Source organism: Thalassospira sp. B30-1, from assembly GCF_015767575.1.
GTDB classification, from domain to species: domain Bacteria; phylum Pseudomonadota; class Alphaproteobacteria; order Rhodospirillales; family Thalassospiraceae; genus Thalassospira; species Thalassospira xiamenensis.
On sequence record NZ_CP065232.1, the window covers coordinates 786,318 to 842,086 of the forward strand.

Here is a 55,769-nt window from a genome sequence, read left to right on the forward strand (position 1 = left end):
TTATTCCTCCTGGAATTCCTGCCTGTATCTACGCAATCCTCATGCCAGATTGTGGCTCCTGAGCGGGCAAAGCTTGCCGGGTCGGCAAGCCTTTGTCTTTCATCGTGAATTGCGCGAAATCGCAGTGTTATTGCGACATTGCGGGCAAAGCGCGAACTTCGTTGTCGGCAACAACTTCCACTTGGATGGTTTTGTTGCTGGTCATGTTCATGACGCGAATGATCGCGCCTTTTGCGCCGTCTTCAAGCGCTTTGCCGCGTGCGGTTAGCGACATGTTGGCGGTGAACAATCGGATCGTAACCAGTGCGCCCCGCCGAACAAGGATCGGATTGGAAAAGTCGCGGAACATCAGGGGTTCATCTGATTTGATCGGGCGCAAAGCTTCTTTGCCGATAACATCGTTGATGTCGCGAATGGCGCCCGCTGGAAGACGTTCCGAGCGGACATTTCGGTATTCAACCTGATCCGGGCGCACGATCTCGCCACGCCGGACGGGCTCGATCACGACGGGAACCTGTGCCAGGGGGAAATATCTGCCGCTCATGCGGTAAGTGCGGCGCTGGGCTGTTTGCGTGCCGGTGGTGACACTGGCAATGAATCGGTTTGTCCGTTGGTTGACGTCAAGACCTGTGATCTCGACTTCGGCCGGTACATCGACAGGCAGATGGATTTGAAATGTCTCGCCGGAAAGGTCGACAGTAAAGGGCGGCTTTATTCCATGGTCGACAAGTGCATCTTTGATCGCTTCGGAAATTTCGTCGATGGAAATTGTCTGGCTTGCGCGGGTGATGACGATCTGGTCCGCCGTCGTTCGGGGGCGCCATGCAATTTTGTTTCGCTGCGCGATACCATAAAGCCAGCGGTAATCAAGAACGGTTTGCCGTCCGGGCTGCGGGGAATGGGAAACCGGAATATCAGCCTGTTCAACGTCGATGCCGCTGAAAATGTCTCCCAATGTCACATATTGCCCTTCGACAACCGCATCAGGGCGCAACAGGATATTGGTATCCAGTTCTTGGGAGCTGGACGATGATTGCGCGTGCGATGGTTCCGGGTTGCTCAGCAGTACCGGAAGCAAAAGGGCAAGGACAAGGAATATTTTCTGCATTTTCATCCGCCAACCATAGCACGGAACTGTATAAATCGTGTAAACGCAGTTAACGCGGGAAACCACTTTTTCCAAGGCTGCCCGCGCATTCATTTTCCAGCAAATTTTATCAGTTCGGAACCGTATCGAATTAACGCAGGTTGCTGACGGAGCTCATCATTTCATCCGTGGTCGAGATCGATTTGGAATTCATCTCGTATGCGCGCTGTGCCTTGATCAGGTTGGTGATTTCCTGCACCACGTTGACGTTTGAGGATTCCAGATACCCTTGCTGCACCGTGCCAAAGCCAACGGCCCCTGGAACGCCGGTCGTGGCATCGCCTGATGCCTCGGTTTCAAGGAACAGGTTATCGCCAAGCGCATCAAGCCCGGCCGGGTTGATGAAGGTTGCAAGCTGGATCTGTCCCAGATTCTGAAGCGCAACCTGACCATCGATTTCCGCAAACACCTCGCCTGAGGTGTTGATCGTGACCGATGTCGCGTTGTTTGGTACGGTGATGCCCGGCTGAACGGCAAAGCCATCCTTGGTCACAATCTGCCCGTTGGCATCAAGTTTCAGGGTGCCGTCGCGGGTGTAGGCCGTTTCGCCGCTGGGCAAATCAATCTGAAGGTAGCCGCGTCCCTGGATGGCGACATCAAGCTCGTTTTCGGTCAGAGATAGGGTACCTTGCCCCATATAGCGCCCGATGGCGGCGGTTTTTACACCAAGGCCGACCTGCACGCCGACAGGAACAATTGTCCCAGTATCGGATGACGGGGACCCTGCGCGACGCAGATCCTGATATAGCAGGTCCTGGAATTCGGCGCGCTGGCGTTTATAGCCTGTGGTGGTCATGTTGGCGATGTTGTGCGAGGTCACATCCACATTGGTGGATTGTGCCTGCATACCAAGGGCTCCAATATCAAGTGACCGCATCTTCTGTCTCCTGGGTCTGCGCCACGGGCGCATATGAATTCTTTAGGGCGGGCGCCCGTTTAATCAGGCTAATCAGGCGCGAACATCGCCCAGTTTGTTAATCATGTTACGTTGACGCTCGTTCTCGCTTTCCAGCGACCGCGTCACGGACTGATAGGTGCGCAACACATCAATCATCTGTGTCATTGAACTGATCGGGTTGACGTTAGATTTTTCAAGGGCACCCTGAACAACGCCGGGATTCTCAACCGGCTGGGCGCCATCGGGATCGTTCGGGTTTTCTTTCACGACGCTGTAAAGCGAGCTTCCAGTCGTGTTCATTGCCTGGACATTGTCAAACGTGACGACCTTGAGTTTCCCGATCTGACCGATATCGGTTGTCACCGCGCCATCACCCTTGATTTCGATCTGGCCGTCGGCTTCGTTAAAGAAGATAGGCTGGTCGGCATCACTTAGAACGGGATAACCTTCGTTTGTGATCAGTTGTCCGCCGGGATCTAGGCTGAAGTTACCATTTCGGGTATATTGGGTGCCGCTTGGGGTTTCGACGGCAAAAAACATGTCCGGTTGGCTCAGAGCCACATCAAGCGGACGCTCGGTATGTTCAATGTTGCCTACGCGTGTGTCGCGAAACTGAGCGATGTCCTGAACAAGCGATATTTCACGTTCGCCGCGGAAAGGCGCGTCCTTGTTCTTCGCAACCCAATCGGTGAACATCATCTTTTCTTCCTTGTACCCGGTCGTGTTCATGTTCGCCAGGTTCTGGGAGATATTGTTCATCATGCTGCGGAGCGTCTTTTGACGCGACAAAGCGATGTAGGTAACGTTTTCCATAATTTTGCTTTCCCAAATCGGGTCGGTGTTCTGAACAGGCTAGTAGCGAAAGTTATGCCAGTTGACTTAAGTTTATGAAATTGAACGATAAAATTTTGATCGGCATTTGTTGCCGCGCATCTTCAGAGCCTGCTTTGGCAGAACCTGCCGTGCATTATTGCCGGGTCATCTATGCCGCAGGTGATAATCGGTAGTTCCTGAACTAATGTACTTTACAGAGTCGCTTGCATGGAAAGAGGCGGGAAACGGAATTTTAACGTCGAGGTATTATGTCTCATCATTCCGGCATAGTGTTTGCTGGATAGACAGGGTAACGGTTTTGAACGCAGGGTAACGCAGACCGATGGGTGATGATGTCGACGAAATAGAAATGGATGGTGGCGGGGGACGCAGCAAGAAATTGCTGGTCGTGGTTATCCTGCTGGTACTCCTGCTATTGGGTGGTGCTGCTGCGGCCTATTTCACGGGGCTTCTTCAGCCTGTGATTGATATGGTGACCGGCGGCGGAGGGGATCACACCGAAGAAGTGATTTCCGAAAGCGCCATCGAAGAGGCGCCGGGGGTTCCACAAAATGTCGGGTTTGTCGATTTGCCGGAAATTCTGGTGAACCTGAACGCCGGAGGCGGTAAGCAAAGCTATCTTAAAATACGCGTCAGTCTGGAAGTTGCAGACCAGAGCATGTTGCCCCAAATCGAGCAAATGATGCCGCGTATTGTTGATAACTTTCAGGTTTACCTGCGTGAACTGCGACCGGAAGACTTGGCTGGCTCCGAGGGAATGTTCCGCCTTCGTGAAGAATTGCTGATCCGTGTCAGTGCCGCGGCAAAGCCGGCAAAAATCAACGACGTTCTGTTCAAGGAAATGCTGGTACAATAAGGTGCTGGCGGCAATGTCAGAGACACCATACAAGAAAGTATATGGGCAAGAAAGTAACGGGCCAGAAGGGCCAGGGACAAATCGCCGATGGCAGATGAAGATGATGATGATGCACTTGCCGCTGAATGGGAAGCCATGGCAGGCGGTGACGAGGATGGAGACGACGGTGGCGAGGATATGGCCGCCGAATGGGAATCCATGCTTGGCGATGAAGATGGCGGTGGTGAAGATGAGGATGTTGGCCCCGGATCTGCGCGTGTTCTGAACCAGGATGAAATTGACAGTCTGCTTGGTTTTGATGATGGATCGGGCGCGGGTGACCAATCCGGCATTCAGGCGATCATCAACTCGTCGATGGTGGCGTATGAACGTCTGCCGATGCTCGAAGTTGTTTTCGACCGGCTGGTGCGCATGATGTCCACCTCGTTGCGTAACTTCACATCCGACAACGTTGAAGTATCGCTTGATAACATCCTGTCGCTGCGTTTCGGGGATTATCTGAACTCGATCCCCTTGCCCGCCATGCTGGGTGTTTTCAAGGCCGAGGAATGGGACAATTATGGGCTTCTGACGGTTGATTCTGCGCTGATTTATTCCATCGTGGATGTGTTGCTGGGCGGGCGTCGCGGTACGGCGGCAATGCGTATTGAAGGTCGTCCCTACACCACGATTGAACGCAATCTTGTCGAACGCATGATCCATGTGGTTCTCGGCGATTTGTCGGCGGCATTTGATCCATTAAGCCCGGTGACCTTCCGGTTCGAGCGCCTTGAAACCAACCCGCGTTTTGCGACCATTGCCCGTCATGCCAATGCTGCCATCGTTGCAAAGCTGCGCATTGACATGGAAGATCGCGGCGGTCGTCTGGAACTGCTGATCCCATATGCAACACTGGAGCCGGTTCGTGAGCTGCTGCTTCAGATGTTCATGGGGGAAAAATTCGGTCGAGACTCGATCTGGGAAAACCACCTGGCGAACGAGTTGTGGCAAACCCATGTGAACCTTCTTGCGGTACTCGACGAGCAGATCATGTCGCTTGGCGATGTGATTAATCTGGAAGTTGGCAACCGTTTGGTTCTTAATACCAGTCCGACCTCGCCTGTCGAGGTTCGGTGCGGCGATGTGCCCCTGTTCAAGGGGATGATGGGGCGCAAGGGGGACAGGATCGCGATTCAGGTTCGTGACCGGGCGCGGCATAACGAGGACGACAGTTGATGGACTATGCCATCTATCTTGATCTGGTAATGATTGTGTTGCTAATTGCGACGATCATCTACGCCATGATCCTGAGCCGTCGTTTGGCGGCATTTCGCCGCAATCGCGAAGAAATGCAGAACTTTCTGACGGCTTTCAATGCGGCAAACGAACGAGCCGAAGTTTCAATCCGCGCGCTGAAGGAAATGGCCGAGCAATCCGGCGAAAAATTGCGTGAAGATATCGAAAAGGCCAGTGGGCTGCACGAAGATCTATCCTTTATGGTAGATCGGGGTGAAAGCATTGCCAACCGACTGGAAAAGGCGGCAAGTGATGTCAATGCCACCCGCCGCGGTGCCGGCGGGGCAAAGTTTGCCGAGGCCGGAAATGCTACCGGTAACGAGCGAAACAACGTTGTTGATGACAGGCAGGGTGTTGAAACCCGAGCAGAGGAACTGGCTGCCCGGTTGATGCGTGATGTTGAACGCGGCACAATGCCTGGCGCATCGGCGTCTTCTTCGACCGAACCGTCTGGTGGTGGATATGGTTCGGGCATGCGATCTGGTGGATCGCCCGTACACGAACCTGCTTCTGATCCTTATGAACAAGATGAGGATGCCGGGCGCTCCGAAGCCGAACGTGAACTTCTCGCCGCTTTGCGGTCTGTCCGTTAGAGGCGTTGCGGATAGGATCAATCAGATAAAATCGCCATGATTGCTAAAAAACAGTTAGGGCGTCTTTTTTCGACAAATTTGGTACCTACCTGTTAGTATATGATTTGAAATTCAATATGGGCGTGCAAGCGTCCCATTTGCCGGGTGAATGAATGTCTGCTGTGCGTATCCTGCCGTTGGTGGTCGTGGTTGGTTTTGTCGTTTTAACGGTCAAGATCGTCGGACTGTTTTCGGATGAGCCCAAAGGCGACGAAGCGGCTGATGCATCGGGTATCAGTGTGGTTCAGGTTGCGCGTGCCCAGGCTCCTGATCCGGCGGCGGCTCCGGATCAACCTGCGGAAACAGGTGCGCCTGGGCTTGATGACCCGATGGGGATGATGGAAGGTGACGGCACTGGGGGTATTGATGGCGCAGGTGATGCGCCGCCGATGCTGGGCGGTGATCCGACCCTTTTCACACAGGAAGAAATCGATCTTTTGCAGAACCTTTCGGTGCGGCGCTCGGAACTTGATCGCAAGGAACAGCGCCTTGATGAGCGCGAGAGCCTTCTTGCTGCTGCCGAAGCCCGAATTGACGCCAAGATCGAAGAAATGAAATCGCTTAAAACTGCGATAGAGGATTTGGTGGCAACCAAGGAAGAGCAGGAAAGTGATCGGATCAAGAAGCTGATCAGTGTCTATGAGAAAATGAAACCGAAGGATGCCGCGCGTATCTGGAACGATCTTGATATGGAAATCCTGTTGCAGGTTGCACTTGGTATGCGCGAGGCAAATACTGCTGCTGTTTTGGCGGAGATGTCGCCAGACCGCGCACGTGCTCTGACAACAGAGTTGGCTTATAAACAGGATATAAACATGTTGCCGCTTCAATAATCTCAAATGGTGCTGATCCGGGGCGCTGACCGTTATCTGGAAGGGCATCAACCAGACGATTATTACAGTGTGTTCAACATGATGGGTGTTATTAGGGAATTGTGAAAAGCCTTGATTAACCATTGTTAAATAGGTACATCACGATTATAGGGGCCTTACCCTTATGCACAGGGAATACAGGGGTAAGGGTGAGAGATTTGATAGCATGATGGAGTGGTGAATGGCCGTCGATCCGAATATGCCGATCCTGATTGTGGATGACTACAAAACCATGTTGCGTATCATCCGCAATCTCCTGCGGCAGTTGAACTTTACGAACATCGAAGAAGCGACGGATGGCAGCATGGCTTTGCGCAAACTGCGCGAAAAGTCGTTCAGCCTTGTGATTTCTGACTGGAATATGGAGCCGATGACCGGTCTTCAGCTTCTGAAAGAAGTTCGCGCTGATACAAAGCTGAAGGATCTGCCCTTCATCATGATCACCGCAGAGGCGAAAACCGAAAACGTTGTCATGGCAAAAAAAGCCGGCGTTTCGAATTATATCGTCAAGCCGTTCAACGCAGAGACGTTGAAGGGCAAACTCACCACCGTGATCGGTGAGTTTTGATTAGGGGCGCGGGGCTTTAGTCCCGCGATACCGTAGATGTCCAAAACGTCCAAAGACGAATTGCGGCAGCTGTTGCTGGACCTTAAAGCGCGCCTTGATGGCGATGAGCTTAAGGTCGAGCAACTGTCTGACCTGATGGATCAGCTTTCCCGCTTTGTTTCGGAAGGTGACAAGCCATCAGACGACCAGAAACGCCTGTTTGGTGAACTGGATGAACTTTCGGGCATCATTCGCAAGATGAAATCCGAAATAGCATCTTTGCGGCCGGACGATATCAAGGCGGAATATATTCCCAACGCAACGGACGAGCTCGACGCGATTGTCGATGCAACCGCCGGTGCGACGCATGAAATCCTTGATGCGATGGATACGCTTGAGGAATTTGCTGCAAGTCTTCCCCCTGAGCAGGCTGAAATCGTAACCAGCGCGACCATGCGCGTTTATGAAGCCTGCAACTTCCAGGATATCACCGGTCAACGTACGACCAAGGTGATCAAGGCCCTGAAATCAATCGAAGAAAGGGTCGAGGGTTTGGTCAAGGCATTTGGTGATGAAATTGCCAAATATGCTGCGTCCAATCCGCGGAAGAAAAAGGAACCTGAAGGTGAAGAAGCCTTGCTGAACGGGCCGCAGCTCGACGGCAAGGGGGTTTCGCAGGCTGACATCGACGCGATGTTTAGCTAAATGGGACGGTTATGGCGGAAATAGAGGACGACGGACCAAGACCACCAAGCCCGCCCGCAAACGGTGCCGTAGCACTGTTCCTAGCCCTCTATCTCCTGCTTCTGGCGTTCTTCATCCTTCTGAATACGATTTCGACATTCGAAGAAGTCAAAACCCGCGAAGTACAGGAAAGTCTGTCTTCCGCGTTTGCGGCCATTCTGCCGCCAACCACCAGTCTGCAAACGGTAACCTCGATTGAGGGGCCGGTGGTTTCGGCCGAAGATACCCAGGACAAGCTGGGATCATTATTTCAGACAGCGATCAAGGTCGTGCGCGTCCAGGTGATACAGCCGGGCACGCTGATGGAAGTCATCATGCATGTCGACCAGTTGTTTGAACCCAACTCGATTCTAATCAGGGACCGTCAAGGCGAATTCATGGATCAGCTCGCGGAAGTGCTGGCCGATGACAGTGGTTATGCGTCCTACGAGATGGAAATGGTCATGGGCAGCGAGGTCGGTTCAAAAGGCACTGTCGAGATTGCAAACAACCTTCAGATCGGTCGGGCAGGTGCATTCGCCCGCGACCTTATTGATCGCGGGGCCCCAGATAAAAATCTTTATGTTGGCATCGATCCGGGGGCTGATCCTTTTATCGTTACTTTCCGTTTCTTCTGGAATTTCGGGCCCAAAGAGCCACCAGCACCTGTAACGACACCAGCCAACGCAGGCGGTACCAGCAATGGCGCGATACCGGCACCTGCGTCGAATGGTTCGGGTAACGCTGGCGGTGGAAAAATGCTTATTCCATTGCCCGGCGCAGGCCAGCCAGGAATAAACGCACCGATTCCCTTGGCTCCGCAATCCGGGGGGAACGGCTGATGGATGAACCAAAGCGCGATGATGGCCCCAAAGGGCCGCCACCATGGATGCTCAGCCTTGCGGATCTTATTTCGCTTCTGCTGACTTTCTTCGTGATGCTGTTTGCAATGTCAAAGGTCAAGATTGACCGTTGGGACGAGGTTGTTGATTCTTTGTCCCAGTCAATAAAACCGTCACCGGTTGAAGAAAGCGATGAGCCCGTTGCGCAGCTTAATATCCCGCGTGTTTATCGCAAGCCCGCGATGAATCTTGATTACCTGAGCGCTGTGATCGATGACGCCATCGATGACAACGATGTACTGGGTGATGCCACGCTGAGCCGTGAAGCAGATAAGCTTGTGATTTCGTTACCCGGGGATATCCTGTTTATCAGTGGCAGTTCCGAGATGACGGATCAGGCCCGCAAGGCGCTGTTTGTCCTTGGCGGAGTACTTGGGAACATTGGGAACCGGATTGGTGTTCAGGGGCATACTGACCCGCGCCCGGTCAGCGGTCGCGGACTTTATGCTTCGAACTGGGAGCTTTCCCTTGCTCGTGCTGCTGCCGTTGCCAACGAACTTAAAAGATCGGGCTATACAGATTACATAAATATTTACGGATTTGCGGCATCAAGATACGACCAGCTTCCGGTTATGGCAGACGAGCAGACACGTTTCACAATGGCTCGTCGGGTCGACATTGTTATTGAACCCCATAGCGGAAGCGGGATCGGAGGTTCGTAAGAATGCTTTTGGTCGTAGCGCGTTTCCTGCTGGCTGCCGTGATTGTGGTAGCCAGTCTGGCAGTATTGCCAGTTACCGGAATGCGCCCCGCACTCGCTCAGGCGGCAGATCCCGTGATCATCCGCTCGGGCGCACATAGTGGCTATGGACGTATCGTTCTGCAATGGAACAAGCCCGTCAATTACACCGCTGAAATCATCGGTGACCAACTTGTTGTGCGTTTTGACCAGCCGCTGGTTGCTTCCATGCGCGGTGTTCTTGGCCCCGTATCCGATTATGTCAGCGATGGTTTTTTTGATCCGGACGGACGTACGGTCGCCTTCGTCCTACGAGACGATTTCGAAGCCCGTGTTTTCAATGTCGGCACCAATGTCGTCCTTGATATTCTGGATAAACCGGCTCTCGCACCTGCTCCTGTGCAATCCGCGTCACCCGCGCCAACGCCGCCGCGTCCTGCACCAAACCCACAGGGGGAAGTTGCGTCCGAACCATTCCCAACACCGCAAACCCGGCCGGATACTGCGTCTGTACCTGCAGTTGTTACACCTGCCGCCACCGCGCCGGAGCTTGAAATTCGGGTTGGGCGGCACCCGACATTCTACCGTCTGGTTTTTGATTGGCCCATCCGCACGGACTATGTGTTGAATGGCGATCAGGGTAATCAGATATTGGCCTTCACCAGCCCTGCCCGCATCGATGCTACTGGTGTAACGCGTCGGTTGCCGGAAGGTGTCACCTTGCGCCAAAGTGCAACAGATCCTTTATCTGTTGAGATCGCGACAAATCCGCCGCGCGCGTTGCGTCATTTCCGTTCAGGCAACAAGGTTGTTGTTGATCTGATGGGAGTCCAGGGCGACCCTGCCGATTCCAGTGCATCGAGAGCCGCTGCGCCGCCGACCACGGCAGCCAGACGCACGCCATCCCCAAGCCCCGCACCTGCTGCGCCTGCCGCACCAGAAGTGCCGTCGCAAACAACTGGGGAAACGCCCGGTGTTGCTGAGGCAGCGGGGGGAAGCCCGTCGTCCCCGGTGAATGATCCGATTGCACGTGGTTTGGCGGAACAACCCGATATTCCGATTTCGCCAGATGCTGTTGCGCCAGCACGCGAAAGTATTGGCAATCTTGCGGTGACAGTCGCCCAGGATGCAACCAAACTGACACTGGGCTTCCCGTTCAACCGTCCGGGGGGGGCTGCAATATGGTCGCGTGCCGGCTTCCTTTGGATGGTTTTTGATGTTCGCGCGAACCTTGATCTGGATGCCGTGCGTCAGAATGCCGCCCAGATCATCGGAGTGATCGAGCAGATCGACAGTCCTTATGCGACGGTATTGCGTATGACCATCCCTGACGGTGTGGGGCTTTACAGCACACCATCAGAAAATGGTGACTGGGATGTAACCTTGCAGCAGGGCTCCATGCAGCCGATCGAACGGCTGGGACCTTCTATTGAGCTCGATAATCAAACTCGCGCCCGCCTTGTTGTGCCGTTGATCAATATCAGCCCTACAATTCCGATTGAAGACCCGGAAGTCGGTGATTCGCTTCGCGTCGTGCCAACACGGGAAATGGGGTATGGCATCGAGACAGCGTTGCGGTATCCGGATTTTGAAGTTCTTCCGTCGGTGCAGGGCGTTGTCGTCGCACCGGTTAACGAAAGTGTACAGGTCACGAACCGGGATGATGGAAAGGCGGTTGTGGTGACGGCTGCCGACGGTTTGAATATCTCGCCCGAGGGGGCACGCCTTCTGGCATCGGCGACAGGGGTGCGCGCACGTGCGGGGGATGGCCGCGAAGGTTTGATTTTCGAACTGGATGATTGGCGCCGCGGTGGGCTTGATAACTATAACAAGGCAATTCATCAGTTGCGTCGCGATCTGGCCGAAAGCGGTGATGAGCATCGGAACAAGGCACGTCTTGAACTGGCGCAATATTACCTGGCAAACGGGCTTGGCCCCGAAGCAGACGCGGTTGCCTCTACAATGGAAGACGACGACCCGCTGATTGCCCAGAAACTGCAGTTCCGTGCACTTAAGGCAGCAATCAAGTTTCTTGATCGCGAATATGATGAGGCGGCCCGCCTTCTGGAGGATGAGCGCCTGCGTGCCATTCCCGAAATGCAGTTGTGGCGTGCGGTGACGTTTGCTGCGCGTGGTCGTCCGAATGACGGGGCGCGTGATCTGCTTGAAAGCGTTCACATCCTTGATAACTATCCGCCAGAATTATTGTCGCGGCTGGGGCCACTTGCCGCGGAGCAGGCCCTGATCGTTGGTAATCCGGACGCGGGTATGGACCTGATCGAGAAGATGCTTGTGACCAAGGGGATCAACCCGAGCAAGATCAAGGATGTCGAGTATCTTAAGGGCATTTTCGAAGAAGAAGCAGGCGAATTTGAACAGGCTATTGCAACCTGGGACGAGGTTGCCGAGGGCAGTAATCGCAAAGCGCGGGCGCACGCAATATTTGACAGCACCGAGCTTTTGATGCGGCTTGAACGGCTGACACTTGATGATGCGATCGAGCAGCTTGAAAAACTGCGTTTTGCATGGCGTGGCGATGGGTTTGAGATGGCATTGCTGCGCAGACTTGGCGAATTGCAGATCAAGAACAAGCAATATCGCGAAGGCCTTAATACCCTGCGCCAGGCGGCGATCTTCTTCCCCAACAGCCCGTCGGCGACCGAAGTCACCGATCTGATGCATAACACGTTCGAATCAATTTATCTGGGTGACGAGATCAACAACATCTCGGCTATCAAGGCTGTCGCGCTGTATGACGAGTTCCGCGAACTGACCCCGGCCGGAGAAAAGGGCGATGAGCTCATTCGTCGTTTGGCTGACCGCATGGTTGACGTTGAATTGTTCGATCGTGCCGAAACTCTTCTGGAGCATCAGGTCGATTTCCGCCTGACAGGAACCGAAAAGGCACGCGTCGGTGCACGTCTGGCGCTGGTATATCTGCTTGATAACAAGCCCGAAGAATCCATCCGCGTGCTTGATAACAGCGACGTTCCCGGGGTATCCAGTGAATTGGAAACCCAGCGCCGTCACCTGCGTGCACGCGCGCTCCTCGATACCGACCGCGGAGCCGAAGCCATGGCATCGCTTGAAGGTGATCTGTCCAAGGATGCCGAGCTTTTGCGTGTCGAATATTACCGGGATACCCGTGACTATCTCTCTGCCGCTGAAACCTTCCAGCGCCTTGTGGGTGAGGATCAGGGCAATGTCATTGAGAATTTTGGTGACGAACGGGCCCGCTATGTCCTGAATTGGGCGGTCAATCTGGCGATGGGTGGGCAGGAACGCACGCTTAATATGTTGAAGCGGCGCTATGGAATTGTTATGGCGCAAAGTCCGTATGCAGAAGCCTTCAGCCTGATCACCTCCAGTCCGTCTCAAGGCTTGATCGACTATCGCACGTTGGCAAACAAGGTTGATGAAGTCGAGAGTTTCCAAGGATTTCTGGGCAATTATCGTGATCAGTTGGAAAAGTCACAGCTTAGTGCTATAAACTAATAGTGATTTTAATGTTTTGATTGGCTTTCTGTGTCTGTAAGGTTCGGAAGTCGGGTCTTGTCCTATTTGGTGGAAGCAGTGCTGTGATGGATCGTGCACTTAAAATGGTCTATTACGATGACGCGAAGGTTGAGCGTGATATTTTCGCGCAGCTTTCGCTTGCGCTGAGGCATTTTCGCGGCGTTGGTATGCCGCGCGACGAGGGTGCCACCCGCAAAATTCTTGATCAGATTCACCGTCAAAGCCGTGCCTTTGCTGCCATTTGCTATGGCTTCATGCGTTCCAAGGGAATCGGTGTGGCCGAGGATCAGGGCGAAGGCGAACAGTGGTACCGCGAAGCGGCATACTGGTTCCGCGAAGAGGCACTGGGTGGTGAAGGTATTTCGGCCAACAATCTTGGTTATCTTTATGCCAAGGGGCTTGGGGTTCCTGAAAACCCGGAAACAGCTGCCGAATGGTTTGAACAGGCTTCGGAAAACGGTTCGATCGCTGCCCTTTATAACCTTGGGGTCTGCTACCTCAATGGATGGGGGGTTGATCAGAGTGACGAGATGGCGGTTGAATATCTCCACCGCGCGAGCGAGCAGAATGATCCCTCCGCGGCCAGTGTTCTGGCCTATCTCTATCTTGAAGGACGCGGGGTAAGACGCGATCCGTCGAAATCGTTTGAATATAACCTGCGCGCGGCACGTGCCGGCAGCGTCGAGGCGGCATCGGCACTTGGTTATGCGCTTGGCGTCGGGCTGGGTGCGGAACGCAATATTGCCGAAAGCATCAGCTGGTTTGAAATGGCCGCGAACGAGGGCGATACCTATGCCCAGGCCAATCTCGCCATGTATTTCTGTCATTCGTCGGATCTGAAGCTGTTTAATCGTGGCTGGACCATGTTGATGAACGCGTGTGATCAGGGCGATATTTCTGCCAAATACCAGATGACACAGATATTGATCTTTGGCGTCGCCCATCGTGAGCCGGATTATGCTGCGGCACTTGATCTTGCCATGGACCTTGCTGAACTCAGCCATCCGGGCGGTTATCACCTGATCGGTGTGATGTATGAACATGGTCTTGGTGTGCCGGTTGATATGGCCCGTTCGGCAAGCTGGTATGAACGTGCCGCACGTAAAGGCTCTGCTAACGGGCAGGCGGCTTTGGGGCGGCTTTATGCGATTGGCAGTGGTGTCGATCAGGACAACATCATGGCTTATTACTGGCTGCGGATGTCAGCACCCTCGGCAGGAAGCCAGGCTTACCGTGAAATGGAAGCGGTGCGTGCGCGCATGAATGAACGTGAACGCCAGCAGGCGGACCGCTACGTTGCGGATAACCCTGCACCGCGCCGTGGCAGCTTTGGTCTGAAGCCACTTGAAAAGAACGTTTTCAAGACGGGTAAGCGCTCAGCCTGACGCAGTCCAAGTCATAATCAAAAAGCCGCCTGCTTCTGCAAGGTGGCTTTTATTTTGGTGTTCTCGTAAATGCTGGCTACCCGCCGAAACTTTCGACCAGTGACCCCGATATAAGATACCATCCATCGACCATCACAAAGAATATCAGCTTGAAGGGTAACGAGATGATGACCGGCGGCAGCATCATCATACCCATCGACATCAGGATACTGGCAACCACCATGTCGATGATCAGGAACGGGATAAACAGCAGGAAGCCGATTTCAAACGCACGGCGCAGTTCACTGATCATGAAGGCCGGGATCAGAGCCCGCAGCGGAATGGTTTCTGGTCCGGTGACTTCGACATTTGCAAGATTGACGAACAGTTCAAGGTCGCGGTCGCGTACCTGCGTCATCATGAAGTCATGAACCGGTCGCACCGATCTTTCCATGCCTTCAAATTCGTCGATATCGCCGTTGATCATCGGTTGCAGGCCTTCGTCCCAGACCCGCTCCATCGTTGGCATCATGATGAATAACGTCAGAAACAGCGCCAGACTCACCATGACCTGATTGGGCGGCGATTGCTGAATGCCAAGGGCAGTACGCAGCAGGCTGAGAACCACCACGATCCGGGTAAAGGAGGTCACCATCATCAGGATAGCGGGTGCAAGGCTAAGCACCGTGAGCAGACCGATAAGCTGGATCATCCGGCCAGACGACGTTACGCCCGGACCATCCCCAAGGTCGAAATTGAATGTCTGCGCGTGAACGGTATCACCACCAAATCCGATGGCAATCAATGGCACCAGCGACCAGATCGCGATCAGAACCAGCCAGCGCGGCACGTAACCGTTACGCGCTTGATGCTTCTGTTTGGTTTGATCCTGTCGGGAATGCGAAATGAGCGCGATGGTCATGCGGGTTGTTTCCCGTTGGTCTTTGTCGGCGGGGTATCGATTGGTGATGCATCCGGCAGGCCGTCGTCACTGTGAATGCGGATATCGTCGCTGAGAACTTCGGAAAAATGGGTGCCGATATTGCGTTCGATCACGCAATCGCCGGACGGCCCCAGCAGTACCAGATGTTCCGTGTCGTCGCGTTTAAAAAGAACCAGACGTCTTTTTGTATCAACAGGAACGACTTCCACGATGGAAAGTCGGCGTTCCTTGCTGCGGCGGTTGATGTTGCGCGCACCGGGGATAAAACGCCGTGCCACCAGCGCCAAAACCCCGATCATGCCCAGCACAAAAACCAGAGCAGCCACAAATCGGAAATAAGCGCTAAATTCCATCAGGTTACCTTCCCCGCGACGAACCTGTTGCATAGCCCGATTCAGTCAACCGGAACCTGTTCTGTTTACCGTGCACGGCCCCGGCAGGCAAGTCACCATGCAGTTCCGCGATCAGATGGCAAGTTACGGAACGGCGGGACTTGTGTTGCTTAGCGGGTGGTGCGGGCAGCATTGGCATAGGCATTGGTTGCCTGTGCATTATTGCTAAGACCGCGCAACTGGCGTTGCAGTTCGGAATACTCCTTGTGCATTGTGGTTTCCAGACGCGCGAGATCGTCAGTTAGTGCCGCCAGAAGTGGGGCGACTTCGCGACGCTGTTCGCTGTTCATGGCACGGGCCTGAACGCAAAGATCGGAAATCTTGGTTTCGAGTGTATTGAGTTCGACCACTTTGCCGTCATCAACAAATCGTTGGCTGGCAGTGATCAGAGACAATACCCGTTTGAGATCTTTCTTGAACTGGTCGGGTTTGAATTGTTCAGGGCTCATTTGGATCTTCCCGGTTGAGATCTGCAAAACTGGTTGCCGACACCTGATCGATATTCGATGTTGTCGACCGCTTCTTGGCCGGATCACCGTAAATCCGGTTGATACGGTATATGTAGTTCAGAATTTCGGCGACAGCGGCAAACGCTTCGAGCGGAATTTCGCTGTCGACGTCGACGGCCATCAGAATTTCGGCAAGATCGCTGTCTTTTCGGACTTTGATCCCGTTAGCAAAAGCCAGTTGCAAGATTTGTTCCGCAACACTGCCTTCGCCCTTTGCGCTTAATATCGGGGCGTTATCCCGGCCATGCGCATAGCGTAACGCCACAGCTTTCTGATCGCCGGAACCGGGCGCGGCAAGATTTTCCGTGCCAATTTCGCGCGGATCGGTGATGTCGACCTTGGGTCGGTTACCGGTCATTCTTGCCCATCTCGTCAAATTCCAGCGTCTTGATTGACTCTAATTACCTTAGCAAGCCTCGACCATAGCTTGAAGATGGTCAACAAAACGTTGCGCCGATGGTCAGCAGGATAAATGTCGTTGAGGAGGGGCCGTAATGCAAAGGACGCATTGGGGCTTGTATGCAGAGGGTCAATATCCCGGCTACCTGCCAGGAGGATGACGATAGTGCCTGTCGTATGTTGGTGGTCTTGCTTCCCCGGCTCTTGCCGGTAGATCGCGCGACCGGAAAATCAGTCTTTACCGTCGTCTTCGTCGGCGTCAGGACTGGTTTTCATATTGTCGGCAACCGCATTGGTGACCTGACCCAATTGACGCACAAGATCCGCACTGGCCGCAGCCGAACGGTTTTCTTCCTGAATGCGATCATAAAGTTCGCGACGCAGGACCTGCACATCCTCGGGAAAGGTGAAGCCCAGCTTCACGGTTTTGCCGCGAACCTCAACGACGGTAACTTCGATGTTGTCGTCAATAACAACGGAGTCGCCAACTTTTCGTGTGAGATAGAGCATGAAATGTCCCGGTTTCGATAGATGGCAAAAGAAATTCGCCAGACGCGACACAATATGCCCGCTTTGTTCGTCGCGGTCCAGTGCCGCCAATCGCAACCAGGCCCGGCATTGTAATTTAACGCTTTTCTGACATTTGGCACGGCGCATGCAAAGTAGTTTTCAGGATCGAACCGGGCGGCAAAATTGGCCTTCCGCACGATCCCGGTCCCGATCCGGGCACCGCGTTAACTTCGGCTTTACCGGCCCGCCCAATACTGGGGTCGTGATAACAGGAGCAGGCAATGGATATCGGCAAACTTGGCATGTTCGCCAATCTGAAAGAAAAGATGGATTGGCTGACACAGCGTCAGGAACTCATCGCGCAGAATATTGCCAACTCTGATACGCCGAATTATCGCCCTGACGACCTTAAAAAATTCGACCCGAAAACCGTTGGTCGCGACCGTCAATTCATTCTGGCGATGCAGGCAACTACACCGGGTCACAGCCAGGGGCTGCACAAACCGCAGAACTTCAAGGACGAGGAAGTGCGTAAGAACTATGAAGTGGCACCTGGCAAAAACGCCGTGATCCTTGAAGAACAGATGGTCAAGATGAACGAAAACCAAGTCGATTATCAGACCATGACCAGACTGTATGCCAAACATAAAACAATGATGATTTCGGCTTTGGGTCGTTAATTGGCAGCGTTGAAGGAATAAGCGATCATGGAACTTTACAAAGCTTTTAAAATTTCCGCTGCCGGCATGCGCGCACAGGGTACCCGTCTTCGTATCGCGGCTGAAAACGTTGCCAACGCCGACAGTCTCCCGACTGCACAGGGGCAGGACCCGTACCGCCGCAAGCTGCTGACTTTCAAGAATGTCATGGATCGCGAAGTTGGCGTCGAACTGGTCAAGGTCAATAAAGTCATGACGGACAAGTCCGATTTTGGTATGAAATATGAACCAAGCCATCCGGCCGCCAACGATCAGGGCTATGTGCAGACCCCGAATGTTGAAACACTGGTCGAAATGATGGATTTGCGCGAAGCCCAGAGAAGCTATGAAGCCAACCTCAATGTGATACAGTCTTCGCGTAGCATGTTGCTTAAGACCCTTGATATTCTGCAGTAGTTTACAAAATATCTGGTCAGCAAACGCCGCTTTAAGGATACGAACCGATGGTTGCCAGTTTTAACGATGCCATTTCTGCCTACCGGAACGCTGCAAGCGGCAAAACCGCAAGTGTCGCCGAACGTGTTGGCGGTAACGGTCAGACGGTCAATCCGGGGGAAAGTTTTGCCGACATGGTCAAAGGGGCGGCAATTGATGCCCGCGCAACCATGATGAACAGCGAACAGATGACCCAGAAAGCAATCGTTGGCGATGCAGAACTGCATGAAGTGGTCACCGCTGTGTCGGCGGCCGAAGTCACGCTGCGTACCGTGGTCAGTGTCCGTGACAAGGCAGTCGAAGCTTATCAAAGCGTATTGAGCATGCCGATCTGACGGTGATTGAATTGTCGGATGGATGCCTGAGACAAGCCGCACGACTTTCGTGCGGTTTTTTGTTTTCGGGGCGATCAAATTGAAATTTCAGGAAATCATGGCCCATCACCGGCCTTATCCTGTATGAATGATGTAACGTGACGGAAGACGAGGCAGGAAGACCCTATGGATCAAGCGGAAATCATGGACGTGGCCTATGATGCCGTATGGACTCTTCTAAAGGTCAGTACGCCCTTGATGCTGATCGCATTAGGGGTGGGGTTGGTTATTGCGCTGTTTCAGGCTTTGACCCAAATCCAGGAAATGACTCTGACTTTCGTGCCTAAAATCCTCGTGATTTTTATCGCTCTTCTGGTTCTTTTGCCTTTCATGATGACGGAAATGAACGAGTTCATGGGACGAATGGTTGATCATTTTATCGGCCTGCCGAACTAGCAAAGCGAACCAATAACGGGACATCCTGAAAGAAGATGAATCTCGAAGATCTTCTGACGCTTAATGTCTATGTGGTCCTGATGAGCTTCGCCAGGGTCGGGGCGGCGTTCGCCTTTATGCCGGGCATCGGGGCGCGAGTTGTACCGGCGCGTGCGCGCTTGGTTTTTGCCTTTTGGGTCGCCGTGGTGATTTCGCCGCTGGCCGGGCCACTTATCCCCGAACAACCGGCCGACGCGCCGACGCTTTTTTTGCATTTGGCGTATGAGTTAACCGTTGGGGCGTTTTTTGGCCTGTTTGGGCAGGTCATGATGGCCGGCCTGCAGACGGCAGGATCGATCATTGCCTATAGTTCGTCGATGGCGAACGCGTTTAGCGGTGATGCATTGTCTGGTGCACAAAGTGCCGTCACGGGCAATTTCATCACGCAGATTGGCATGGTCCTGATTTTTGCGACCGGTCTTGATCACCTGATGATACAGGCTGTGTTTGAAAGCTATTCCCTGTTTCCGCCAGGCGGGGTATTGCCGGTCGGAGATATGAGCGAATTTTTCGCACAAGCGATAAATGAGAGCTTTATCATCGCGATGAAAATCTCCGCCCCGTTCCTGATCGTTGCTATCGTGCTTCAGGTGGCGTTGGGTATTTTGAACAAGTTGATGCCCCAGTTACCGGTGTTCTTTGTGGCGATGCCAATCCAGATCGGATTGGCTTTTGTTCTGCTGGCACTGGCATTGCCGACTATGATGATGGTATTTTTGGAATATTATGAAAACGGGTTGGAAAGTTTCGTCAACCCCTAGGGATAGCCAACCTTCCGGCATAATGCCGGGCAGCCCAGAATGGTGTGGGAATGGCCGAAGAAGACGACAGCCAAAAGACAGAAGACCCAACAAGTAAAAAGCTTGAAGATGCCCGAAAGAAGGGACAAGTGCCGGTTTCCAAGGAAGTCGGTAGCTTCATGCTGCTGTTTGGTGGCGGTCTGGTGATGGTCATGATGGCGCCCGATATGGCGCGATCTGTTCGCGACCTGTCCTTAGGATTTATTGAACATCCGCATATGTATGATGTCAGTCAGGCAGGCTTGCCGGTACTGATGAAGGATGTGCTGTTGGGAATGCTTTACGTGCTGGGCATTCCCTTCGTTCTTTTAGTGTTTTTTGCAGCCGCCGGGCATTTGCTGCAAAACGGTCTTGTAATCGCGGCTGAACGCATTTCTCCCAAACCGGATAAACTTAACCCTCTGAATGGGGCAAAGAACCTATTCTCGATGAAGAACATGGTCGAATTCGTCAAGAACGTTTTCAAAATCGTTTTGGTCGGGGCCGTGCTGGGGTTTGTTATCGTTCCTGAATTGATGGATGTCGAACTTTATCCTCAGATCCCGGTCGAACTGATGCTGGAACGGCTTTACGACATGATCGTCATTCTGATGATCGCGGCCATTTCATTGACAGCGGTGATTGCCGGGCTGGATTTTGCCTATCAGCGGTATGAATTCAATAAACAGATGAAGATGTCCAAGCAGGAGATCAAGGACGAATATAAACAGACTGAGGGTAGCCCGGAAATCAAGGCCAAGGTCCGCCAGATCAGGATGCAGCGCGCCCAGCAACGCATGATGCAGAACGTTCCGACCGCCGACGTCGTGATCACCAACCCGACCCACTATGCCGTGGCGCTTAAATACGACATCAATGCGATGGAAGCTCCGATGTGTGTGGCGAAAGGTCAGGACAATATCGCGCTTAAAATCCGTGAAGTAGCCGAAGAAAACAACGTGACCATTATGGAAAACCCGCCAGTTGCGCGTGCCCTGTTTGCAACAGTGGAAGTCGATCAGGAAATCCCGCCGGAACATTACAAGGCGGTGGCCGAAATCATCTCGTTCGTTTTCCGCCAGCGTGGCAAGAAGCTGGGCTGACTGCCCGACCTCCTGCCAATCGCAAATTCGGCCTTTCGACATTATTGCGCCAAAATTCAGCCGTTAATCCCGGTGACAAGCAGCCTGCCTCGTTATCTGTTTGTTTCTGTTTCCGGGAAGTCGACAAAACATGCCTGCCTTTAAAAGAGCCGTTCTGGCAACTGCTCCCATTCTATTTTTTATGGTTCCGTTTGTGATATCAATGGCTGCATCGGCCAATGATCGACTGTTGGATGCCGTTCAAACGGTTGAAACCCGGCTTGATGCGCGGGTTGGTGTCAGTATTCTGAATGTTGAAAACGGACGAGAATGGCAATATCGCGCCGATGAACGTTTTCCGTTAACCAGTACCTTCAAGCTGCTTGCCTGTGCGGCGGTGCTGCATAAGGTAGACCGTGAAAGCGAAACGCTGGATCGCCGGATTACTTACCGCTCAGATGATCTGGTCACTTATTCCCCGATTACCGAAAAACATGTTGATAGCGGGATGACGATTGGGGAGCTGTGCGAAGCCGCATTGCATCTGAGCGATAATACAGCGGCGAACCTTGTTCTGGATGTGCTGGGTGGGCCAGATGTGCTGACGGCTTATTTGCGTGATATCGGTGACGATGTGACGCGCCTTGATCGGATCGAACCCGATTTGAATGCTGCAACACCTGGCGATGCGCGCGATACGACCACACCGAACGCCATGCGTGCCACGCTTACCTATTTGTTGCTTGGTGATGCACTGTCTCTGGAATCCAGACAGATTTTGGAAGATTGGTTGACGGGAAATCAGGTTGGTGGTCCGTTGCTAAGGGCCGGTTTACCCGATGATTGGAAAATTGCGGACCGTACTGGTGCGGGGGGCTTTGGATCGCGTGCGATTGTTGCTGTGATCTGGCCGCCGGAACGAAAACCAGTGATTGTTGCGATCTATATCACGCAGACTTCCGCCTCAATGGAGGAGCGGAACGCTGCGATTGCCGATCTGGGGCAGGAAATTGCCGCTGCGATCATGCGCTAGGGCGCGATCCCACACAGGGTGCATGATGCGTTCCAGCTAATGTAAAACTTGCCGGTAGCCAGTCAGGCCAATAGCAGCTAAAAGTATAGAGCAATATTGTAAGTTATTGGCGTTAAAGGCGGTCGCGTGCTGTTTCGGGGAATTATCCTTGCTGTAAGTGTCGCATTTGTCGCTTTTGTTTATGTCCTGTTACAGGTCATGGCAAAGGCTGGTCTTGATGCGCGTATCATGTGGATCATCGGGTCCATGGTAACTGGGGTGGCGATCGTCGCGGTGGCCGCCCTGTCCCTGTCTGCGCGCTGGCGATCATCAGCTGATCATGATCTCGCCCCGCTGTTAAGTGGCCTGTCGCATTCCGATATTGGTGTTGCCCTGATTGATGCCTATGGTCGCACGCTTTATGCCAACCCCGCGTTCCCCCGCAAGCTTGGTATTGAGCCGGGCGAAGACATGCTTGCCGCCCTTGAGGCACGTTTAAGTTATCTGGACGTCGGCAGTTCCGAGTTGGCCGATTTGCGGACACGTGCAATGCGGGGGGAAGCGGGCGAGATTTATGTCGATTTTTCGCAAGCCAAAAAGCGTGAACAGCTTGCGCTTGCTGCACCTTCCGACACCGCAGCAGATGATGCCGAACGAAACAGTGATACCGCGATCGACGATGCTTCGGCAGAAAACATTGTTGAAGAAGCCTATGATGCGGGTACGGTCTGCCTTCGGATTTCGGTAACAGCAGCAAATGCGCACGCCGGTCAGATGCTCTGGACCGTTGACGGTATCGATCCATCCGCCATGCCCAAAGCAGGACGTTCGCTTGTCGTTGCCGAACAGTCTGCTGCCTTTGGCGCGTTTGTGACGGGTTCCGATGATGAGATGACCGTCGGCGGGGTGGCTTCGCGGATGGCAGATGGTGCCGGAAGCGAGCAGGCTGATCAGATGATTGAGCGCCTGCCTGTGGGGGTTTGCGGTCTTGATGAAGAAGGTCGTATTCTTTACCTGAACCGGCGTCTGGCAAACTGGTTGGGCGGTGAACCGCAAGATTTTGCCAGTGGTACGCTGGAACTGGCGGACCTTATCGTCGGCGATGGCATGAATGGCGAAGTCAAGCTTAAGGTCAAAGGTGGCGAGCCGATCAAATGCTTTGTCACTCATTCGATCAATGCGCCCGGCACCGGTCCGATCCGAAGCCAGGCTGTCGTATTCCCCGATCCGATGCCAGCCCATGAATGGGAACATGCCCTTGCCGAAACCGAACGTCGGGTGCGCTGGTTCTTTGATGACAGTCCGCTTTCGATTGTTCTGGCTGATATGTCGGGCACGGTTACCGACGCCAACCGTGCCTTTATCGAAACGGCGGGTCAACGTCATGAACGGGTGATTGGTCGTTCCATTCTTGAACTGATCCTGCCGGAAGACCGCGACGAGGTCGCGCGCTATCTGTCCAAGGCGGTCATGGGCATGGGTAAGGGGGGGCAGATCGAGGCTCGTTTGCAGGGTTCACGCGGCGTTGCCGCGCAGATTTACCTGCAACGTGTGGCCGGACGGTCGGGTGAAGCCGGTGCGCTTCTGCTGAACTTCCTTGATACGACCGAACAAAAGAACCTTGAGGAACAATTTGCCCAGTCGCAGAAAATGCAGGCGGTCGGGCAGCTTGCGGGTGGGGTTGCGCATGATTTCAATAACCTGCTGACCGCGATGATCGGCTTCTGCGATCTGCTGTTGTCGCGCCATGGGCCGGGTGACCCAAGCTTCGCCGATATTATGCAGATCAAACAGAATGCCAATCGTGCGGCCAATCTTGTCCGGCAGCTTCTGGCGTTTTCGCGACGTCAGACATTGCAGCCCAAAATCATCAATATCACCGATGCGCTGGCGGAAATGTCGAACCTGCTGCGTCGTCTGATCGGTGAAAAGATCGATCTGAAGGTCAGCCATGGTCGCGATATTGGTCTGGTGAAGGTTGATCCGGGCCAGCTTGATCAGGTGATCATCAATCTGGTTGTCAATGCGCGCGATGCCATGGCGGCCAATGGCGGGACCCTGACGGTTCAGACCGGCACCGAGATTGTTGACGAAGCCCGCAACACAGGCACCGAACTGATCCCGCCGGGGGATTATATCCGGATCGAGGTTTCCGATACCGGTATCGGTATTCCCAAGGATAACCTGACGCGTATTTTCGAACCCTTCTTCTCGACCAAGCAGCGGGGCGAGGGCACAGGCCTTGGTCTGTCGACCGTTTACGGGATCGTCAAACAGACCGGTGGTTTCGTGGCCGTCCAGTCCGAGCCCGGTGTCGGCACGACCTTTACGATCTATCTTCCGCATTACGAGGCGACCGAAGAAGAACTGGCCGAAACCCGTGCGGTGGCCGAAGAAGCCCCCTCACGCGATCTGACCGGTACCGGCGCGATCCTTCTGGTCGAAGACGAGGACGCGGTGCGGACATTCGGTGCGCGTGCGCTTCGCGGCAAAGGCTATGACGTGCTTGAAGCCAATAATGGCGATAACGCGCTTGAGGTTCTGGCGAAAACCGACAAAACCATCGATCTGGTTATTTCCGATGTGGTGATGCCAGGTATTGATGGCCCGACCCTGATCCGTATGTTGCGCGAAAAACGCCCGGATTTACGCGTGATCTTTATTTCGGGCTATGCCGAAGATACCTATCGCGACGAACTTGATGAAGAAAACGGCGTGCATTTCCTGCCCAAGCCCTTCTCGCTGAAGGAGCTTGCGACCAAGGTCAAGGAAGTGCTTTAAGAAGCCAGACTCGTTCTCATAAGCTGGCTGCGGATTCTGCCCCCAATGTTGATTGTCAAAATTGTTTGCTGTTCGGATCATGTGTCCCGTCACGGACCGGGGACGATGAATTAATGCGTCCTCGCAATGTCGGCCTTTGCACGTTTTGCCATGAATTCGGCAAGCATGCGACTTTCCGTATGTCTGGCCTGACAGTTTTGGTTCTGGTTTCGATCCTGAGCCTTTCAACATTAGCCCGCGCCAGTGAAAAGTGCCTGTTGATTGCCATGCCCGAAGTCCGGATGACCGGGGACGGCATCGAGCCATATCGTTCTGCGATGCAACAGGGAGGGCTATGCGTCAAACCTGTGCGCATGCCCCTTGCAAGGGTTGCTCAGGCATTGTCCCATGGCGAAATCGACGGTGTTTTTGCCGAGCTTGAGGGATTTCAGCAAAATGTTGACCGGCCGATCCTAAGGGGAAATATACGTGTTGGTTTGGTGGACGGAATGCTGGTTGTACCGTTGGGAAAGATATCGGGAATTGACGATTTAAAGGATGAAACCGTTGGTGTTTGGCTGGGGGCGAAGTGGTCTAACGCACTTTTGGCTGATTATCCCAATGTCGTGCATGTTCCGCGCGGTCCCGAAATGATGCAGAAGATGCTGCGATACGGGCGATTGGATGCAATTCTGCTCGATAACTATTCGTTGTCGGTCACCGGCGGTGTCCCCGACGGATTTCAGGCTGTTCCTGTCATGAGCCTTTCAGTTTACAGCTGGCTTGCTGCGGACCATGCCGATTTGCTCCCAGCTTTTGATAAGGGCACGGAACTGTTTTTACAGACGATCATCGAGTGGCGCCAAAAGGGACAATAACCTGCGGACGGTATCCGTTGGCCTATCCCGAAAGATAAAATATCGACATGCCATAAAGGCACAGGATTGAAACGCTTTCCCAGCCGATATTGGCAATTCCCCTGCGTTCGCGGTTAAGCATGCCCAACAGAAGGATGCCGGTCATCAGAATGACAAGGGCGATGGTGAACAGGTGCTGCTGGTTGAAGGCTGCGTAAATCGATCCGTCGCGATAAGAAAAGTCTGATGCCGCCAGAAACAGAACATCAAACGCATTGCCGCCGATAATATCCCCGACTGCCAGATTGACAGCCCCCATACGGACAGCCGCAATTGCCGAAACAAGTTCGGGAAGTGATGTAGCTATCGCAGTCAGGAAAGTACCCACGGCGGTTTCGCTGATGCCGGTTTTCTCGACAATTGCCAGCCCGCTTTCACCAATAGTGTAACCGGCGACTGCTGTTATCGCGGCAAAGCTCAGAAACTCCGTCCAAAGGCGAAGTGTGCTTTCGGGATGGTAGTCTGCATCGTCTTCCTTGGCGTCCTCGTCGGTCAGGTCGGTCCTGCGAGGTCGCCACATCGGTTGATGGCGGATTTCGGCAAGCAATGACAGGCCAAAGCCATACAGAACGAACAACAGGATCGATACCGGGTGGATGTGAAACACCATCCAGTCAGGTCCGCCATAGGCCAGAAGCGGCAGGGCAAGCATACTGACCAGAAGGGTGGCCTGCGCCAGTCCCGTGGCGCTGGCGGCGGCATGTTCCAGATTGCCCTTGCGATACAGAAAATCAGCGATTGCCAGAAAGGTCGTCTGGGCCGCAATGCCACCCAGCGCATTACCGATGGCAAGATCGGTGTGTCCTTGCCACGCCGTCGTTACCGAAAGCACACTTCCGGGCAGGCTGGTCGACATGCCGACAAAAACAGCACCGGCTATGATTTGTCCCATGCCGGTCCGTTCGGCGAGCTTGAGGGCAATCGTTGCCAACCGAGTTCCAGCGAAGCCGATCACCACTGCACAGATTGAAAACAGTCCGATAACGGACCAAAGCGGAAGGGTTGCAATTGCAGGCAGCATCAAAACGTCTTTTGTTCGGATCTGGCCGCATTTGCATCGGGGCGGCTTTACCTGAACTTTAAGACGCGTCGGGTGCTGTCATGTTCCATGATTGTGTAAAGTTAAAACACTTCGTCTTCCGGGCGTGTCAGCGGTTTGTTTTCTGAGTGTTCTATTGCTTCTTCGCGGGCGCGATGCGTGATGTCAATCGGCTCGCCCTGACGGTTATCGGGGCGAACGCGCCCAAAGAAATCGGAAAGTTCCTTGGCAACGGTTTCCGGTGCCGTGACTTGACGCAGTGTAAAGCTGTGCCCCAGCCGGTCGGTAACATGCAGATCGCCATAATCAAAGATATTGCCGATCACGCTTTTGCTGATCTGGGTGCTTTTGATCGACTCAAATCCGCGGTCATCCTGATCCTTGCGCAACACACCGCTTCGCGTGACGATGCGGTTGTTGGTGATAACGCGTTCAAAGAAAAACAGATCGCGAATGGCGGTCAGGGGCAAAAGGATGCTGTCGCGCGCCGCGCGCGTTGAAACGCCAAGGGCCCGTTTCAACAGCTTCCAGACAATCGAGATCAACGCGATGATCACACCAAACAAGGCAATCGAAAAGACGAATTCATATTCTTCCCAGACCCGGTCAAGTGCGGCAAAGGCTTCGGGCCCAGTCAGAAGTGCGCGGGCCTGTGGCATCAGAAAATCGTAAATTGCGCGCCAGTGGTAGGATGCATAAATCAGCACCGCAATCCAGATGATCTTGATGAGACCGGGGACAAGGATCGAAACCGGCGAAATCGGCAGATCCATGATCACCACCTCGCCATCATGCAAATGGCGGCGGATGCCCTTGAACGGTTTGGTTTCCGCTGCGGTCTCGTTTTTCCGGATCATGTATGTCGTCCTGTTTCAAGCAATCGGTTCAACATACGGCGCGATCAGAATTTCGCAAGCGGGTGAAGGGTTTGCTTTGGTACTATTCGTTGTTTTACTGGGATAATCTGTGATTTCTACAGTTGCCAAAAAGGGCAAAGTCGCGCTTATCTTCCCGAACCGGCTGCGCCACATCCCGGTCAACAACCAAAACAACGTCCAAGCAAGAGCCCCGCATGATCCCGTTCTTCGGTGAAGCAGCCGCCTTTACTGCCGCGATGGCCTGGGCGACGTCGAGCATGATTTTTTCCAACATTGGCGGCAAGGTCGGCGCGCAGACGGTCAATCGCGGGCGTCTGGCCTGCTCGATTACCTGTCTGACGGTGTTGCACTGGCTATTGAAAGGCCAGCCTTGGCCGAGCGCGGTAACGTGGGAGCAGCTTGGCTGGTTGTCACTGTCGTCGGTTCTTGGCCTTGTGATTGGCGATGCCATGCTGTTTCAGGCCTTTGTGACCCTGGGGGCGCGGTTATCGATGCTGATGATGTCGACCGTGCCGATCATGGGGGCGGTGTTGGGCTGGTTTCTGTTTGACGAAGTCCTCAGCCCTCAGGAAATGTCGGGTATTGCGCTTGGCATTGCCGGCATTCTTTTGGTCATCATGATGAAAAAGGGGCGTCCTGTCGGGTTGGAAGGACGCAATTATCTGGTTGGTATCTTGTTTGGACTTGGCGGTGCCATTGGTCAGGTCGCGAATCTGGTGACGGCGAAATATGCACTGATCAGCGGTTATTCTGCGCTGTCGGCCACATGGATCAGAACCTTTGTCGCAGTTGTGATCATGTGGGGAATTGCGATTGCCATGGGGCGTGCTCGGCGCACGATTGTGGCGTGCGGCGCACCTGATGTCGGGCGGTGGCTGTTCCTGGGGGCTTTTATCGGCCCGGCGCTTGGCGTGTGGCTTTCGATGGTGGCGGTTCAGAATGCCAATGTCGGTATCGCATCAACGCTGATGGCGTTGCCACCGGTTTTGCTGATTGTCTATGAAGGTGTGGTTCTGCGCCGCCCCGTTGGCCTGCAGGCCATCGTCGGGACCTGCATGGCCTTTGGGGGTGTTGCGCTTTTATTCCTGCATTAAGTGCGATTTTCTCTGCCTTTTGATCCTGGTGATCCAGCCCGGCAGAAAGGCAAGATTGGTTATCAGGCTGAACCCGAACAGGATTGCAGCCCAGACCGGCAGGTCAAGCAAGGCGCTGTTTCCCTGCAATCCGGGGGTTGGGGCCGAGGATTGTGTTCCCGGTGGCGGTGTTTTTTCCGATGAATGGATCAGGACAACCTGATGACCCATGCCGTCTGATACCATTATTTTCCAATGCGCATCGGTATGATCTTCAGGGCGTAATGCCGGAACCGCGACGGCAAGGCGTCCGTCACGATCAGTTCTTCCTTTTTGCCAGGTTTTCCCGTCCGGTGACGTCACCGTGGCTTCGGCAAATATCATTGGTGTGCCATCTGTATAGCCGAACTGATAGATGGTGGCGGTCCGGTTTTGGTCAATCTGCCATCCCGCCCCGTGGGCAATCGCCGGGAACGATCCTGCACAAAGCAGGATCGCGCAGGCAATTGCCGCGATCATCAAACGTCCAAACGATTGCAGCATGTGGCGGCCTATTGGCTGACATCGAAAGTCAGGGTTGCCCTCAGGTTATGTACCCGTACAGATGCATCTGAGTCCGGGACATCGGCCGCAACCCGAACCATCCAAAGACCCGGTTTCGTAATCCGGATTTTGGCAATGCCGCTGCCACGATCATCGCTGAAAGTTTCGGTGTAATAGGCATAAGACGATGGCGTGTCGGTAAATCCGGCATAGGTTGCCAGGACACTGGTCGAATAAGGTTGCCCGTCCAGCAGGATTTGAACCGCAACGTCTTGGCCGATTGCCGTCATGCGCGGATCGGAAAGCGGCACGATTTCAAGTTTGTGCCCCATAGGGGAAGAAATAAAATCCGCGTTTTGGGAGCCTCCAGTCAGGTTTTTGGAAAATTTTTCAAATCGGGATGACGCAACCGCATCGGGATGTGCGTCCGGCCCGCCTTCTTTCCAGCCATCGGGTGTTTGTGACCAGATTACCGGCAGGCGATGCCCGACAAGCCATGCGGGTTCTTCTTTGGAAATGGTGAATGTGCCGGTCAGATTGGGGACATCCGCATTTTCACTGACATCAAGTTTGGTGGTGGCCGAGGGGGTGATCAATTGTGCACGGACATGCTTTGGCGCTTCGGCTTCTTCCGGGGTGCCGAAAACATGGGTCGAATCGAGGATGAAGGCAGCAGTGTCCTTGCCATTCGCGGGGGTGGTTTTGCTGCTGGCGACAAATTCATGGGCCTCTGCGCCAAAGCCGATCAGGCAACCCAGTGCGGCAATTGCAAGCGGGGTTGTGAACTTTGATTGAAACATCTGCTATCCTTTGGGAGATTAGGGAAGTTGAAAGGCGGTATGAACTTTTCAAAAATGTTCATACGAGTCAAGCTGATGATTCTGAAAGGGAATTCGTATGACCCGCGTGACCGTATCAATCGAAGACGATTTGATGGAGGCGTTCGATGCTTTCCTTGAGCATCGCGGCTACACCAACCGGTCAGAAGGTTTTCGTGACCTGATCCGGGAAAAGCTCCAGAATACCAAGCTTGACGAAGACACCGGTGGCGTTGGCATAGCGGTCCTGAATTATGTTTATGATCATGAAGAACGCATGCTGGCATCACGGCTGATGAGTGCGCAGCACGAACATCATGACCTGACCGTTTCGACCGTGCATTTCCATATTGATCACGATACGTGCCTTGAAAGCGTGACCTTACGCGGCAAGCTTTCCGATATTCGCAAATTCGCCGATCAGGTTCTGGCACAACCTGGCGTGCGCCATGGGCAGCTTTATTCGGTTCCGGGTGAATTGCATGTCGAAACCCATCATCACGGCGATGACGATCATGGACATGCACATCGGCACGAACATCTGAAAATCACGACCTGAACCGGGCTTCTCCGAATTGTTTTAAAAATCCCGGCACAAGCCCGGCGACAATTTTATTTATCCGGGTTCGAATTCTTACCCACCAGAATGAGAACAAACTTGCAACATCCATTTTTTTGTGCGAGTGTTCACATTATGTTCTCAATGCGTTTGCCGGAAAATGGTTGGCGTGATGTCAGTTATCCGGCGGGGCACCTAGCGGTGGCGTTCCGCATTTAGGACCGGGGAACCGCCTGCGTTGCATCCTACCCGGCCCTGTGGAATAAGAGAGTTCGAAAAATGATTCAGACCGCACTGCATTTGGTGGATAAGGATACGATGGATAAGCAGAAGGCACTCGAAGCCGCCCTTGGGCAGATCGAACGCGCATTTGGCAAGGGCTCGATCATGAAGCTCGGCCAGCGCGATAGTGCGGTGGATATTTCAGCCATTTCGACCGGATCGCTTGGCCTTGATATCGGGCTTGGCATTGGTGGTCTGCCGCGTGGCCGCATCGTCGAAATTTACGGCCCGGAAAGTTCGGGTAAAACCACACTGGCCCTGCACACCATTGCCGAGGCCCAGAAACTGGGCGGGACCTGTGCCTTTGTCGATGCCGAGCACGCGCTTGATCCGGGTTATGCCCGCAAGCTGGGTGTGAATACCGACGAACTCCTGATTTCGCAGCCTGACGCCGGTGAACAGGCGCTTGAAATCGCCGATACGCTGGTGCGTTCCGGTGCGATTGATGTGCTGGTCGTCGATTCGGTTGCCGCCCTTGTGCCACGTGCCGAACTTGAAGGCGAAATGGGTGACACCCACGTCGGCCTGCAGGCCCGCCTGATGAGCCAGGCATTGCGTAAACTGACCAGCTCGGTCTCGCGTTCCAACTGCATGGTCATCTTCATCAACCAGATCCGTATGAAGATCGGTGTGATGTTCGGTAGTCCGGAAACCACAACGGGTGGTAACGCGCTTAAATTCTATGCGTCTGTCCGTCTCGATATTCGCCGTATCGGCCAGATCAAGGATCGTGACGAAGTCGTGGGTAACCAGACCCGCGTGAAGGTTGTCAAAAACAAGATGGCCCCGCCGTTCAAGCAGGTCGAATTCGACATCATGTATGGCGAAGGCATTTCCAAGATGGGTGAAATCCTTGATCTTGGCGTCAAGGCAGGCATCGTCGAGAAATCCGGTTCCTGGTTCTCGTACAATTCGACCCGTATCGGTCAGGGCCGCGAGAATGCCAAGACCTTCCTGCGTGAAAATCCGGAAATGACTGCCGAGATCGAACGCAGCATCCGCGAAAGTGCCGGTCTGATCGCCGAGGCGATGACCAGCATGAGCGAAGATGAACCGTCAAACGATGACGACGCGTAATTAAAAGCGGACTGAATAATCAAACGGGCGCTTTGGGCGCCCGTTTTTGTGTCTGATCCGTTTTGTTGGCAGCGTGTGTAACGCAGGCCAACATGGATTTCGCGATATGGGGCGAAGCGGGAGTCAGGGTTGCTGTGCTTCCTGTTGCCATTGGCTGGGCGTTTTGCCCGTTATCCTTAAGAATTCCCGATTGAAATTCGACTTGGTGTTAAAGCCGCTTGTCAACATGGTCGTTGTGACAGTCTCGCCCTTGACCAGTTCGCGGCAAGCATGTTCAATTCGGTATTTGTTGATGAAGCGCGAGACATTTTCACCGGTCGTGGCGTTGATCGCGTTCGAAATCTGTTTCAGCGGGACGCCCATACGTCGGGATATGCGTGCAAGCGTCAGATCCGGGTCAAGATAAAGCTGTTCGCGTATCTGCAAATCTTCAAGCTGGGCCATTATGGTCCGATGTTCCGGGGTGCTGGGTGTTGTCCGCACGTGATCGGAAGGCTGATTTTGTTCCCCTGATTGGACATCCGCATCAACATCAATTGCAATGTCGGGCGACAGAGACAGAAAGCCGATGGTCAAGAGTGCCAGGGATTATGTGATGCTCAGGATCAGGCCGACAATCTGATCGTTTCCATCGATCTTGGCGACGATGATCAGCATGTCGCTGATGGCCGACGCGATCAGGGCGAAGGCGATGAAGCGCCAAACCAGTGCCGGGATATGGCCCGCAGTCAGAGGCATATGGGCAAAATCACCGCCCTGACGATGAAGCATCACCAGAATTGCCGCCCCGTATCCGACAAAAAGGCTGCAAAGCACAACATCAATGATCGCCGGTAAAACAAACACGCATAGGGCGACGATCGCTGGTACCGAGAAATGCACCCAATCCCGTATTTGCAGGCGCGCACGAAGACTTGCTTCCAGAAAGGCCATCCAGGCCAGAGCCGGGATAATGGATGCGGTGATGGGTTGAAGCCATCGCAGGCTGGCAAAACCATAATACTGAACAATTCCGACCAGAATGCTTTGTCCGGCTGCAGCAAGCAGCAGCGCCATAAGCATCCTGGGTGTTCTTCCGCCCACAATCGCGCTGACAAAGAGAAAGCCAAAAACCAGTGCAACTATAATTGGGACGGGGAGGACAAGCATCGGACAGTCAGTTCCCGACAAAAGGTATCAAAACCGGTTTTGGGACGTTCACAAACCCGTTTGAGGGCGCAGGAAATCCTGTTTTAGGCAAAAACGTTCCGACACGCTTAACTTATGACAAGGATCCTGATGATGAAACCGATATATCTTGCTGTCGCCTTCTTTCTGGCCGCGGGCCTGAAGATATCGCCCGTCTTGGCGGAACCGCAAACCGATTATGCCGGATATGACCGTTTTGATGTGCGCGCAGCCCATCGTTCCATGCCAATCGCGGCCTCGGTCTGGTATCCGGCAGATACCTTTATCTATCGTGCGCCGGTCGGCCGGAATATCATCTGGAAGGGAACAGATGCGTATGTCGGTGCGGCAATTGCGCCGGGGCAACATCCGCTGGTTCTTCTTTCCCATGGCTCGGGCGGCAATATGGATGGACTTGGTTGGCTGTCCTCGCAACTGGCGTTGCGTGGGGCGATTGTTGTTGCTGTCAACCATCCCGGTACGACATCGGGGGATTCGTCACCGCGACGTACACCGCTTATCGGCGAACGTGCCGCAGATATCAGTGCCACCCTTGATCAGGTCCTCTCCAATACGGCTTTTGCTCCTTACATCGATCATCAGAATATTTCCGCGATCGGGTTTTCATTGGGGGGTACGACGGTTTTAAACCTTGCGGGGGTACGGTTTGATCAAACGCTTTATGCGCAATATTGCGACAAATTCGGCAATGCGGCCCAGGATTGCGATTTTTTGCGCAAAGGGGGTGTTGATCCTGATCATCTTCCCGATGACTTTGTTGCTTCCAGCCGGGACGACCGGATTGTCCGCACTGTCGCGATAGAGCCAGGTATGGGGTTTGCCGCGACACAAACCAGCCTGGCGGAGGTAACTTCTGCCATGCTCTTTATCGGTCTTGGCGAGGAAAACAAATGGGTGGCTGCTGATTTTGGGCCGAACGGCAGTAATCTGGTCGCGCGGATCCAAAACGCATCTTCAGCAACGTTTGCGCCGGCATATCATTTGACGTTTCTTGGCGAATGTATGCCGGGGGCTGCCGAGATACTTAAAGAAGAAGGCAGCGAGCCAATCTGCGCCGACCCTCCCGGTACGGATCGCGCCCAGATTCATCAAAAGATTGTTTTGGCGATTGCGGAATTCCTTAACTTGGCCGGTTCCTGAGCGGAGAATAAAGCTTAGGAAATGGGAAAAGAGGGCCTGAAACGTCCTCTTTCTCAATTTGCCCAAAAATGATCACGATTGGCTACAACCCGCAAAAATAAAGGCATTTTATCTGCCTTAATTGCGTCAGATCAGCAGCTTGGCAGTAGCGCAAGGAACTTTTTCTTTCCGGCTCCGTTATGGATGGTGTGAAGAAAATCACGTCGAGCAAACAGGAGAAACTGAAATGTCCGACTTTTGGAAAAAGATTTTCGCCGTTGCGATGATTTCTGGCATGGGCCTTGGCCTTGCCGCGTGTGAAACCGCCGAAGGGTTTGGCCAGGATATGGAAAATGCCGGTGAAGCCATCCAGGATGAAGCCAGCGAGTAAGGCATCATCGCGGATTTTTCGTTCGCTGACGGGACTTTTGGATCAACTCCATCACCCGCAAGCAGCTAAAGCCTAAATAAGGAGATAACATCATGTTGGGTTGGGCAGTCTTTTGTCTCATTCTGGCGCTTGTCGCCGCCGTCCTTGGTTTTGGCGGCTTGGCAGGGACGTTTGTCGGGATCGCCAAGATCCTGTTCTTCGTCTTCCTCGTCCTGTTCGTGGTTTCGCTTCTGGTCAACGCGCTGCGTGGCCGCCGCCCGCCGGTCTGACAAAGTACGCTAACGCTTTTTGATCCGGGTTTTAGCCAACCACAGCACCGTAACCCGAGACGAACACGACAAACTGTTAAAACAGGGCTTTCATGAACGCCCTGTTTTTTTGCGTTTTACTGATCTGAATTATGGTCGAACCGGTATCTTGGGCGTTTAATGTTTGCTGCTCAAAAACGGTCCGGATTTTGGCGATGGCCTGATTAACCGCCCTAAAAACCCTGCTTCTTTCTGGCAGTTCACGCAGCACCGTGTTGATCGATTGATCCCGTTTGTTTGAGCAAACAGGAGAAGACCATGTCTGACATCTGCAAGAAGATTTTTGCGATTGCCCTGATATCATTTATCGGATTTGGCATTGCGGCGTGCGAGACGGCAAACGGCTTTGGCCGTGATGTCGAGGATGCCGGAGAAGCGATCCAGAAAGGGACCGACTAGGAGCAGGTTGATCTACTGCGCGGTTGCGGTCTGACGATCTGATCGTCGTCAAAACACATGATGCGGGTAAATGGGAACGGGTATGTAAATGCATGCCCGTTTTTTGTTTGGCATTTGAATTCACGCTGAAGGAAAGAGTTGCCAGCAGCACGTGACCCCGACAAGATAGCGACTGATTTCGGAAGCCACATGCCTTGCGTCAGAAGCAGGCCGCGGCCGCCTTCAAAATCAACATGTCGTTAAAGGCAGGAGCATTCAAACAATGGCTATTCTTGTAAAACGTATTCTGGCACTGGCCCTGATTGCGGGCTTTGGCATGTCGCTTGCGGCGTGTGAAACTGCCGCCGGATTTGGTCGCGATGTTGAAAAACTGGGCGAACAGATTCAGGAAGGCGTCGAAAAGTAACCCATCCTCAAGTTCCGGAAAGTTCCCGCCGTGATCACCTGCTATCTGAAATACGTTATCGACATGCATAAAATCCCTGAGTTCGAGGATTATGCCCGTCGCTGGATTCCCATCGTCAATCGGATGGGCGGGACGCATCACGGCTATTTCCTGCCGCATGAAGGCGCCAGCAGCATCGCCTATGCCCTGTTCAGTTTCCCGAGCCTTGCGGCATACGAAGATTACCGCAATAGCATGGCCGATGATGACGAATGTGTTGCAACACTCGAACTTGAAAAACGCAACCGCAGCATCATCAGTTACGAACGCAGTTTCATGCGCCCGGTTCTTGATTAGGGCGGCATATCTGATCAGGGCGTTGTGGCGTGCCGGTGCGGTGCCGGATGCATAAATCGTCACTTAAACACCGCAAAGCCTTTCCCCGACTGGACAGCACAGGGCCGAGCCGCTAAATAGGGCAGTCGCGCCGCAAGTTTGCGGCAGCGTTTGTTCCGCGTTTTCCGGGTTGGAGAGAGATGCAGACCGTTAACGATATCCGCACCACGTTTCTGGAATTCTTCCGCAAGAATGGCCACGAGGTCGTTTCTTCCAGCCCGCTGGTGCCGCGCAATGACCCGACCCTGATGTTCACCAACGCAGGGATGGTCCAGTTCAAGAACGTTTTCACCGGTCAGGAACACCGCGATTATTCGCGCGCGACCACCTCGCAGAAATGCGTGCGTGCCGGTGGCAAGCATAACGATCTTGAAAATGTCGGTCATACCGCCCGTCACCACACCTTTTTTGAAATGCTCGGAAACTTTTCGTTTGGCGACTATTTCAAGGAAAACGCGATTGAATTCGCCTGGAACCTGATCACCAGGGAATATGACCTCCCGGCGGACAAGCTGCTGGTTACCGTTTATCACACCGATGACGAGGCCCATGGTCTTTGGAAAAAGATCGCCGGTCTTTCCGATGATCGCATCATTCGCATTCCGACGTCTGATAACTTCTGGTCGATGGGCGATACCGGTCCTTGTGGTCCGTGTTCGGAAATCTTCTTTGACCATGGTGATAAAATCTGGGGCGGCCCCCCCGGCAGCCCTGAAGAAGACGGCGACCGTTTCATCGAAATCTGGAACCTCGTCTTCATGCAGTACGAGCAGATGGCAAATGGTGAACGCGTGAATTTGCCAAAGCCGTCGATTGATACCGGCATGGGCCTTGAACGTATTGCAGCCGTCCTTCAGGGCAAGCACGATAACTATGACATCGACCTGATGCGTGCCCTGATCGAGGCATCGGCCGATGCCACCAGCACCGATCCCGATGGCCCGCATAATGTGTCGCACCGCGTGGTTGCCGACCATCTGCGTTCGACCAGCTTCCTGATTGCGGATGGTGTTCTGCCGTCCAATGCCGGTCGCGGTAACGTTCTGCGTCGTATCATGCGTCGCGCCATGCGCCATCTGCACATGATCGGCACTCAGGACCCGGTGATGTATAAACTGGTTCCGGCACTGGTACGCAAAATGGGCGGTGCCTTCCCGGAACTGGTTCGGGCGCAGGCCTTGATCGAAGAAACCCTTAAGCTCGAAGAGCAGGGCTTTAAAACCATGCTTGATCGCGGTCTCAAGATGCTTGATGACGCGACCGATGGCATGGGCGAGGGCGCGACCCTTTCGGGTGATGTTGCCTTCAAGCTTTATGACACCTACGGCTTCCCGCTTGATCTGACGGCGGATGCGCTTAAACCGCGTAAGATCGGCATTGATGAAAGCGGTTTTACCTCCGCCATGGAAGAACAGAAAGCCAAGGCCCGTGCCGCATGGTCGGGGTCGGGCGAAGCCGCGACCGAGGAAGTCTGGTTTGACATCAATGATCGCGATGGCGCGACCGAATTCCTGGGCTACGAAACCGAAAATGCCGAAGGCGTTCTCACGGCCCTGATCAAGGATGGTGCGGAAACCAAAACCGCGGCCAAGGGCGATAACGTTGCTATCGTTGCCAACCAGACCCCGTTCTTCGGGGAATCCGGTGGTCAGCAGGGCGATGCCGGGGTGATCAAAACCGAAAAGGGTGCCGTGATTGAAATCACCGACACCCAGAAGAAACTTGGCGCACTGCATGTGCATCTTGGCAAGGTTGTCGAAGGTGATGTTTCGGTTGGCGATGCCGCCGAATTCCGCGTCGATCACAGCCGCCGTTCGGCCTTGCGCGCCAATCATTCGGCGACCCATCTTCTGCATGCGGTGATGCGTAAGCATCTGGGCGATCACGTCACCCAGAAGGGATCGCTAGTGGCCAAGGATCGCCTGCGTTTCGACGTATCGCATCCTAAACCGATCACCGCCGAAGAAGCCGCTGTGATCGAATTCGACGTCAACCGTCTGATTCGCGAAAACAGCGAAGTCACCACCCGTCTGATGACCCCGGACGAGGCGATTGAACTGGGTGCGATGGCGCTGTTTGGCGAAAAATACGGCGATGAAGTCCGCGTTGTTTCGATGGGCCTGCCCGAAGCGAACGAACATGCCTATTCGCTTGAGCTTTGCGGTGGTACGCATGTCAAACGGACCGGCGATATCGGCATGTTCAAGATCGTATCCGAAGGTGCGGTTTCAAGCGGTGTCCGCCGTATCGAAGCCCTGACCGGTTCGGATGCTGCAAGCTATATGGCGGCCCGCGATCAGCTTCTGCAAACCATCTCGGCCGATCTGAAAGCCGTTCCCGAGGATGTTCCGGCGCGTGTCAAAGCCTTGCAGGAAGAACGCCGCAAGCTTGAACGTGAGGTTTCCGACCTGCGCAAGAAACTGGCGACCGCCGGTTCGGGCGGGGCATCGGGTGCGGATGCGTTCAAGGAAGCCAACGGTGTCAAACTGGCCCTGCGTGTTCTGGACGGTATCCCGGCCAAGGAACTCAAAGGGATGGTTGACGAATTGCGCGATCAGATGGGATCGGGCATTGTTGCCCTGATCTCGACGGACGGCGGCAAGGCGTCCATCGTTGTCGGCCTGACCGAAGACCTTGCGGGTAAATTCAGCGCGGTCGATCTGGTGCGTGTCGGTGTCGAAAAACTCGGCGGTAAAGGCGGCGGCGGTCGCCCGGATATGGCACAGGGCGGTGGGCCCGATGCCGATCAGGCCGAAGCGGCACTTGCCGCGATTGAGGCAACGGTTGCTGCCTGATCCGGTAGTTTCGGATATGGAAACGAGAAAAGGGGACCTTCGGGTCTCCTTTTTTGCGTCTGGCGTCGTGTTCTGAATTATCCGGCTGTATGATGGACTGGCTTGGTTTTGATCAGTTCCCAGCCAAGGTTCAGGCCGCTGAATAATCATCTTTGGCCTGTTGCTGTCGCAGGACGCGGTTAACGGCGCGTTCAACCGCCCTGCGGTCCGTCGCATCGGGGACATCGCGCGCAGCTGCGCGTTCGATGAGACGGGCATGTTCGCGCAGGATTTCCTGCTGCCCCGGGTGGCGGGCAAGCCCGACGAGACTTTCAAGGACTTCTGCCATTGGCAGAAGCACATCGGGCTTGGCAGTAGCCGATTGGCGGATCTGATCGAATGCTGCGTCCAGCATGCCACCGAAATCCGAAAGATGGGCGCATATGCGTTCCTTACCCTGATCATCCTGCCAAAGTCCAAGTGGATAATGGAAGCGCATCGCTTCTGGCAGCGCCCGGCCCAGACGATAGATCACCGCAATGGCGGTAAACGGGTCGTTGATCCCCGGCGACAGGGCGCGTAAGGCAATCTCGACCAGCTGGCGCAGGGCGAATTCGATATCAAGCAGGGCCGTGCGCTGATTGCCGATCATGATTTCGGTGTCAATGTCTTCGCGGAGTTTGTCGGTGTCGATGTTGCTGTCGCGCGCCGTCGGGTAGGGGCTGATTTCACCGATAATGTCACCGGCAATAACATGCTGCCCGGCGCGGATCGTCAGGGCGATTTTGATGTCGGCCCGGATGGCAAGTTCAAGCAGATCGTCATAGGCAATTCCCTGAACATATCCCGATTTGGTGGCCCGGATGATCCGTTCGGATTGGATCGAAGCCGCATCGGGTAGCGCGCATTTAATTTTTGCTGCCCGTTCAATGGGGGATTTCAGGGTCTCAAGCGATGAGGAAATGGTGGTTTCCAGATTTGCGCCGACATTGTGGATCACCTGATCGGCAACGATGGATCGGCCAAGATGATGCACAAACAGGATCAACACAAACAGGCTGACGACAAAAAGCGTAATGCCCGCCATCGCGGCAATTTGGGGTATCTGATCGCCTTCGCCCTGTTCGCCCATGATGACAAGGGTGGTGATCAGAAACAGGATCGATCCGACAAAACTGCCAAGTGAGTTCTGGGTTTTCGGGTCCCCCATGAAATTGCGGATGGTGCGTGGTCCAAGCGACCCGGCAGCCAATGTCAGAACCACCATGGTCACCGAAAGGGCAAAGGTGGTCATCGTCACCAATGTTGCCAGCAGTGTCGATGTCAGGTCCTGTACGGTTTCAATCGTGCCAAAACGCGGCCAGAAATCCGGAAGGCTTCTGATCAAATCCTCGCCCGGTAACCGAATGGATAATAGGGCAAGAATAGTACCGCCAATCGCATACAGAAGCGGGGTAAACCACAGGCTGTGGCTGATCATTTCCCAGAGCCGGATAAAGCGATGAAACATTTTTAAAGGAGCCCCGTTCTTGTCATGTGCTTTGCGTGGCGACATATGCCGCCCGTCGGCAAAGACGGCACCGGGACAGCGATCATCATATTAACGTCCGACGTACAAAGCCGGTTCCCGACCGATGACGGGAATTCATGTCATAGCATATTAGGGGAATTTCAACGCCTTCATCACTGCTGGATGTCACCCATGCAAATTTCGCGGTTGCCGGTTGTTTAAAAATGAACAAAATTCGATTTTGCGTCATTTAATTAAACAGGCATTGCCATGACCCGGCAGGACATCCCGGAAAACCCACCCGTAACGCCACGGGTGAACCGCATAGAAAAGCGCCAGCAGCGCGAAGAACTGATTGTTCAGCGCGCGGGTGAACTGATTGCGCAATACGGATTTTTCGAATTGAAAATGTCCGATCTGGCACAGGCCTGTGATATTTCGGTCGGTACGCTTTATGCCCATTTCGCCAGCAAGGAAGACCTTTTGCTGGGGCTTGCCATTACAGCCGGGCAGAAACGTGCGCGGTTTTTTGGTCATGCGCGCGCCCATGATGGCAGTGCGATGGAGAAGTTCATTGTCGCCAGTTTGCTCGATATCCGCTTTTCCCTTGAACATCCCGAATGGTTTGAGGCGGAATATCTTGCGCTGGCGCCTTCGATCTGGACGCGCGCAACACCATCCCATCATCAAAGCCAGTTGGCCGAGGTTGGCCGGATTACCGAAATGTTCCAAAGCTTCCTGTCGGCGGCGGCCGATGAACTTGGCATTTCGCATGATGTGATTGCGCGAACACGCAACCTCAATCTTGGCAGTTGGGGGCTTTCATTTGGCATGAATGCCCTTGCAATGTCGGAAATTACCGACCGCCATTACGGCGCGGAGCTTCGCAACAATGCGATTGATATTTTCTGTGACAGTCTGGCCGATCTTCTGGCCGGGGCAGGATGGCATGTTGATGATGCCCGCCAGATCGTGCGCGACCTTGCCGCACGTTATGCCGAACTGCCCGAAGATGCGACATAGCTGCCACCCACGATTTCCATAAACCGCTGCCACCAAAAAACGTCCACGGAGTATTCGCCCCATGTCCCAGGAAACCAAAACCATGACTGCGGTCTTTTTGACCGTGCTGTTCGGTTTTGCCGGGTTCAGCCTGCCTTATCCTGTTTTCAGCCCGATGTTTCTGAAACCCGAACTGGGGTTTCTTGATCCATCGGTGCCGACGGAATACCGCACGATGCTTTTGGGTGTCGCCATGGCGCTTTATCCCATCGGGCAGTTTATCGGCGCGCCGTGGCTTGGTCGGGTGTCGGACAAGCTTGGTCGTCGTCCGGTTCTGATGGCGTCGCTTTTGGGAGCGGCCCTTGGCTATCTTGTGACGGCCTATGGGGTGGCTGATGCCAATCTTCCGCTGGTTCTGGTCGGCCGGTTCGTGTCGGGCCTGTGCGAGGGCAATATGGCCATCGCCCAATCGATTGCATCGGATATCAGCCGCCCGGAAACCAAGGTGCGCAATTTTGGCCTGATCACGGTTGCGATCAATGTTGGCTGGATCATCGGCCCTCTGATGGGCGGCTTTTTCTCCGACCCGACCATTCATCCGTCCTTTAACGTGTCCTGGCCGTTCTATTTTGCCGCGGGCATGTATGCCTTTAACCTGCTGGTGGTGTTCGTGATCCTGCATATCCCGGAATATGCACGTCGTCGCGGCACGCCAAAGGGTATGGTGGCACCTGCTACACGTACGGTTTGGGCAACGATCAAGGATCCGGACCTTCTGCCCGCTTATGTGATTTCGTTTTTCAGCTATATCGCGGTTTATATCTTTTTTGCCTTTTTCGGGGTCTATCTGGTGCAGAATTACGACGTCACCAGCAGCTTCCTTGGCATGTGTTCGGCCATCATTTCGATCCCGCTGATCCTTGCCGGATTGACGGTTGATCGCGCGCAGAAGATTTGCGGCCTGATCGGTGTCGGGACCCTTGGCCATCTGTTTCTCGGCATCGGCCTGATCACGTTCCTGATCCCGGATGGGCTGGTGTGGATATTTGTGCCGATGTGTCTGGCGGCGTTTGGCATTGCCTGGTGCGAGGTCACGACCAGCCTGTTTATTTCCAACGCTGCCGGATCGCATGAACAGGGGCAGGCGCTTGGCGTTTATCGGTCCGCCCACGTTCTGGCCGAAGCCACCGCTGTCCTGATCGGCGGGGTTCTGGCCGGGATCGCCAGCTATGCGCCGTTCTTCCTTGGCTTTATCGCGGCGATGCTATGCGTAATTGGTATTCTGGGCTGGCTGCGCATCCGTCAGACAACCGCGGACGTGCCGGCGGCATAAGTTCGCAATACAGACTCAGACATCAACCGGTGCATAGGCGGCGCAGGCAATCAGTTTGGCCGCCTTTTCGCTGTCTTTGCGGTCCTTGTCCGGCAGTTTCGCAAGGTCATCGACAAGCGCGCGGGTTTCGTCGATCCCGTCGAGATCGGCACTGATTTCCATCACCCGATCCCAGATCGCCTGATCATCCATACCGCCCATCACCGTCAGGGTGATCGCCCGGTTAAGGGTGGCTTCGGGATTTTCGGCATCTTGGCTCAGGATCAGTTCGAACGCCTCAAACGCCGAAATCAGATGACCTTCGCGTAGATGGATAACGCCCAGATCATTTTTTGCCGCAAGTGACGCTGGATCAATGCGTAAAAGCTGCTCGATTGCGCGTTTTTCACCTTCCGGATCGTCGTTGGCGCGATGTGCCGCGGCAATCAACTGATGTATTTTTGTATCACCCGGCCGGTTGTGGGCCGCGCTCTGAAAAGCACTCAGCGCATATTCGGGCTGTTCAAGGTCCAGCAATGCCTGCCCGCGCAGTACCAGCAAATCCGGGTCGGTCGGATGATGGCGCAAAACGATATCGACATGATTAAGTGCCGAACGGGCATCACCATTTTCAAGCAGGGCGCGTGCAATGTGATGCAGGCATTCTTCGTGGCCTTCATCAGATTGCAGCACAGTGCGATATTCGCCAAGTGCTTCGGTCAGCGAACCTTTTTCATGAAGGGCACGCGCCAGTCCGAACCGTGCTTCAAGATTATCCTCATCCTCGCCAAGTGCCTGACGCAACATATTGATCGCGGCGTCATATTGGCGGCGTTTAAGCGCGGCAAGACCCATATCCGCAAAGGACATAGTGGTCATGCAAATTCTCCCAACCTTGTGCTCATCCCGTTGCCCGGAACATCAAATTTATCGAGTTTCGATGGGATTATAGGCGGTGATGCGATCATTTCCACCCCCGATCTGCATAAACTGAAACCTGCCCGTGACAACAGGTGATGGTCATAGATTATTGTCGTTTGCGCAGGGTTTCGGAAGGCAAAACACCGAACTGCCTTGCATAGATCCGGGCAAAGCGACCGGCATGGGCAAAGCCCCATTTCATGGCAATCTCGGCAACGCCTGCTCCGTCTGCGTCATTAAGAAGGTCGTTATAGGCGTTGTTCAGGCGCACCGATCTGAGATACGCCATTGGCGACATACCATAAGCGGCGTTAAAGGCCATTTGTAACGTCCGATAACCGCAACCCGCATGTTGTACCAGGGTTTCAAGTGTGATCGCTGTATGGGCGTAGGCATGAATGTAGTCGCGCGCCCGTTTGACATAATGAGGAACCGCGTTCGATTTCGGTTTTCCATTTAGTTGCTCCGAACAGGAGTTCGGAAACATCATCAGGATATTTGTCAAAAGCAGATCCTGAAGACTATTCAGAACAATGGAATTGTCGAGATTGTGAAGCGGGTCATCAAGTGCTTGCGCGATGTAATTCAGAGTATTGCAGACATGCCGACCCGGCGCAGTGTCCAGATCAAGGCTGATTTCGAACCCCGGATCCATGGTCGGCATATCATTGCCCAAAAGTGTCCGGCAATGTCTGGCGATGATGTCTTTCGGCAACCGGACGCCCAAGCAGGCAAACCGGTCTTCGTCAGCGAAAAGCGGAACGCGCATGTCGCGGATCATTCCGCGCTTGGTCGAAATTGTGTAATTCTGCCCTTGATGCTGCACCGATCCCCCCCCTTCGGTCGGGATGATCATGAATAGGGCATCGTTATCGCTTTCTGGTGTTCGAAGCTGAATGCGACAATCCCCAAAGGACGAATGCAAAACTTGCAAATCGCCCAAGGCAACGCCATGGATCGAGACATCGAAAGATGCGTGGCGTTCGATCAGGTCCAGTGTATCAATGGAATTCAGTTCGGCCAGAAGAGCCCGGGTTTCATAAAGATCACGCGATGATAGAACCTGATAATTCTGAAGATACGTCACACAAGCTTCCCCCAGACGCATTGCACAATCGCAATCGCGCAGCTTTGTAACTCCCCCGGCACCAAGACTTTAAAATAGTCTGGAGTTTGTATGATTTTCACTAACCTTAGGCTATCGGCTTGAACTCTACAAGAACGTTGAAGTTGGCGGGTTGTTAAACTCGTCCCTTGCCGCCCGGCTCGCAACGCCCTAGGTTAACGTAAACGTCAACTTATGTTGCAGGGCAAAAATGAAGTTTCAGGGCACGAAAAATTACGTTGCGACCGAGGATCTGATGGTGGCGGTCAATGCCGCGATCACTTTGCAACGGCCGCTTCTGGTCAAGGGCGAGCCGGGAACCGGCAAAACCGTTCTGGCTGAGGAAATTGCAAAATCGCTTGGTAAGAAGCTGATTACCTGGTCGATCAAATCAACCACACGCGCCCAGCAAGGATTGTATGAGTATGATGCGGTTTCGCGCCTGCGCGATAGCCAGCTTGGTGACGCGCGCGTGCACGACATTGCCAATTACATCGTCAAAGGCAAGCTTTGGGAAGCGTTCGAGGATGAAAGCGCGCCGGTTCTGCTGATTGACGAAATCGACAAGGCCGATATCGAGTTCCCCAATGATTTGCTTCAGGAACTCGACCGGATGGAATTCTTTGTCTACGAGACACAGGAAACCATCAAGGCCGCCAATCGCCCGATCGTGATCATTACATCGAACAATGAAAAGGAACTGCCCGACGCGTTCCTGCGCCGGTGTTTCTTCCATTATATCCGTTTTCCGGATGCCGAAACCATGGCGGAAATCGTTGCGGTCCATTTCCCCGATATCCAGAAACGTCTGGTGTCCGAGGCATTGAACCTGTTCTACGACATGCGCGATGTTGGCGGGCTTAAGAAAAAGCCGTCTACCTCGGAACTGCTTGATTGGCTAAAACTTCTGATGGCCGAGGATTTGCCGCCCGAAGCATTGCGGGCCAGGGACGCCAGAACAGCCGTGCCGCCACTTCATGGGGCGCTTTTGAAAAACGAGCAGGACGTCCATCTGTTTGAACGTCTTGCCTTCATGGCGCGGCGAGAAGGGCGTTAGACCATCATGTTCACCGGCTTTTTCTACAAGCTGAAAGAAGCCCGCGTTCCGGTCAGTTTGCGCGAATATCTGACGCTGCTTGAGGCCGTCGAAAAGGGCCTTGCGAACTATGCGGTCGAGGATTTCTATTATCTGGCGCGCGCAGCACTGGTGAAAGACGAACGCCATCTTGATCGGTTCGATCAGGTCTTTGGCGCCCATTTCAAGGGTGTGGTTGATCTGGCTGACGGCATGGACGAAGTTGCCAAGGCTGACATTCCCGAAGAATGGCTGCGCAAGCTTGCCGAAAAATTCCTGACCGACTCGGAAAAGGCCGAGATCGAGGCTCTTGGCGGTTGGGAAAAACTGATGGAAACCCTTAAACAGCGGCTTGAGGAACAGAAAGGCCGTCATCAGGGTGGCAATAAATGGATCGGCACCGCCGGGACATCGCCCTTTGGCGCCTATGGCTATAACCCCGAAGGGGTGCGGATCGGGCAGGATAAATCCCGCCATCGGCGCGCGGTCAAGGTTTGGGACAAACGCGAGTTTAAAAACCTTGATGACAGTGTTGAAATCGGCACGCGCAATATCAAGGTGGCCCTGCGGCGTTTGCGCAAATGGGCCCGGACCGGGGCGGCAGATGAGCTTGATCTGCCCGGTACCATTTCATCCACTGCCCGTCAGGGCTGGCTTGATGTTCAAATGCGGCCCGAACGGCATAATGCGGTCAAGGTCCTGATGCTGTTTGATATCGGCGGGTCGATGGATGACCATATCAAGGTCTGCGAGGAACTGTTTTCCGCGGTCAAAACCGAATTCAAGCATCTGGAATATTATTACTTCCACAATTGCCCCTATGAGGGGCTTTGGAAGGACAATGCGCGCCGCCGCACCGATCAGGTTTCAACATGGGATGTAATCCGGACCTATGGTGCGGATTACAAGCTGGTGATTGTTGGCGATGCCACCATGAGCCCCTATGAAATCACCTATCCCGGTGGCTCGGTCGAACATTGGAACGAGGAAGCCGGGGCGGTCTGGATGCAACGTTTGCTGGATCATTTCGAACATGCCGCCTGGATTAATCCGCAGGCGGAAAACTGGTGGCAATATCACGGCTCGATCCAGATCATGCACAAGCTGATGGAAGGCCGGATGTATCCGCTGACCCTTGAGGGGCTTGATCGGATGACCGGGGAATTGAACCGCTGATATCGGTGTCAGGAAACTGATCGGAAGGTTGACATGGCCATATCCGCTCACAAGTCCGATGATATCGCCGGGTAAGAAACCGCCTCCGGACCTGATCAATATATCCCCGTGGTCTATCGATATGAACCTGCGCATTTCCAAACCGCCCTATTCATACCGCGACGACAACACGTTGCCGGACTTTGACGATTCCCGTCCGGTGATTGTGATGGATGGGCAATGCGGCCTGTGTGCCATGACGGCCCGCTGGATGGCGCATGCCGACAAAGCCGGAGAATTTGGCATCTGCCGTTCGCAGGCGGAACTGGGGACGGCGCTTCTGCGTCATTATGGTATTGATGCGCAAAAACCCGAAAGCTGGCTCTATATCTTGGATGGTCGGGCTTATAGTGCGCTTGACGGTATCATTCGCGCCGGTGCACGGGTAGGAGGCACCGGATGGCTGTTTCAGCCGCTCAGGATTTTGCCGCGGTCATTGCAGGAAGGGCTTTATCGATGGGTGGCGCGGAACCGTTACAGGATATTTGGCCGGACGGATATGTGTGCGCTGCGCGATGAGGCTTTGCGCGCCAGATTGATGGAATGAAACCAACTCATTCCGATCATGCCGGCCCCAAAAACAGATAGCTTTCGGTTTTGGCGATACCTTCCATGGTGCGTACGGTCGTGACCACCTGATGAAAATCCGAAAGGGCAGGCACCTGAATTTCCGCGATCAGGTCCCATTCGCCATTGGTGGTGTGAAGGGCGGCAAAGCCAAGATTTTTGCGAAGGCTTGCGACCAGCGTTTTTACATTCTTGCCCGATAGCTCGATCATCATCACGCCCCGAATGGTACCGTCCGACGCATCATCGCGCAGGCGCACGGTAAATCCGGCAATCACCCCCTGATCAATCAGGCGATCCATTCGGGTTTTAACCGTTCCGGCGGCAACCCCCAAAAGCTGCGCCAGTTCCGGGACGGATGCACGCGCATTGATGCGCAGTTCGGCAAGAAGGCGACGATCCAGGTCATCCATGATTTCATTTCGCTTTGATGATTTCGTCAATTATCCTGATGAAATCATCAATTTCCAATCGAAAATTGTATCAAACTGGCATTTTAACTGTTTTCGGCAAAGCATATTCTGTTGTCTCGTCATCAGGGAGCAAACACATGGCCATGCCGGAAGAACGATGGGCACCTTATGCCCGTACTGCTGAAATCGCCGACCGTCTGACCCGTTTTGGCAGTGTTACCGGCAGCGCCGGGGAAGCCGATATCGCAGGGCTGATCATCGATATTTTGCATGAAATTCCTTATTTTCAGGATAACCCCGACAATATCGCCGTGATCGACAGCCATCCGGTGGCGGGGGGCAGCCGGATGGCAAAAAGCGTTGTCGCACTGGTGCGCGGGCATGGTCGCAAAACACTGGCGATGGCCGGGCATTTTGATGTGGTTTCGATTGAAAATTATCATGATCTGAAACATCTGGCTTTTGAGCCCGATGCGCTGTGTGAGGCTTTGATTGCCGATCTTTCGGGCCAGGAAAATCTTAGCGATGCCGAGGCACTTGCCCTTCGCGATTTTCAGACAGGAGATTTCATCCCGGGGCGCGGATTGCTTGATATGAAAAGCGGCGATGCGGCGGGCATTGCATTTCTTGAACATTTCAGCCAGCAGCCGGACCGGAAGGGCAATGTCGTCCTGTTCCTGACACCTGATGAAGAACGCAATTCATGCGGTATGCGCAGCCTGCGCAATGCGTTGCCGGAATTGGCCGGGCGATGGAACCTCGATATTGTCGGCGGGGTCAATCTGGATGCCAGCAGCGACCCCGGCAATGGCGAGGCCGGGCGCGCAATTTTCCATGGCTCGGTCGGGAAGCTTTTGCCCTTTGCCTTGGTGGTGGGTTTGCCAACCCATGTCGGTTATCCGTTTGATGGTGTTTCCGCCCATGTGATCGCATCGGAAATCATGCAGGCGATCGAGGCTAATAGTAACCTGTGTGATCGCGGCATGCGTGAAACCGCACCGCCCCCGGTCTGTCTTGAGGCCCGCGATGTGCGCGATATCTACGAAGTCACCACGCCTGAACATGTCTGGATGGCGTTTAACTGGCTGGTGATGGGGAAAAGCTGTGCCGAACTTATGGGCGATTTCACCGCCATCGTAAAGGATGCCGGAAACCGCGCACTTGAACGGTTTGCCGACCACGCGGCCCGCTATGCCAAGGCCTGCGGTCAGGCTGCTCTCGCACCTTTGCCACCCTTACGCATGGTCACAATTGCCCAATTGCGTGACATGGCCTTTGCATCGGGCGGCAGCGATGCGCTTGACCGGATCGATGCGGTGGCCATTGAAACGGCACATGATAACAATCCGCTCAACCGTACCCGCATTATGGTTAGGGCCATGCTGGCCGAGGCACATCTGCGCGGCCCGGCCGTAGTGACCGGTCTGGCCGGTTTGCATTACCCGGCGGTGCATGTTGATCGCGCAAAGGATATGGACCGTCAGTTTCTGGATGCGATTGACCGGGCCCGCACCACGATAGAGGCCCGCCACAAAACGCGGATCTGTGATCGCGGTTATTTCATGGGCATCTCGGATATGAGCTTTTTCGGCCATGTGACCGATGTCGCCGATATCGATATCATCGCCGCCAGCACCCCGATTGCCGAACTGGTCGATCGTCCGGTTGACAATGCCCTGACCTATCCGGTGGTTAATATCGGTCCGTGGGGCCGGGAATATCACCAACGTCATGAACGACTTTATGCACCATACGCCTATCATGTGCTGCCCGATTTTCTGGCCGAAATCGCGGATGAACTTCTGGGGTGATCAACCCGTTGCAAAGCAATCCATGGAAGGCGATCAGGCGTAACAGTTTCAAGAAACTTTGTGCTATCGCCTTCTGCCTTGTTCCTGCCGCATCGTTTCGTCACTATGCTAGGCAAAACTTATGTGGAAATAAGGAGTTATGGGATGCTGATGAAATCTGCGCGTGCGGCCATTCTGGGAACGGCACTTGCCATTCTGCCTTTGTCGATTACACCGGCAATGGCACAGGACAGTACTCTTGAACGGGTTGTGATCGCCCATCGGGGAGCATCGGGCTATCTGCCCGAACATACCCTTCCGGCAAAGGCGCTTGCCTATGGCATGGGGGCGGATTTCATCGAGCAGGACGTGGTGATGTCCAAGGATGGCGTGCCGGTTGTCCTGCATGACGTCCATATCGATACCACGACCGACGTTGCCAAGAAGTTCCCCGACCGCAAACGTGAAGATGGCCGGTACTACGCCATCGACTTCACGCTTGAAGAACTCAAAAGTCTGAACGTTACTGAACGGTTCAAAGCCGAGACCGGCGAGCAGGTTTATCCCAACCGTTTCCCCGGCGAATATGCCATCTTCAAAATCCCGACCTTTGAAGAAGAAATCGCCATGATCCGGGGACTTAACAAATCAACCGGGCGCGATGTCGGCATCTATCCGGAAATCAAGAACCCGGCCTGGCACAAGTCCGAAGGACAGGATGTAACGGCCGCGGTCATCAAGATCATGGAACATTGGGGTTATGGCACGCCGGAATCCAATTCCTTTGTTCAGAGCTTCGACTGGGCCGAAACCAAGCGTATCCGGAATGATCTGAAATATCAGGGCAAGCTGGTTCAGTTGCTGGGTGAAAACAAATGGGGTGCGCCCGAAGGCACGGACTACGATTATCTGAAAACCGATGATGGTGTGGCCGAAATGGCAACTGTGGTGGATGGTCTTGGCCCTTGGTTGCCACAGGTCATCGAAGGGCTTAGTGCCGATGGCACGGCGATCATGACACCAACCCTGATCGCAGCCCAGCGTGCGCAGTTGAAAGTCCATCCCTATACCCTGCGGGCTGACCAGTTGCCGAAATGGGCGGGCGATATGGATATTGCGCTTAAGGCGATCTTTGACGATGCCGGGATTGATGGCATCTTTACCGACTTCCCCGATCAGGTTGTCGAATATCTGGCGGTGCGACCGCAGCAGGACTGACTACGCTGGTATGTCGCGGTCTGGAACAGTTTCGGGATGCGCGCGTTCTGATCCGGGTAGGTTAAGCGAAATAGACTGTTTCCAATCTGACTGTTTCCGTCAGGCGGCAGTTGTCGCATGCTGATGGCGACGGATTTTCAACTCAAGGAGGCAAAATTGGCCAAGGTTCTGGTTCTTTATTATTCGATGTACGGACATATCGAAACCATGGCAAATGCCGTGGCCGAAGGCGCACGTGGTGTTGCCGGTACGCATGTTGACGTCATGCGCGTTCCTGAAACCATGCCCGAAGATGTCGCCAAAGGTGCTGGTGCCAAGCTTGACCAGGTGGCTCCGGTGGCGAAAGTTGACGATCTTCCGGAATATGATGCGATCATCTTTGGCGTTCCGACCCGATTTGGCAATATGCCCGGCCAGATGCGCACCTTCCTTGATCAGACCGGCGGTCTGTGGGCCAAAGGCAAACTGATCGGCAAAATCGGTTCGGTCTTTACCTCGACCGGAACCCAGCATGGTGGTCAGGAAACCACGATTGTCACGACCCATACGACGTTGCTTCATCATGGCATGGTGATTGTCGGTGTGCCCTATAGCTGTTCGGGGCTGACCAATATGGACGAAATTACCGGTGGTTCGCCCTATGGCGCGGGAACGCTTGCCGGGGCGGATGGTTCGCGCACGCCTTCGACCAACGAGCTTGATATTGCAAAATTCCAAGGCAAACACGTTGCCGAACTGGCGGCAAAGCTGGCTGGGTAATCATTGATTGCGTTCGATATCAGGGCCGTGCGGGTTATCTGCGCGGCCCCGATACATTGAGAGGCACGAACATTTGCTATGATGTTCGTGCCTTTTTGATTGATTGGGGTGTTATGGGAAACAATTCGATGCTTGATTGGCCATTGTTTCGCGACAGTTTTCTGCCAGATTCGGGGATATGAAGTTTCACAGATCGCAGCCCGATAGATTCCCGGCTGCTGACAGGAGGACCTGATGTCTGAACAGGGCAAAAAACCGCGCGGTGTTGCGCGCGTACTTCGCGCGATGGACACATCCGACGGGGCAGGCGTATCGCTGAAGCGGTCCGTCGGATCGCCGCAGCTTGATATGCTTGATCCGTTTCTGATGCTCGATTCAATTTCGACGGATAATGCTGACGAATATATTGCCGGTTTCCCCGAACACCCGCATCGTGGTTTTGAAACCGTGACCTATATGGTCGAAGGCGCCATGCGTCATAAGGACAGCATGGGTAATGAAGGTGTTCTGCGTTCGGGTGGTGTGCAGTGGATGACCGCCGGCAGCGGGATTTTGCATTCCGAAAGCCCGGAACAGGAAAACGGTCTTTTGCAGGGGGTCCAGCTTTGGATCAATCTGCCGGCCAAGGACAAGATGGTTACCCCGCGTTACCAGAATATTGAAGGCTGCGACGTTGCCGAATTCAGCCCCGAAGACGGTGTTGATCTGCGCCTTGTCGCCGGTGAATTCATGGACAAAACCGGCCCGGTTAACGGGATTGCCACCAAACCGGTCTTTATTGATGCCAAACTGGCGGCTGGTCGCGAGGTGACCCTGCCGGTGCCTGAAGGCCACGCGGCCATGGTTTATGTCTTTATCGGGGATGCGATTGTTGCCGATAAAGCCGTCACCACGCATCATCTGGCCGTGCTTGAAGACGGTGACAGCATCACCCTTAAAGGCGGCCCCGAAGGCGGGCGGATGCTTCTGATTGCGGCCCGTCCGCTGCACGAACCGGTTGTTCGCTATGGCCCGTTCGTCATGAGCAGCAAACAGGAACTGATGCAGGCCTTCGATGATTATCAGCATGGCCGTTTCGTCCGTGCTGCGGCGGCTTCCTGAAAAAAAAACATCCATAAAATGCGACAAACCCCGCCAGTTTGCACTGGCGGGGTTTCATCATTCTGGCAAAATGCCGGGCAATCAGCCCATGGCAACTTTCAGGCCTTCGTCAAGTTTGTCGAGGAACTGCATGGTGGTCAGCCATTTCTGGTTCGGACCGATCAGCAGCGCCAGATCCTTGGTCATGAAGCCAGCTTCGACAGTGTCGACACAGACTTTTTCAAGGGTTTCGGCAAATTTCACAACTTCCGGCGTATCATCGAACTCGCCGCGGTATTTCAGGCCCTGCGTCCAGGCAAAGATCGACGCGATCGGGTTGGTCGAGGTTTCTTTGCCCTGCTGGTGCTGACGATAGTGGCGGGTGACGGTGCCGTGGGCTGCTTCTGCTTCTACGGTCTGCCCATCCGGCGTCATCAGAACCGAGGTCATCAGACCAAGCGAGCCAAAGCCCTGTGCCACGGTGTCAGACTGAACGTCGCCGTCATAGTTCTTACAAGCCCAGACGAAACCACCATTCCATTTCATCGCACATGCAACCATGTCGTCGATCAGGCGGTGTTCATAGGTGATGCCAGCAGCTTTGAACTTGTCGGCAAATTCGTTCTGGAAGACTTCCTCGAACAGATCCTTGAAGCGGCCGTCATAGGCTTTCATGATCGTGTTCTTGGTCGACAGGTAAACCGGCCAGCCAAGAGCAAGGCCATAGTTCATGCAGGCGCGTGCGAAACCGATGATGCTGTCATCAAGGTTGTACATCGACATGGCAACGCCTGAAGACGGGAAGTCGAAGACTTCGTGTTCGATGGGCTCGCCGCCGTCTGCCGGCTGGAACTTGATGGTCAGTTTGCCTGCACCCGGAACCTTGAAGTCGGTCGCACGGTACTGATCACCAAAAGCATGACGACCGATGACAATCGGCTGGGTCCAGCCCGGAACCAGACGCGGAACGTTCGAGCAGATGATCGGCTGGCGGAAAACGGTACCGCCGATGATGTTGCGGATGGTGCCGTTCGGCGACTTCCACATTTTCTTCAGGCCGAATTCCTCGACGCGCTGCTCGTCCGGCGTGATGGTCGCGCATTTGACGCCAACACGATGTTCCTTGATGGCATTTGCTGCATCAATGGTGATCTGGTCGTTGGTCTCGTCGCGTTTCTGAACCGACAGATCGTAATATTTAAGATCGATGTCGAGATACGGCAGGATCAGTTTGGTTTTAATGAAGTCCCAGATGATCCGGGTCATTTCGTCGCCGTCGAGCTCGACGACGGGATTCTTCACTTGAATCTTGCTCATGGAATACTCCCTTTCTGGCCGCGGCCAGGATACAGCGCGGCTGCCATTTGACATTTCATCCGGCGCGCGAGGGAGCGCCCTGGCCGCGTCGGGAGAGCGCAACATACAGGATGAAATCAGAAAATCAAAGAGGGCGGCGCAACATCCTTGTTAAGACTTTCGCGCAAGGCCGAAATTGCTGGGTTTTTGTGCCTTGGCCGATGTTGATGCTGCTCTAGAAAACGCTGGTTTGCCCGATATTTACACCATTCCCTGAATTAGTGCGCATCCCACGGGCAGGGGACATGGCATGTGACGGCATATGATCCTGATCAAAGAAAAAGGTTATGGAATGGGTCAAACTCGCATTTGTCGGGTTCAGGGGGAAGACTCCGGCAACGTCAAACCGGAACCAAATGGGGGCTTCCATGAACCTGCCTTATGAAACCAACATCATCATCGCGCTCTGCATTGTCGGCTTCTGCCTTTTGGGCGTCGGATACAGCTTCCGCGACCGGGGATGGGGCCTTGCACTTGTCTGGATCGGGGTGATCACGATGATGGGGCCGATTGCCTATCGCCTGCTGGTCATGTTCTGAGCCGGAAGTCGTTCGGTGCGCAGGCTTATGCCTGCGCCGGGGTTTTCTGGTCAACCTTGGCCGGGTCTATTCCGTATCCGCGCAGGAACATATCGACCGCCGCAATTACATGGGCGTGCAAATCCTTTGCGTGTGGTTCCCAGCCGACATAGGTCATCTGTCGGAAATCGTAATCGGCCTTAAGCAGGCTTGTGAAAAACACGGCGGCCTGTTTCGGATCGCTTTTGGGGAAGTTGCCTTCTTCCATCTGGCGTTCGAAGTAGGATGTGATGATCCGGCGGCCGCTCATCAAGCCGCTTTCATAAAACACCTTGCCCAGATGCGGGAACCGCGGAACTTCGGACAGGAACAGCCGCATATAGCGAATGGTTTCCGGCGTGGTCAGAAGCGTCATCAGCGTTTCGCCAAAATGGATCAGGGCCGCACGCAGCGGCATCTGTGACAATTCCAGATCGGCCATGACAGCAACCACACGTCCCGTGCAATTGCGAATCACCGCTTCGAATACGCCGTCCTTGTTGCCGAACAATTCGTAAATTGTTCGCCGGGAGCCGCCAGCTTCGGCGGTGATCATCTCAAGTGTCGTACCCGAAAGGCCATGTTCGCAAAAAAGTTCACGGGCCGCATCAATCAGCGCTTCGCGACGTTTCAGGGTTCTCGGGTCGATATTTCGCGTTTCGGACAAGCAACTGTTCCAATTCTGCACTTGACGTTTGGTACTGTTTGGTACCATAAGGGTTCAAATGGTACTGATCAATACCAAAAGGATCAAACGGACGATGAGTGTGAAAAAAGTCATACTGCCCCTGATCGCTGCGGCGATTACCGGTGGCGGTGGGTATTACGGGTTCTACTGGGTGACTGAAGGTCAGTACCACGAATCGACCGACAATGCCTATTTACAGGCTGACGAAGTCGCGATTTCGCCAAAGGTTTCGGGATATGTCGGCGACCTTCGGGTTGCCGAAAACCAGCCTGTGCGCAAGGGCGAACTGATGTTGTCCATCAAGGACGAAGATTATCGTGCCGAACTGAAACAGGCCGAGGCCGCCCTTGATGCGCGCCGTGCCGCGGTTCAGACCATGGACGAGCAGATCACCCTTCAGATGGCCGCCATCGATCAGGCGGCGGCCAATGTCCGCATTGCGAAGGTCGAACTTGATCGCA

At 54.1% G+C, this 55,769-nt stretch carries 60 protein-coding genes (1 of these 60 only partly in view); 40 read left to right on the plus strand and 20 right to left on the minus strand.

What is annotated here, in order from left to right:
* Positions 1-127: 127 nt before the first annotated feature.
* From flgA to flgF, 3 genes are all read right to left on the minus strand, one after another.
* Positions 128-1,108 carry a flagellar basal body P-ring formation chaperone FlgA gene (flgA, locus tag IT971_RS03555; RefSeq protein WP_223305000.1) on the minus strand — a complete coding sequence of 327 codons (981 nt, stop codon included), beginning with the start codon at positions 1,106-1,108 and terminating at the stop codon, positions 128-130.
* A 130-nt stretch (positions 1,109-1,238) separates the two neighbouring features.
* Entirely contained in the window at positions 1,239-2,024 is a 786-nt protein-coding gene (gene flgG, locus IT971_RS03560; RefSeq protein ID WP_063092732.1) for a flagellar basal-body rod protein FlgG, read from the minus strand.
* 72 nt (positions 2,025-2,096) lie between these two features.
* Complete coding sequence (gene flgF, locus IT971_RS03565) at positions 2,097-2,858, minus strand: flagellar basal-body rod protein FlgF (protein WP_063092733.1); 762 nt, start codon at positions 2,856-2,858, stop codon at positions 2,097-2,099.
* 343 nt (positions 2,859-3,201) lie between these two features.
* Here flgF and IT971_RS03570 point away from each other — a divergent pair, with 343 nt between their 5' ends.
* The 10 genes from IT971_RS03570 (at position 3,202) to IT971_RS03615 (ending at position 14,266) form a co-directional block, all read left to right on the plus strand.
* Complete coding sequence (locus tag IT971_RS03570) at positions 3,202-3,735, plus strand: flagellar basal body-associated FliL family protein (protein ID WP_007092337.1); 534 nt, start codon at positions 3,202-3,204, stop codon at positions 3,733-3,735.
* Between the two features lie 87 nt (positions 3,736-3,822).
* Entirely contained in the window at positions 3,823-4,950 is a 1,128-nt protein-coding gene (gene fliM, locus IT971_RS03575) for a flagellar motor switch protein FliM (protein WP_007092338.1), read from the plus strand.
* Positions 4,950-5,603 (plus strand): DUF6468 domain-containing protein, encoded by a 654-nt coding sequence (locus tag IT971_RS03580; protein WP_063092734.1) that lies wholly within the window; start codon positions 4,950-4,952, stop codon positions 5,601-5,603. Before fliM ends, IT971_RS03580 begins: the two co-directional genes overlap by 1 nt.
* Before the next feature lie 152 nt (positions 5,604-5,755).
* Positions 5,756-6,475 (plus strand): MotE family protein, encoded by a 720-nt coding sequence (locus IT971_RS03585; RefSeq protein WP_037990307.1) that lies wholly within the window; start codon positions 5,756-5,758, stop codon positions 6,473-6,475.
* 220 nt (positions 6,476-6,695) lie between these two features.
* Positions 6,696-7,082: a response regulator gene (locus IT971_RS03590; protein WP_007092341.1), complete on the plus strand. Its 387-nt coding sequence runs from the start codon at positions 6,696-6,698 to the stop codon at positions 7,080-7,082.
* Positions 7,083-7,118: 36 nt separating this feature from the next.
* The gene (locus tag IT971_RS03595; protein ID WP_007092342.1) at positions 7,119-7,766 is read left to right on the plus strand and encodes a protein phosphatase CheZ; all 648 of its coding nucleotides are present in this window, start codon (positions 7,119-7,121) and stop codon (positions 7,764-7,766) included.
* An 11-nt stretch (positions 7,767-7,777) separates the two neighbouring features.
* Complete coding sequence (locus tag IT971_RS03600) at positions 7,778-8,626, plus strand: flagellar motor protein MotB (RefSeq protein ID WP_007092343.1); 849 nt, start codon at positions 7,778-7,780, stop codon at positions 8,624-8,626.
* A complete protein-coding gene (locus tag IT971_RS03605) occupies positions 8,626-9,348 on the plus strand; it encodes a flagellar motor protein MotB (RefSeq protein WP_063092735.1) in 723 nt (240 codons plus the stop codon). Before IT971_RS03600 ends, IT971_RS03605 begins: the two co-directional genes overlap by 1 nt.
* A gap of 2 nt (positions 9,349-9,350) precedes the next feature.
* Positions 9,351-12,860 (plus strand): hypothetical protein, encoded by a 3,510-nt coding sequence (locus tag IT971_RS03610; RefSeq protein ID WP_063092736.1) that lies wholly within the window; start codon positions 9,351-9,353, stop codon positions 12,858-12,860.
* Positions 12,861-12,946: 86 nt separating this feature from the next.
* A complete protein-coding gene (locus IT971_RS03615) occupies positions 12,947-14,266 on the plus strand; it encodes an SEL1-like repeat protein (protein WP_037990314.1) in 1,320 nt (439 codons plus the stop codon).
* Between the two features lie 76 nt (positions 14,267-14,342).
* On the opposite strand, the gene fliP is transcribed toward IT971_RS03615, so the two are convergent.
* The 5 genes from fliP to csrA all read right to left on the minus strand — a co-directional run bounded on the left by fliP (position 14,343) and on the right by csrA (position 16,998).
* Entirely contained in the window at positions 14,343-15,167 is an 825-nt protein-coding gene (fliP, locus tag IT971_RS03620) for a flagellar type III secretion system pore protein FliP (RefSeq protein ID WP_063092737.1), read from the minus strand.
* On the minus strand, positions 15,164-15,541 hold the full coding sequence (locus IT971_RS03625; RefSeq protein ID WP_037990338.1) for a flagellar biosynthetic protein FliO: 378 nt from the start codon (positions 15,539-15,541) through the stop codon (positions 15,164-15,166). Before IT971_RS03625 ends, fliP begins: the two co-directional genes overlap by 4 nt.
* A gap of 149 nt (positions 15,542-15,690) precedes the next feature.
* A complete protein-coding gene (locus IT971_RS03630; RefSeq protein WP_037990317.1) occupies positions 15,691-16,029 on the minus strand; it encodes a hypothetical protein in 339 nt (112 codons plus the stop codon).
* The gene (locus tag IT971_RS03635; protein ID WP_007090582.1) at positions 16,019-16,447 is read right to left on the minus strand and encodes an EscU/YscU/HrcU family type III secretion system export apparatus switch protein; all 429 of its coding nucleotides are present in this window, start codon (positions 16,445-16,447) and stop codon (positions 16,019-16,021) included. Before IT971_RS03635 ends, IT971_RS03630 begins: the two co-directional genes overlap by 11 nt.
* 272 nt (positions 16,448-16,719) lie before the next feature.
* Entirely contained in the window at positions 16,720-16,998 is a 279-nt protein-coding gene (gene csrA / locus IT971_RS03640; protein ID WP_063092839.1) for a carbon storage regulator CsrA, read from the minus strand.
* Positions 16,999-17,279: 281 nt separating this feature from the next.
* Here csrA and IT971_RS03645 point away from each other — a divergent pair, with 281 nt between their 5' ends.
* The 9 genes from IT971_RS03645 to IT971_RS03685 all read left to right on the plus strand — a co-directional run bounded on the left by IT971_RS03645 (position 17,280) and on the right by IT971_RS03685 (position 25,472).
* Positions 17,280-17,678: a flagellar basal body protein gene (locus IT971_RS03645; RefSeq protein WP_063092738.1), complete on the plus strand. Its 399-nt coding sequence runs from the start codon at positions 17,280-17,282 to the stop codon at positions 17,676-17,678.
* Between the two features lie 27 nt (positions 17,679-17,705).
* Positions 17,706-18,113, plus strand: a complete 408-nt coding sequence (flgC, locus tag IT971_RS03650) for a flagellar basal body rod protein FlgC (RefSeq protein ID WP_007090579.1) — start codon at positions 17,706-17,708, stop codon at positions 18,111-18,113.
* Between the two features lie 47 nt (positions 18,114-18,160).
* Positions 18,161-18,487 (plus strand): flagellar hook-basal body complex protein FliE, encoded by a 327-nt coding sequence (gene fliE / locus IT971_RS03655; protein ID WP_007090578.1) that lies wholly within the window; start codon positions 18,161-18,163, stop codon positions 18,485-18,487.
* A 165-nt stretch (positions 18,488-18,652) separates the two neighbouring features.
* Entirely contained in the window at positions 18,653-18,922 is a 270-nt protein-coding gene (fliQ, locus tag IT971_RS03660; RefSeq protein WP_063092739.1) for a flagellar biosynthesis protein FliQ, read from the plus strand.
* A 35-nt stretch (positions 18,923-18,957) separates the two neighbouring features.
* The gene (gene fliR / locus IT971_RS03665) at positions 18,958-19,722 is read left to right on the plus strand and encodes a flagellar biosynthetic protein FliR (protein WP_063092740.1); all 765 of its coding nucleotides are present in this window, start codon (positions 18,958-18,960) and stop codon (positions 19,720-19,722) included.
* Positions 19,723-19,772: 50 nt separating this feature from the next.
* Positions 19,773-20,843 (plus strand): flagellar biosynthesis protein FlhB, encoded by a 1,071-nt coding sequence (flhB, locus tag IT971_RS03670; RefSeq protein ID WP_063092741.1) that lies wholly within the window; start codon positions 19,773-19,775, stop codon positions 20,841-20,843.
* Positions 20,844-21,024: 181 nt separating this feature from the next.
* Positions 21,025-21,855, plus strand: coding sequence for a class A beta-lactamase (bla, locus tag IT971_RS03675; RefSeq protein ID WP_065701915.1), 831 nt, complete (start codon positions 21,025-21,027; stop codon positions 21,853-21,855).
* Between the two features lie 126 nt (positions 21,856-21,981).
* Complete coding sequence (locus IT971_RS03680) at positions 21,982-24,615, plus strand: PAS domain-containing sensor histidine kinase (RefSeq protein ID WP_063092743.1); 2,634 nt, start codon at positions 21,982-21,984, stop codon at positions 24,613-24,615.
* A gap of 197 nt (positions 24,616-24,812) precedes the next feature.
* Positions 24,813-25,472: a hypothetical protein gene (locus IT971_RS03685; protein WP_156487981.1), complete on the plus strand. Its 660-nt coding sequence runs from the start codon at positions 24,813-24,815 to the stop codon at positions 25,470-25,472.
* A gap of 22 nt (positions 25,473-25,494) precedes the next feature.
* On the opposite strand, the gene IT971_RS03690 is transcribed toward IT971_RS03685, so the two are convergent.
* Both IT971_RS03690 and IT971_RS03695 read right to left on the minus strand, forming a co-directional pair.
* Positions 25,495-26,532: a sodium:calcium antiporter gene (locus IT971_RS03690; protein ID WP_063092745.1), complete on the minus strand. Its 1,038-nt coding sequence runs from the start codon at positions 26,530-26,532 to the stop codon at positions 25,495-25,497.
* Between the two features lie 101 nt (positions 26,533-26,633).
* Positions 26,634-27,407 carry a PH domain-containing protein gene (locus IT971_RS03695; protein ID WP_063092746.1) on the minus strand — a complete coding sequence of 258 codons (774 nt, stop codon included), beginning with the start codon at positions 27,405-27,407 and terminating at the stop codon, positions 26,634-26,636.
* Between the two features lie 215 nt (positions 27,408-27,622).
* Here IT971_RS03695 and IT971_RS03700 point away from each other — a divergent pair, with 215 nt between their 5' ends.
* Complete coding sequence (locus IT971_RS03700; RefSeq protein ID WP_063092747.1) at positions 27,623-28,522, plus strand: DMT family transporter; 900 nt, start codon at positions 27,623-27,625, stop codon at positions 28,520-28,522.
* Here IT971_RS03700 and IT971_RS03705 read toward each other — a convergent pair.
* Positions 28,508-29,044 (minus strand): hypothetical protein, encoded by a 537-nt coding sequence (locus tag IT971_RS03705; protein ID WP_063092748.1) that lies wholly within the window; start codon positions 29,042-29,044, stop codon positions 28,508-28,510. The genes IT971_RS03700 and IT971_RS03705 overlap by 15 nt on opposite strands.
* Positions 29,045-29,052: 8 nt before the next feature.
* Positions 29,053-29,844 carry a DUF4198 domain-containing protein gene (locus IT971_RS03710; RefSeq protein ID WP_063092749.1) on the minus strand — a complete coding sequence of 264 codons (792 nt, stop codon included), beginning with the start codon at positions 29,842-29,844 and terminating at the stop codon, positions 29,053-29,055.
* 97 nt (positions 29,845-29,941) lie between these two features.
* Here IT971_RS03710 and nikR point away from each other — a divergent pair, with 97 nt between their 5' ends.
* Positions 29,942-30,421, plus strand: coding sequence for a nickel-responsive transcriptional regulator NikR (nikR, locus tag IT971_RS03715; RefSeq protein WP_007090566.1), 480 nt, complete (start codon positions 29,942-29,944; stop codon positions 30,419-30,421).
* Positions 30,422-30,700: 279 nt separating this feature from the next.
* Positions 30,701-31,780, plus strand: coding sequence for a recombinase RecA (gene recA / locus IT971_RS03720; protein ID WP_063092750.1), 1,080 nt, complete (start codon positions 30,701-30,703; stop codon positions 31,778-31,780).
* A gap of 123 nt (positions 31,781-31,903) precedes the next feature.
* On the opposite strand, the gene IT971_RS22355 is transcribed toward recA, so the two are convergent.
* Entirely contained in the window at positions 31,904-32,224 is a 321-nt protein-coding gene (locus tag IT971_RS22355) for an AraC family transcriptional regulator (protein WP_223305002.1), read from the minus strand.
* 144 nt (positions 32,225-32,368) lie between these two features.
* A complete protein-coding gene (locus IT971_RS22360; protein ID WP_223305004.1) occupies positions 32,369-32,836 on the minus strand; it encodes a hypothetical protein in 468 nt (155 codons plus the stop codon).
* A gap of 222 nt (positions 32,837-33,058) precedes the next feature.
* On the opposite strand from IT971_RS22360, the gene IT971_RS03730 reads away from it, so the two are divergent.
* From IT971_RS03730 to alaS, 7 genes are all read left to right on the plus strand, one after another.
* Positions 33,059-34,108 carry a hypothetical protein gene (locus IT971_RS03730; protein ID WP_231885390.1) on the plus strand — a complete coding sequence of 350 codons (1,050 nt, stop codon included), beginning with the start codon at positions 33,059-33,061 and terminating at the stop codon, positions 34,106-34,108.
* Between the two features lie 226 nt (positions 34,109-34,334).
* Positions 34,335-34,478: an entericidin A/B family lipoprotein gene (locus tag IT971_RS03735; protein WP_062952851.1), complete on the plus strand. Its 144-nt coding sequence runs from the start codon at positions 34,335-34,337 to the stop codon at positions 34,476-34,478.
* 92 nt (positions 34,479-34,570) lie between these two features.
* The gene (locus IT971_RS03740) at positions 34,571-34,747 is read left to right on the plus strand and encodes a DUF1328 domain-containing protein (protein ID WP_007090561.1); all 177 of its coding nucleotides are present in this window, start codon (positions 34,571-34,573) and stop codon (positions 34,745-34,747) included.
* A gap of 297 nt (positions 34,748-35,044) precedes the next feature.
* Entirely contained in the window at positions 35,045-35,185 is a 141-nt protein-coding gene (locus IT971_RS03745; protein WP_007090560.1) for an entericidin A/B family lipoprotein, read from the plus strand.
* 262 nt (positions 35,186-35,447) lie between these two features.
* Positions 35,448-35,591, plus strand: coding sequence for a hypothetical protein (locus tag IT971_RS03750; RefSeq protein ID WP_007090559.1), 144 nt, complete (start codon positions 35,448-35,450; stop codon positions 35,589-35,591).
* 30 nt (positions 35,592-35,621) lie between these two features.
* Positions 35,622-35,927 carry an NIPSNAP family protein gene (locus IT971_RS03755; protein WP_063092752.1) on the plus strand — a complete coding sequence of 102 codons (306 nt, stop codon included), beginning with the start codon at positions 35,622-35,624 and terminating at the stop codon, positions 35,925-35,927.
* A 179-nt stretch (positions 35,928-36,106) separates the two neighbouring features.
* A complete protein-coding gene (gene alaS, locus IT971_RS03760) occupies positions 36,107-38,761 on the plus strand; it encodes an alanine--tRNA ligase (RefSeq protein ID WP_063092753.1) in 2,655 nt (884 codons plus the stop codon).
* A 130-nt stretch (positions 38,762-38,891) separates the two neighbouring features.
* On the opposite strand, the gene IT971_RS03765 is transcribed toward alaS, so the two are convergent.
* Entirely contained in the window at positions 38,892-40,250 is a 1,359-nt protein-coding gene (locus IT971_RS03765; RefSeq protein ID WP_063092754.1) for a DUF2254 domain-containing protein, read from the minus strand.
* 270 nt (positions 40,251-40,520) lie between these two features.
* On the opposite strand from IT971_RS03765, the gene IT971_RS03770 reads away from it, so the two are divergent.
* Both IT971_RS03770 and IT971_RS03775 read left to right on the plus strand, forming a co-directional pair.
* Positions 40,521-41,273, plus strand: coding sequence for a TetR/AcrR family transcriptional regulator (locus IT971_RS03770; protein ID WP_063092755.1), 753 nt, complete (start codon positions 40,521-40,523; stop codon positions 41,271-41,273).
* 61 nt (positions 41,274-41,334) lie between these two features.
* On the plus strand, positions 41,335-42,585 hold the full coding sequence (locus IT971_RS03775) for an MFS transporter (RefSeq protein WP_063092756.1): 1,251 nt from the start codon (positions 41,335-41,337) through the stop codon (positions 42,583-42,585).
* 15 nt (positions 42,586-42,600) lie between these two features.
* On the opposite strand, the gene IT971_RS03780 is transcribed toward IT971_RS03775, so the two are convergent.
* Together IT971_RS03780 and IT971_RS03785 are read right to left on the minus strand one after the other, a co-directional pair.
* On the minus strand, positions 42,601-43,443 hold the full coding sequence (locus tag IT971_RS03780; protein ID WP_063092757.1) for a lipopolysaccharide assembly protein LapB: 843 nt from the start codon (positions 43,441-43,443) through the stop codon (positions 42,601-42,603).
* A gap of 148 nt (positions 43,444-43,591) precedes the next feature.
* Complete coding sequence (locus IT971_RS03785; RefSeq protein ID WP_158526674.1) at positions 43,592-44,572, minus strand: AraC family transcriptional regulator; 981 nt, start codon at positions 44,570-44,572, stop codon at positions 43,592-43,594.
* A gap of 229 nt (positions 44,573-44,801) precedes the next feature.
* Between IT971_RS03785 and IT971_RS03790 the strand changes: the two genes are divergently transcribed.
* The 3 genes from IT971_RS03790 (at position 44,802) to IT971_RS03800 (ending at position 47,427) form a co-directional block, all read left to right on the plus strand.
* Positions 44,802-45,647 (plus strand): MoxR family ATPase, encoded by an 846-nt coding sequence (locus IT971_RS03790; protein WP_063092759.1) that lies wholly within the window; start codon positions 44,802-44,804, stop codon positions 45,645-45,647.
* A gap of 6 nt (positions 45,648-45,653) precedes the next feature.
* Positions 45,654-46,841 carry a VWA domain-containing protein gene (locus tag IT971_RS03795; RefSeq protein WP_063092760.1) on the plus strand — a complete coding sequence of 396 codons (1,188 nt, stop codon included), beginning with the start codon at positions 45,654-45,656 and terminating at the stop codon, positions 46,839-46,841.
* 121 nt (positions 46,842-46,962) lie between these two features.
* On the plus strand, positions 46,963-47,427 hold the full coding sequence (locus IT971_RS03800) for a thiol-disulfide oxidoreductase DCC family protein (protein WP_063092840.1): 465 nt from the start codon (positions 46,963-46,965) through the stop codon (positions 47,425-47,427).
* Between the two features lie 16 nt (positions 47,428-47,443).
* On the opposite strand, the gene IT971_RS03805 is transcribed toward IT971_RS03800, so the two are convergent.
* Complete coding sequence (locus IT971_RS03805) at positions 47,444-47,860, minus strand: Lrp/AsnC family transcriptional regulator (protein WP_063092761.1); 417 nt, start codon at positions 47,858-47,860, stop codon at positions 47,444-47,446.
* A 137-nt stretch (positions 47,861-47,997) separates the two neighbouring features.
* Between IT971_RS03805 and IT971_RS03810 the strand changes: the two genes are divergently transcribed.
* The 4 genes from IT971_RS03810 to IT971_RS03825 all read left to right on the plus strand — a co-directional run bounded on the left by IT971_RS03810 (position 47,998) and on the right by IT971_RS03825 (position 52,728).
* Positions 47,998-49,671, plus strand: coding sequence for a M20/M25/M40 family metallo-hydrolase (locus IT971_RS03810; RefSeq protein ID WP_063092762.1), 1,674 nt, complete (start codon positions 47,998-48,000; stop codon positions 49,669-49,671).
* Positions 49,672-49,815: 144 nt separating this feature from the next.
* Positions 49,816-50,868: a glycerophosphodiester phosphodiesterase gene (gene glpQ, locus IT971_RS03815; RefSeq protein WP_063092763.1), complete on the plus strand. Its 1,053-nt coding sequence runs from the start codon at positions 49,816-49,818 to the stop codon at positions 50,866-50,868.
* A gap of 156 nt (positions 50,869-51,024) precedes the next feature.
* Positions 51,025-51,627, plus strand: coding sequence for an NAD(P)H:quinone oxidoreductase (gene wrbA, locus IT971_RS03820; protein WP_007090544.1), 603 nt, complete (start codon positions 51,025-51,027; stop codon positions 51,625-51,627).
* Positions 51,628-51,861: 234 nt separating this feature from the next.
* A complete protein-coding gene (locus IT971_RS03825; RefSeq protein WP_063092764.1) occupies positions 51,862-52,728 on the plus strand; it encodes a pirin family protein in 867 nt (288 codons plus the stop codon).
* An 81-nt stretch (positions 52,729-52,809) separates the two neighbouring features.
* Here the strand turns inward: IT971_RS03825 and IT971_RS03830 are convergent, their stop codons facing one another.
* Positions 52,810-54,024 (minus strand): NADP-dependent isocitrate dehydrogenase, encoded by a 1,215-nt coding sequence (locus IT971_RS03830; RefSeq protein WP_063092765.1) that lies wholly within the window; start codon positions 54,022-54,024, stop codon positions 52,810-52,812.
* 407 nt (positions 54,025-54,431) lie between these two features.
* Between IT971_RS03830 and IT971_RS03835 the strand changes: the two genes are divergently transcribed.
* Positions 54,432-54,602, plus strand: coding sequence for a hypothetical protein (locus IT971_RS03835; protein WP_167710548.1), 171 nt, complete (start codon positions 54,432-54,434; stop codon positions 54,600-54,602).
* 25 nt (positions 54,603-54,627) lie between these two features.
* Here IT971_RS03835 and IT971_RS03840 read toward each other — a convergent pair whose 3' ends face one another.
* The gene (locus tag IT971_RS03840) at positions 54,628-55,287 is read right to left on the minus strand and encodes a TetR/AcrR family transcriptional regulator (RefSeq protein WP_063092767.1); all 660 of its coding nucleotides are present in this window, start codon (positions 55,285-55,287) and stop codon (positions 54,628-54,630) included.
* A 94-nt stretch (positions 55,288-55,381) separates the two neighbouring features.
* Between IT971_RS03840 and IT971_RS03845 the strand changes: the two genes are divergently transcribed.
* Positions 55,382-55,769, plus strand: the start of a protein-coding gene (locus tag IT971_RS03845; protein WP_223305005.1) for an HlyD family secretion protein. 716 nt of this gene lie beyond the right edge of the window; only the first 388 of its 1,104 coding nucleotides appear in the window; it begins with the start codon at positions 55,382-55,384; the stop codon falls past the right edge of the window.

What these genes read in the sequence shown, in the direction of transcription:
- flgA (WP_223305000.1), bottom strand. Translation starts at nt 1,108, where the DNA reads ATGCAGAAAATATTCCTTGTCCTTGCCCTTTTGCTTCCGGTACTGCTG.
- flgG (WP_063092732.1), bottom strand. Translation starts at nt 2,024, where the DNA reads ATGCGGTCACTTGATATTGGAGCCCTTGGTATGCAGGCACAATCCACC.
- flgF (WP_063092733.1), bottom strand. Translation starts at nt 2,858, where the DNA reads ATGGAAAACGTTACCTACATCGCTTTGTCGCGTCAAAAGACGCTCCGC.
- IT971_RS03570 (WP_007092337.1), top strand. Translation starts at nt 3,202, where the DNA reads ATGGGTGATGATGTCGACGAAATAGAAATGGATGGTGGCGGGGGACGC.
- fliM (WP_007092338.1), top strand. Translation starts at nt 3,823, where the DNA reads ATGGCAGATGAAGATGATGATGATGCACTTGCCGCTGAATGGGAAGCC.
- IT971_RS03580 (WP_063092734.1), top strand. Translation starts at nt 4,950, where the DNA reads ATGGACTATGCCATCTATCTTGATCTGGTAATGATTGTGTTGCTAATT.
- IT971_RS03585 (WP_037990307.1), top strand. Translation starts at nt 5,756, where the DNA reads ATGTCTGCTGTGCGTATCCTGCCGTTGGTGGTCGTGGTTGGTTTTGTC.
- IT971_RS03590 (WP_007092341.1), top strand. Translation starts at nt 6,696, where the DNA reads ATGGCCGTCGATCCGAATATGCCGATCCTGATTGTGGATGACTACAAA.
- IT971_RS03595 (WP_007092342.1), top strand. Translation starts at nt 7,119, where the DNA reads ATGTCCAAAACGTCCAAAGACGAATTGCGGCAGCTGTTGCTGGACCTT.
- IT971_RS03600 (WP_007092343.1), top strand. Translation starts at nt 7,778, where the DNA reads ATGGCGGAAATAGAGGACGACGGACCAAGACCACCAAGCCCGCCCGCA.
- IT971_RS03605 (WP_063092735.1), top strand. Translation starts at nt 8,626, where the DNA reads ATGGATGAACCAAAGCGCGATGATGGCCCCAAAGGGCCGCCACCATGG.
- IT971_RS03610 (WP_063092736.1), top strand. Translation starts at nt 9,351, where the DNA reads ATGCTTTTGGTCGTAGCGCGTTTCCTGCTGGCTGCCGTGATTGTGGTA.
- IT971_RS03615 (WP_037990314.1), top strand. Translation starts at nt 12,947, where the DNA reads ATGGATCGTGCACTTAAAATGGTCTATTACGATGACGCGAAGGTTGAG.
- fliP (WP_063092737.1), bottom strand. Translation starts at nt 15,167, where the DNA reads ATGACCATCGCGCTCATTTCGCATTCCCGACAGGATCAAACCAAACAG.
- IT971_RS03625 (WP_037990338.1), bottom strand. Translation starts at nt 15,541, where the DNA reads ATGGAATTTAGCGCTTATTTCCGATTTGTGGCTGCTCTGGTTTTTGTG.
- IT971_RS03630 (WP_037990317.1), bottom strand. Translation starts at nt 16,029, where the DNA reads ATGAGCCCTGAACAATTCAAACCCGACCAGTTCAAGAAAGATCTCAAA.
- IT971_RS03635 (WP_007090582.1), bottom strand. Translation starts at nt 16,447, where the DNA reads ATGACCGGTAACCGACCCAAGGTCGACATCACCGATCCGCGCGAAATT.
- csrA (WP_063092839.1), bottom strand. Translation starts at nt 16,998, where the DNA reads ATGCTCTATCTCACACGAAAAGTTGGCGACTCCGTTGTTATTGACGAC.
- IT971_RS03645 (WP_063092738.1), top strand. Translation starts at nt 17,280, where the DNA reads ATGGATATCGGCAAACTTGGCATGTTCGCCAATCTGAAAGAAAAGATG.
- flgC (WP_007090579.1), top strand. Translation starts at nt 17,706, where the DNA reads ATGGAACTTTACAAAGCTTTTAAAATTTCCGCTGCCGGCATGCGCGCA.
- fliE (WP_007090578.1), top strand. Translation starts at nt 18,161, where the DNA reads ATGGTTGCCAGTTTTAACGATGCCATTTCTGCCTACCGGAACGCTGCA.
- fliQ (WP_063092739.1), top strand. Translation starts at nt 18,653, where the DNA reads ATGGATCAAGCGGAAATCATGGACGTGGCCTATGATGCCGTATGGACT.
- fliR (WP_063092740.1), top strand. Translation starts at nt 18,958, where the DNA reads ATGAATCTCGAAGATCTTCTGACGCTTAATGTCTATGTGGTCCTGATG.
- flhB (WP_063092741.1), top strand. Translation starts at nt 19,773, where the DNA reads ATGGCCGAAGAAGACGACAGCCAAAAGACAGAAGACCCAACAAGTAAA.
- bla (WP_065701915.1), top strand. Translation starts at nt 21,025, where the DNA reads ATGGTTCCGTTTGTGATATCAATGGCTGCATCGGCCAATGATCGACTG.
- IT971_RS03690 (WP_063092745.1), bottom strand. Translation starts at nt 26,532, where the DNA reads ATGCTGCCTGCAATTGCAACCCTTCCGCTTTGGTCCGTTATCGGACTG.
- IT971_RS03695 (WP_063092746.1), bottom strand. Translation starts at nt 27,407, where the DNA reads ATGATCCGGAAAAACGAGACCGCAGCGGAAACCAAACCGTTCAAGGGC.
- IT971_RS03700 (WP_063092747.1), top strand. Translation starts at nt 27,623, where the DNA reads ATGATCCCGTTCTTCGGTGAAGCAGCCGCCTTTACTGCCGCGATGGCC.
- IT971_RS03705 (WP_063092748.1), bottom strand. Translation starts at nt 29,044, where the DNA reads ATGCTGCAATCGTTTGGACGTTTGATGATCGCGGCAATTGCCTGCGCG.
- IT971_RS03710 (WP_063092749.1), bottom strand. Translation starts at nt 29,844, where the DNA reads ATGTTTCAATCAAAGTTCACAACCCCGCTTGCAATTGCCGCACTGGGT.
- nikR (WP_007090566.1), top strand. Translation starts at nt 29,942, where the DNA reads ATGACCCGCGTGACCGTATCAATCGAAGACGATTTGATGGAGGCGTTC.
- recA (WP_063092750.1), top strand. Translation starts at nt 30,701, where the DNA reads ATGATTCAGACCGCACTGCATTTGGTGGATAAGGATACGATGGATAAG.
- IT971_RS22355 (WP_223305002.1), bottom strand. Translation starts at nt 32,224, where the DNA reads ATGGCCCAGCTTGAAGATTTGCAGATACGCGAACAGCTTTATCTTGAC.
- IT971_RS22360 (WP_223305004.1), bottom strand. Translation starts at nt 32,836, where the DNA reads ATGGCGCTGCTGCTTGCTGCAGCCGGACAAAGCATTCTGGTCGGAATT.
- IT971_RS03730 (WP_231885390.1), top strand. Translation starts at nt 33,059, where the DNA reads ATGATGAAACCGATATATCTTGCTGTCGCCTTCTTTCTGGCCGCGGGC.
- IT971_RS03735 (WP_062952851.1), top strand. Translation starts at nt 34,335, where the DNA reads ATGTCCGACTTTTGGAAAAAGATTTTCGCCGTTGCGATGATTTCTGGC.
- IT971_RS03740 (WP_007090561.1), top strand. Translation starts at nt 34,571, where the DNA reads ATGTTGGGTTGGGCAGTCTTTTGTCTCATTCTGGCGCTTGTCGCCGCC.
- IT971_RS03745 (WP_007090560.1), top strand. Translation starts at nt 35,045, where the DNA reads ATGTCTGACATCTGCAAGAAGATTTTTGCGATTGCCCTGATATCATTT.
- IT971_RS03750 (WP_007090559.1), top strand. Translation starts at nt 35,448, where the DNA reads ATGGCTATTCTTGTAAAACGTATTCTGGCACTGGCCCTGATTGCGGGC.
- alaS (WP_063092753.1), top strand. Translation starts at nt 36,107, where the DNA reads ATGCAGACCGTTAACGATATCCGCACCACGTTTCTGGAATTCTTCCGC.
- IT971_RS03765 (WP_063092754.1), bottom strand. Translation starts at nt 40,250, where the DNA reads ATGTTTCATCGCTTTATCCGGCTCTGGGAAATGATCAGCCACAGCCTG.
- IT971_RS03770 (WP_063092755.1), top strand. Translation starts at nt 40,521, where the DNA reads ATGACCCGGCAGGACATCCCGGAAAACCCACCCGTAACGCCACGGGTG.
- IT971_RS03775 (WP_063092756.1), top strand. Translation starts at nt 41,335, where the DNA reads ATGTCCCAGGAAACCAAAACCATGACTGCGGTCTTTTTGACCGTGCTG.
- IT971_RS03780 (WP_063092757.1), bottom strand. Translation starts at nt 43,443, where the DNA reads ATGACCACTATGTCCTTTGCGGATATGGGTCTTGCCGCGCTTAAACGC.
- IT971_RS03790 (WP_063092759.1), top strand. Translation starts at nt 44,802, where the DNA reads ATGAAGTTTCAGGGCACGAAAAATTACGTTGCGACCGAGGATCTGATG.
- IT971_RS03795 (WP_063092760.1), top strand. Translation starts at nt 45,654, where the DNA reads ATGTTCACCGGCTTTTTCTACAAGCTGAAAGAAGCCCGCGTTCCGGTC.
- IT971_RS03800 (WP_063092840.1), top strand. Translation starts at nt 46,963, where the DNA reads ATGAACCTGCGCATTTCCAAACCGCCCTATTCATACCGCGACGACAAC.
- IT971_RS03805 (WP_063092761.1), bottom strand. Translation starts at nt 47,860, where the DNA reads ATGGATGACCTGGATCGTCGCCTTCTTGCCGAACTGCGCATCAATGCG.
- IT971_RS03810 (WP_063092762.1), top strand. Translation starts at nt 47,998, where the DNA reads ATGGCCATGCCGGAAGAACGATGGGCACCTTATGCCCGTACTGCTGAA.
- glpQ (WP_063092763.1), top strand. Translation starts at nt 49,816, where the DNA reads ATGCTGATGAAATCTGCGCGTGCGGCCATTCTGGGAACGGCACTTGCC.
- IT971_RS03825 (WP_063092764.1), top strand. Translation starts at nt 51,862, where the DNA reads ATGTCTGAACAGGGCAAAAAACCGCGCGGTGTTGCGCGCGTACTTCGC.
- IT971_RS03830 (WP_063092765.1), bottom strand. Translation starts at nt 54,024, where the DNA reads ATGAGCAAGATTCAAGTGAAGAATCCCGTCGTCGAGCTCGACGGCGAC.
- IT971_RS03835 (WP_167710548.1), top strand. Translation starts at nt 54,432, where the DNA reads ATGAACCTGCCTTATGAAACCAACATCATCATCGCGCTCTGCATTGTC.